General features: G+C 56.0%; 49 protein-coding genes. 19 read left to right on the top strand and 30 right to left on the bottom strand.

Translation table 11 applies throughout. The annotated features are described in order from the left end of the window. Nucleotides 1-166 precede the first annotated feature (166 nt). Genes HRQ60_RS19090 through HRQ60_RS23510 form a run of 3 tightly spaced genes read left to right on the top strand, consistent with a single transcriptional unit; the run spans nt 167 to nt 2,680 of the window. Nucleotides 167-427 carry a FeoA family protein gene (locus HRQ60_RS19090; protein ID WP_172198897.1) on the top strand — a complete coding sequence of 87 codons (261 nt, stop codon included), beginning with the start codon at nt 167-169 and terminating at the stop codon, nt 425-427. Continuing rightward, the gene (gene feoB, locus HRQ60_RS19085; RefSeq protein ID WP_172198894.1) at nt 424-2,436 is read left to right on the top strand and encodes a ferrous iron transport protein B; all 2,013 of its coding nucleotides are present in this window, start codon (nt 424-426) and stop codon (nt 2,434-2,436) included. The genes HRQ60_RS19090 and feoB overlap by 4 nt, the downstream gene beginning before the upstream one ends. Before the next feature lie 25 nt (nt 2,437-2,461). Continuing rightward, complete coding sequence (locus HRQ60_RS23510; protein ID WP_216671645.1) at nt 2,462-2,680, top strand: FeoB-associated Cys-rich membrane protein; 219 nt, start codon at nt 2,462-2,464, stop codon at nt 2,678-2,680. A 199-nt stretch (nt 2,681-2,879) separates the two neighbouring features. Here HRQ60_RS23510 and HRQ60_RS19075 read toward each other — a convergent pair whose 3' ends face one another. The 8 genes from HRQ60_RS19075 to leuB form a co-directional block, all read right to left on the bottom strand. After that, nucleotides 2,880-4,127, bottom strand: coding sequence for a hypothetical protein (locus HRQ60_RS19075; protein WP_172198891.1), 1,248 nt, complete (start codon nt 4,125-4,127; stop codon nt 2,880-2,882). Next, on the bottom strand, nt 4,124-5,266 hold the full coding sequence (locus HRQ60_RS19070) for a DUF58 domain-containing protein (protein WP_172198888.1): 1,143 nt from the start codon (nt 5,264-5,266) through the stop codon (nt 4,124-4,126). The genes HRQ60_RS19075 and HRQ60_RS19070 overlap by 4 nt, the downstream gene beginning before the upstream one ends. A gap of 128 nt (nt 5,267-5,394) precedes the next feature. Beyond that, nucleotides 5,395-6,681 carry a DUF4129 domain-containing protein gene (locus HRQ60_RS19065; RefSeq protein ID WP_172198885.1) on the bottom strand — a complete coding sequence of 429 codons (1,287 nt, stop codon included), beginning with the start codon at nt 6,679-6,681 and terminating at the stop codon, nt 5,395-5,397. Continuing rightward, on the bottom strand, nt 6,678-7,832 hold the full coding sequence (locus HRQ60_RS19060) for a DUF58 domain-containing protein (RefSeq protein ID WP_172198882.1): 1,155 nt from the start codon (nt 7,830-7,832) through the stop codon (nt 6,678-6,680). Before HRQ60_RS19060 ends, HRQ60_RS19065 begins: the two co-directional genes overlap by 4 nt. Then, nucleotides 7,833-8,807, bottom strand: a complete 975-nt coding sequence (locus tag HRQ60_RS19055; protein WP_425501715.1) for an AAA family ATPase — start codon at nt 8,805-8,807, stop codon at nt 7,833-7,835. 228 nt (nt 8,808-9,035) lie between these two features. Beyond that, nucleotides 9,036-9,455, bottom strand: coding sequence for a hypothetical protein (locus HRQ60_RS19050; RefSeq protein ID WP_172198877.1), 420 nt, complete (start codon nt 9,453-9,455; stop codon nt 9,036-9,038). 234 nt (nt 9,456-9,689) lie between these two features. Then, the gene (locus tag HRQ60_RS19045; protein WP_172198875.1) at nt 9,690-10,235 is read right to left on the bottom strand and encodes a peroxiredoxin; all 546 of its coding nucleotides are present in this window, start codon (nt 10,233-10,235) and stop codon (nt 9,690-9,692) included. Nucleotides 10,236-10,364: 129 nt separating this feature from the next. Continuing rightward, nucleotides 10,365-11,444 (bottom strand): 3-isopropylmalate dehydrogenase, encoded by a 1,080-nt coding sequence (gene leuB / locus HRQ60_RS19040; RefSeq protein ID WP_172198873.1) that lies wholly within the window; start codon nt 11,442-11,444, stop codon nt 10,365-10,367. A gap of 324 nt (nt 11,445-11,768) precedes the next feature. Here leuB and HRQ60_RS19035 point away from each other — a divergent pair, with 324 nt between their 5' ends. Next, on the top strand, nt 11,769-12,749 hold the full coding sequence (locus HRQ60_RS19035; protein WP_172198871.1) for an aldo/keto reductase: 981 nt from the start codon (nt 11,769-11,771) through the stop codon (nt 12,747-12,749). A gap of 202 nt (nt 12,750-12,951) precedes the next feature. On the opposite strand, the gene HRQ60_RS19030 is transcribed toward HRQ60_RS19035, so the two are convergent. From HRQ60_RS19030 to HRQ60_RS18975, 12 genes are all read right to left on the bottom strand, one after another. Continuing rightward, nucleotides 12,952-14,499, bottom strand: coding sequence for a 2-isopropylmalate synthase (locus HRQ60_RS19030; RefSeq protein WP_172198869.1), 1,548 nt, complete (start codon nt 14,497-14,499; stop codon nt 12,952-12,954). A 109-nt stretch (nt 14,500-14,608) separates the two neighbouring features. Further along, nucleotides 14,609-15,601 (bottom strand): ketol-acid reductoisomerase, encoded by a 993-nt coding sequence (ilvC, locus tag HRQ60_RS19025; protein ID WP_172198867.1) that lies wholly within the window; start codon nt 15,599-15,601, stop codon nt 14,609-14,611. A gap of 178 nt (nt 15,602-15,779) precedes the next feature. Next, the gene (ilvN, locus tag HRQ60_RS19020) at nt 15,780-16,277 is read right to left on the bottom strand and encodes an acetolactate synthase small subunit (protein ID WP_172198865.1); all 498 of its coding nucleotides are present in this window, start codon (nt 16,275-16,277) and stop codon (nt 15,780-15,782) included. Nucleotides 16,278-16,279: 2 nt separating this feature from the next. After that, nucleotides 16,280-18,040: a biosynthetic-type acetolactate synthase large subunit gene (ilvB, locus tag HRQ60_RS19015; protein ID WP_172198843.1), complete on the bottom strand. Its 1,761-nt coding sequence runs from the start codon at nt 18,038-18,040 to the stop codon at nt 16,280-16,282. A 743-nt stretch (nt 18,041-18,783) separates the two neighbouring features. After that, nucleotides 18,784-19,755 (bottom strand): ABC transporter permease, encoded by a 972-nt coding sequence (locus HRQ60_RS19010; protein WP_343044747.1) that lies wholly within the window; start codon nt 19,753-19,755, stop codon nt 18,784-18,786. A gap of 3 nt (nt 19,756-19,758) precedes the next feature. Next, the gene (locus HRQ60_RS19005; protein WP_172198837.1) at nt 19,759-20,835 is read right to left on the bottom strand and encodes an ABC transporter permease; all 1,077 of its coding nucleotides are present in this window, start codon (nt 20,833-20,835) and stop codon (nt 19,759-19,761) included. Continuing rightward, nucleotides 20,832-22,367: an ABC transporter ATP-binding protein gene (locus HRQ60_RS19000; protein WP_172198834.1), complete on the bottom strand. Its 1,536-nt coding sequence runs from the start codon at nt 22,365-22,367 to the stop codon at nt 20,832-20,834. The genes HRQ60_RS19005 and HRQ60_RS19000 overlap by 4 nt, the downstream gene beginning before the upstream one ends. A 134-nt stretch (nt 22,368-22,501) precedes the next feature. After that, on the bottom strand, nt 22,502-23,545 hold the full coding sequence (locus HRQ60_RS18995) for a BMP family lipoprotein (protein ID WP_172198832.1): 1,044 nt from the start codon (nt 23,543-23,545) through the stop codon (nt 22,502-22,504). Nucleotides 23,546-23,940: 395 nt separating this feature from the next. Continuing rightward, entirely contained in the window at nt 23,941-24,300 is a 360-nt protein-coding gene (gene rplT, locus HRQ60_RS18990; protein WP_172198831.1) for a 50S ribosomal protein L20, read from the bottom strand. Between the two features lie 33 nt (nt 24,301-24,333). Further along, the gene (gene rpmI / locus HRQ60_RS18985) at nt 24,334-24,534 is read right to left on the bottom strand and encodes a 50S ribosomal protein L35 (protein ID WP_172198830.1); all 201 of its coding nucleotides are present in this window, start codon (nt 24,532-24,534) and stop codon (nt 24,334-24,336) included. Nucleotides 24,535-24,546: 12 nt separating this feature from the next. Further along, the gene (infC, locus tag HRQ60_RS18980; RefSeq protein ID WP_172198829.1) at nt 24,547-25,044 is read right to left on the bottom strand and encodes a translation initiation factor IF-3; all 498 of its coding nucleotides are present in this window, start codon (nt 25,042-25,044) and stop codon (nt 24,547-24,549) included. Nucleotides 25,045-25,341: 297 nt separating this feature from the next. Beyond that, nucleotides 25,342-26,580: a glycosyltransferase family 2 protein gene (locus HRQ60_RS18975; protein ID WP_172198828.1), complete on the bottom strand. Its 1,239-nt coding sequence runs from the start codon at nt 26,578-26,580 to the stop codon at nt 25,342-25,344. A 546-nt stretch (nt 26,581-27,126) separates the two neighbouring features. Here HRQ60_RS18975 and HRQ60_RS18970 point away from each other — a divergent pair. After that, nucleotides 27,127-27,654: a phosphatase PAP2 family protein gene (locus tag HRQ60_RS18970; RefSeq protein WP_172198827.1), complete on the top strand. Its 528-nt coding sequence runs from the start codon at nt 27,127-27,129 to the stop codon at nt 27,652-27,654. A 116-nt stretch (nt 27,655-27,770) separates the two neighbouring features. Then, nucleotides 27,771-28,913 carry an MGDG synthase family glycosyltransferase gene (locus tag HRQ60_RS18965; protein WP_172198826.1) on the top strand — a complete coding sequence of 381 codons (1,143 nt, stop codon included), beginning with the start codon at nt 27,771-27,773 and terminating at the stop codon, nt 28,911-28,913. Nucleotides 28,914-29,092: 179 nt separating this feature from the next. On the opposite strand, the gene trmB is transcribed toward HRQ60_RS18965, so the two are convergent. Further along, on the bottom strand, nt 29,093-29,893 hold the full coding sequence (gene trmB / locus HRQ60_RS18960) for a tRNA (guanosine(46)-N7)-methyltransferase TrmB (RefSeq protein ID WP_172198825.1): 801 nt from the start codon (nt 29,891-29,893) through the stop codon (nt 29,093-29,095). 360 nt (nt 29,894-30,253) lie between these two features. Further along, nucleotides 30,254-30,439: a hypothetical protein gene (locus HRQ60_RS18955; protein ID WP_172198823.1), complete on the bottom strand. Its 186-nt coding sequence runs from the start codon at nt 30,437-30,439 to the stop codon at nt 30,254-30,256. Between the two features lie 265 nt (nt 30,440-30,704). Between HRQ60_RS18955 and mnmL the strand changes: the two genes are divergently transcribed. From mnmL to HRQ60_RS18940, 3 genes are all read left to right on the top strand, one after another. Beyond that, nucleotides 30,705-31,667 (top strand): tRNA modification radical SAM protein MnmL/YtqA, encoded by a 963-nt coding sequence (gene mnmL, locus HRQ60_RS18950; RefSeq protein WP_172198820.1) that lies wholly within the window; start codon nt 30,705-30,707, stop codon nt 31,665-31,667. 4 nt (nt 31,668-31,671) lie between these two features. After that, on the top strand, nt 31,672-32,283 hold the full coding sequence (gene mnmM, locus HRQ60_RS18945) for a tRNA 5-(aminomethyl)-2-thiouridylate-methyltransferase MnmM (protein WP_172198818.1): 612 nt from the start codon (nt 31,672-31,674) through the stop codon (nt 32,281-32,283). Nucleotides 32,284-32,519: 236 nt separating this feature from the next. Beyond that, nucleotides 32,520-33,590, top strand: a complete 1,071-nt coding sequence (locus HRQ60_RS18940) for an alpha/beta fold hydrolase (protein WP_172198816.1) — start codon at nt 32,520-32,522, stop codon at nt 33,588-33,590. Between the two features lie 160 nt (nt 33,591-33,750). On the opposite strand, the gene recQ is transcribed toward HRQ60_RS18940, so the two are convergent. Beyond that, on the bottom strand, nt 33,751-35,700 hold the full coding sequence (gene recQ, locus HRQ60_RS18935; protein WP_172198814.1) for a DNA helicase RecQ: 1,950 nt from the start codon (nt 35,698-35,700) through the stop codon (nt 33,751-33,753). Between the two features lie 628 nt (nt 35,701-36,328). On the opposite strand from recQ, the gene HRQ60_RS18930 reads away from it, so the two are divergent. Continuing rightward, the gene (locus HRQ60_RS18930; RefSeq protein ID WP_172198812.1) at nt 36,329-37,318 is read left to right on the top strand and encodes an RluA family pseudouridine synthase; all 990 of its coding nucleotides are present in this window, start codon (nt 36,329-36,331) and stop codon (nt 37,316-37,318) included. Between the two features lie 140 nt (nt 37,319-37,458). Here HRQ60_RS18930 and HRQ60_RS18925 read toward each other — a convergent pair whose 3' ends face one another. The 3 genes from HRQ60_RS18925 to HRQ60_RS18915 all read right to left on the bottom strand — a co-directional run bounded on the left by HRQ60_RS18925 (nt 37,459) and on the right by HRQ60_RS18915 (nt 40,405). Beyond that, nucleotides 37,459-39,102: a hypothetical protein gene (locus HRQ60_RS18925; RefSeq protein ID WP_172198810.1), complete on the bottom strand. Its 1,644-nt coding sequence runs from the start codon at nt 39,100-39,102 to the stop codon at nt 37,459-37,461. A gap of 6 nt (nt 39,103-39,108) precedes the next feature. Continuing rightward, on the bottom strand, nt 39,109-39,585 hold the full coding sequence (locus HRQ60_RS18920; RefSeq protein WP_172198808.1) for a hypothetical protein: 477 nt from the start codon (nt 39,583-39,585) through the stop codon (nt 39,109-39,111). A 175-nt stretch (nt 39,586-39,760) separates the two neighbouring features. After that, a complete protein-coding gene (locus tag HRQ60_RS18915; RefSeq protein ID WP_172198806.1) occupies nt 39,761-40,405 on the bottom strand; it encodes a cyclodeaminase/cyclohydrolase family protein in 645 nt (214 codons plus the stop codon). A gap of 244 nt (nt 40,406-40,649) precedes the next feature. Here HRQ60_RS18915 and HRQ60_RS18910 point away from each other — a divergent pair, with 244 nt between their 5' ends. From HRQ60_RS18910 to HRQ60_RS18900, 3 genes are all read left to right on the top strand, one after another. Continuing rightward, complete coding sequence (locus HRQ60_RS18910; protein ID WP_172198804.1) at nt 40,650-41,633, top strand: Gfo/Idh/MocA family protein; 984 nt, start codon at nt 40,650-40,652, stop codon at nt 41,631-41,633. Between the two features lie 103 nt (nt 41,634-41,736). Then, entirely contained in the window at nt 41,737-43,308 is a 1,572-nt protein-coding gene (locus HRQ60_RS18905) for a glycine betaine uptake BCCT transporter (protein ID WP_172198801.1), read from the top strand. A gap of 115 nt (nt 43,309-43,423) precedes the next feature. Then, entirely contained in the window at nt 43,424-44,506 is a 1,083-nt protein-coding gene (locus tag HRQ60_RS18900) for an FAD:protein FMN transferase (protein ID WP_172198798.1), read from the top strand. Nucleotides 44,507-44,656: 150 nt separating this feature from the next. Here the strand turns inward: HRQ60_RS18900 and HRQ60_RS18895 are convergent, their stop codons facing one another. Continuing rightward, nucleotides 44,657-46,567 (bottom strand): bifunctional 2',3'-cyclic-nucleotide 2'-phosphodiesterase/3'-nucleotidase, encoded by a 1,911-nt coding sequence (locus HRQ60_RS18895; RefSeq protein WP_172198795.1) that lies wholly within the window; start codon nt 46,565-46,567, stop codon nt 44,657-44,659. 394 nt (nt 46,568-46,961) lie between these two features. Between HRQ60_RS18895 and HRQ60_RS18890 the strand changes: the two genes are divergently transcribed. From HRQ60_RS18890 to phnE (HRQ60_RS18875), 4 genes are all read left to right on the top strand, one after another. Beyond that, nucleotides 46,962-47,918, top strand: coding sequence for a phosphate/phosphite/phosphonate ABC transporter substrate-binding protein (locus tag HRQ60_RS18890; protein ID WP_172198792.1), 957 nt, complete (start codon nt 46,962-46,964; stop codon nt 47,916-47,918). 201 nt (nt 47,919-48,119) lie between these two features. Further along, nucleotides 48,120-48,911 carry a phosphonate ABC transporter ATP-binding protein gene (phnC, locus tag HRQ60_RS18885; RefSeq protein WP_172198924.1) on the top strand — a complete coding sequence of 264 codons (792 nt, stop codon included), beginning with the start codon at nt 48,120-48,122 and terminating at the stop codon, nt 48,909-48,911. Then, nucleotides 48,908-49,762 (top strand): phosphonate ABC transporter, permease protein PhnE, encoded by an 855-nt coding sequence (gene phnE / locus HRQ60_RS18880; protein WP_246281403.1) that lies wholly within the window; start codon nt 48,908-48,910, stop codon nt 49,760-49,762. The genes phnC and phnE (HRQ60_RS18880) overlap by 4 nt, the downstream gene beginning before the upstream one ends. Continuing rightward, complete coding sequence (gene phnE, locus HRQ60_RS18875; protein ID WP_172198789.1) at nt 49,759-50,556, top strand: phosphonate ABC transporter, permease protein PhnE; 798 nt, start codon at nt 49,759-49,761, stop codon at nt 50,554-50,556. Before phnE (HRQ60_RS18880) ends, phnE (HRQ60_RS18875) begins: the two co-directional genes overlap by 4 nt. Nucleotides 50,557-50,643: 87 nt before the next feature. Here phnE (HRQ60_RS18875) and HRQ60_RS18870 read toward each other — a convergent pair whose 3' ends face one another. From HRQ60_RS18870 to HRQ60_RS18860, 3 genes are all read right to left on the bottom strand, one after another. Next, a complete protein-coding gene (locus HRQ60_RS18870; RefSeq protein ID WP_172198786.1) occupies nt 50,644-52,119 on the bottom strand; it encodes an alanine/glycine:cation symporter family protein in 1,476 nt (491 codons plus the stop codon). A gap of 192 nt (nt 52,120-52,311) precedes the next feature. After that, a complete protein-coding gene (locus tag HRQ60_RS18865) occupies nt 52,312-53,538 on the bottom strand; it encodes an ATP-binding protein (RefSeq protein ID WP_172198918.1) in 1,227 nt (408 codons plus the stop codon). A 112-nt stretch (nt 53,539-53,650) separates the two neighbouring features. Next, a complete protein-coding gene (locus HRQ60_RS18860; RefSeq protein ID WP_172198915.1) occupies nt 53,651-55,006 on the bottom strand; it encodes an RtcB family protein in 1,356 nt (451 codons plus the stop codon). 647 nt (nt 55,007-55,653) lie between these two features. Here HRQ60_RS18860 and HRQ60_RS18855 point away from each other — a divergent pair. Beyond that, on the top strand, nt 55,654-56,409 hold the full coding sequence (locus tag HRQ60_RS18855; RefSeq protein WP_172198783.1) for an MBL fold metallo-hydrolase: 756 nt from the start codon (nt 55,654-55,656) through the stop codon (nt 56,407-56,409). Next, nucleotides 56,406-57,500 (top strand): M24 family metallopeptidase, encoded by a 1,095-nt coding sequence (locus HRQ60_RS18850; protein ID WP_172198780.1) that lies wholly within the window; start codon nt 56,406-56,408, stop codon nt 57,498-57,500. Before HRQ60_RS18855 ends, HRQ60_RS18850 begins: the two co-directional genes overlap by 4 nt. Nucleotides 57,501-57,671 lie beyond the last annotated feature (171 nt).

Raw genomic sequence — 57,671 nt, 5'->3', positions numbered from 1 at the left:
TCTGTAAAGTAAAGCGGAATTTTGACGAAATGCGACAAAAATCACAGTCATTCCCCCTATATGATGGTACATTACAAAAAAAGCGAATGATATTCATTCTCATTTATGACAAGCAAATTGACTGTTTCGCGGTTTGGGTACGCGCACGGTCACGGGAGGGTTCCGAATGTACCAGAGAAAAATTTCGAACAGCCGGTGCTCCGCGCTGGTCCATATTAAACCGGGTGCCTTCGCCACGGTCCAAGCACTCGACGCAATCAGTCCCCTGCTGCGGAGGCGTCTGCGCGATCTCGGCGTGGCGGAAGGCAGCCGACTTAAAGTGCTTCGGCTCGGTCCTTTCGGCGGCCCGCTGACTTTTGAATGTGCCGGACAGCACATCGGTATTCGCCGGGAAGACGCGGGGCGTATGGAGGTCGCTCCCGCATGAATCAATTTGCCCTGTTTGGAAATCCGAACACCGGAAAAACCTCCCTTTTCAATATGCTCACCCGGTCCTACGAAACCGTCGGCAACTGGTCGGGGGTAACCGTGGAGAAACGGATCGGCACGCTGCGCGGACGCAGCGGACGAATCGTGGATCTGCCGGGATTGTATTCGCTCCTGCCTCTCACGGAAGACGAAGGCGTAGCGGCACGTTTTTTAATGGAAGAAACTCCTGCCTCCATTCTCAATATCGTCGATGCTTCCCAGCCGGAACGCAATCTCTATCTGACACTGCAGCTGCTGGAATCCGGCCGGCCCATGCTGATCGGACTCAACATGATCGACGTCGCCCGAAACCGCCATATTTCCGTCGATCCGCAAGTGCTGCAGCGGGAACTCGGCGTACCGGTGCTTCCGATCATCGCCCGCAAAGGAACGGGATGCACCGACGTCCTGCATGCCCTGGGCAGTCTGACCGCTCCGGGATCGGAAGGCTTTCGCCTCGACTACGGCCCGGCGGTGGAACAGGGGGTGTCGGACCTCTGCATACTGCTGCGGACTCTTCCCTCCTCTTCGGCTCCCCGCTGGACGGCGCTGCAACTGCTCGAAGGCAACGAGGCCGTTCGGACAGCCCTTGCCGGTCGGATCGACGGCGAAGCGCTGGATTCCATTCTCCAGCAGACCGGCCGGGAGCTGGAAGCGGCAGGGTTCGGCTGCGATGTGTCCGCTCACCTACGCCAAGTGCGCACGCAGCGGATTGCCCGGATATGCACCGCCGCCGTCCAGCGTTCCGATCAGGCCGTGCATACCGCCACCGAGCGCATTGATGCGATTCTGACCCACCGAATTCTCGGCATCCCCCTGTTTTTGGCCATGATGTTTCTCATCTTCAAGCTGACGTTCGACTGGGTAGGCAGCCTGCTGTCCGATGTGCTCGACGGATTCATCTCGGGTATGCTCAGCGGGTGGATTTCCGCCGCTCTGGGCGGTCTTGGCGCTTCTCCGTTCACCCATGCGCTTGTCGTCGACGGCATTGTGGGCGGAGTCGGCGGCGTACTCGTTTTTCTGCCGCAGATCTGCATCTTGTTCTTGTTGATCTCGTTTGTCGAAGACTCCGGTTATATGGCGCGGATCACCCTGCTGATGGACCGTACGATGGAAGCGGTCGGACTCAGCGGCAAAGCGTTTATCCCGTTCATTATCGGCTTTGGCTGCAACGTGCCCGCCATCATGGCGGCCCGGACGATGGAGCACCGCAAAGACCGGCTTCTGACCACGCTGCTTGTCCCGCTGATGTCCTGCTCCGCACGGCTTCCGGTTTACGCGCTGTTCGCCGGTGTCTTTTTCGCTTCAAATCAGGCTCTTGTGGTCATGGGACTGTACGTGCTCGGTATGGTACTCGCGCTTGCGCTGGCCAAGCTCTTCTCCCGAACGCTGCTGAGAAGCGAACCGTCGCTGTTTATCGTCGAACTTCCGCCGTACCGTATGCCGCAGCCGCTGTCGCTGCTGCGCATGACGTGGGAAAAAGTCAAAGGATTCCTGCGCAAAGCGGGAACGATTATTCTTGCCGGTTCCGTCGTCATCTGGTTCTTGTCCAATACCGGCAGCAGCGGCTTCGGCGTCGATATGAACGACAGCTTCCTCGCTTCGATCGGAGGCGCTCTCTCGGGTCTGCTTGCGCCGATCGGCTTCGGAACCTGGCAGGCGGGAGCGGCGCTGATTACCGGCTTCATGGCCAAAGAAGTCGTGGTCTCGACCATGAATATCATTTATCAGGTCCCGGACATGGCAGGCTTGGAACATCAGGTCGCCGCGGCTTTCACCCCGCTGCAGGCGTTCAGCTTCGTGACGTTTATTCTGCTGTATATTCCTTGTCTGGCAACCGTCGGCGTGATCCGCAAAGAAACGGCTTCCTGGCGTTGGACCTTTTTCTCGATGGGCTATTCGCTTGTACTCGCTTATGCGGTCGCACTTGTGATCTATCAGGGCGGCAAATGGATCGGCTTCGCCTGAATCCGCAGGGAAAGGAAGATGGCTTATGATAAACTGGATTATTATCGGACTGGCACTGATCTACTCGGGCTATGTGCTGGTCCGCTTCTGGAACAAAAGCAAAAAAGGAGCCTGTTCCGGCTGCACGATTCAATCGGATGGACGAACGCCGGCAGGCTGCCCCGGCTGCATCACGGGACTGCCGGATGAAGCCCTGGACGCCTTAAAAAAGAACAGTCAGCGGCGGCGCGCGGATCGGAACTGATTCCTATGCACCGGCAGAACGATGACAGTGGACGGATTCCATCCGGATCTGTCCGGTCTGCTTTGTCTGATCCGCTAGGCAGACACAAAAAAACCCCCGAACGTATTCGTTCGGGGGTTTGCAGGTTTTGCAGACGTGCCGCGTTTGCGGCAGCCGCCGATCCATCCGACGCTCTTTCGCAGCAAAAGAATACGTGGGCTTACCGTTGGCCGTCTTCCTTTTGCGTATATCGGGTCTGATTGTAGCGTTCCACCAGCTCTTCGATCTGCTCGGCTTCCTGTTCGCGATAAACCGAACTGCCGGCGATTTCTTTGCCCGTCTCGCTTGGAGTCAGCCAAGGGCGGAACCGGTATCCCCGGCTGATCGCGCCGCGAATCAACCGGGCATACTCGCGCCTCGCACCTTCCGGTGGTTCAGTGGACGTTTGCGGCGAACCTTTTTTCCTGGCGGGCGCTTTGGACTCCAACTTCTCGGTTGTATCGGCGTAAGCCGCTTCTTCTGAAGGATCCGAAGACTTCGCGGCAATCCGCAAATTCTGCAGCAGACGCTTCAGCCAGTCGGGCAGCCACTTGGACAAAATCTCGTAACCCAAACGAAGCAAGACAAAAGCAAAAGCTCCAACAGCCGCTACAATGATTCCGGCGACAGCGTAGATGATCCACCGGTCCAGCCCACCTTCTCCGTCGTCTTCCAGCTTTTCTTCGGGCACATAAGGCTCGGAAAAAGGAGCAGGTTCGGGAGGAGGGGGCGACGTCTCGGGAACATAATCGAGGTCGACACCTCCGTACAGCAGCGTCAGCCACAGACGATACAGCCATTCCAGCACAACGGACAGCTGGGTCGCCCCGCCGACCAACAGAATCGCCAGCAGCAGAACGGTCATAAATCCCCGATTGATTCGAAGCAGCCGTCCCGGCGGAATCTCCGCTTCTTGGGAAAGGCCCATGGCTTCGCGGACTCGCCCCGCATTCCAGCGAAGCAGTTGGGTCAGCAGCATCCCGGTGCAGGCCGCATAGACCGAGAACGCATACGGCTGCATCAGCTCCGTACGCAGAGCTGCCGCATAGACGGCAACCCCCGCAAGCAGGCCGCAGACGAAGATCAAGGTCTGACGGCGGCCGGCGGCGGCCCCGATCTCCCGGTATACGCCGCGTCCACCGGCTGCCCCCAGCAGGATCAGAAGCGGAACCGTGCGCAGGCCCAGTCCGGCGAAGACGGCGAACAGTACGGAAGCTGCAGCCGGAACGGCCATCGCCGCCAGATAAGCCGTCTGACGCGGCAGATGCCTGCCTGCAGCAGCACCGCACGCCAAACTGAGGAAACAGATCGCGGCCGCCGCATAAGGAGATAATTCGAATAGATACAGCGACAATAGAAGGATCCACGGATATAGGAACACGGTATCCCCTGAGGCGACAGCCAGCGCTTTTCCAATCGTTCTACTCATGCGCCTGCTCCCTCCTTGTCCAAGGATACTTCCCAAGACCGGCTTCCGGCCGTTTCGACGGAAAGGGCAGACCATTCGTTCCCGGGATCGATCAGGCTTACCTTGTGTCCCAATCTCTCCAGCCGTTTCGCCGCCTGCCGAACGGCAGGCTCCTTCGATGTGCTGATCACGAGATAATCGCAGGGAGCCCCCCGTTCTGCCACTTCCGCGTCCAGACATACGGCGAGCGGCCGACGGCGCTTCAGCCGGATCCCCGACATCGCTTCCATCAGCAGATGACGATGGAGTGAGCCCGCGCCCGAAGGAATACGCGCTGCGGAGACCGTGTGCGCATTATGCGTAAACCCGACCGAAACGCCGTCTGCAATCAGCCGAACGGCTATGGTCGCTGCCAGACTGATGGCCTGTTCGGCCTCCGCTTCTCCCCCGCCGTGTTGAAGCCCGAGAACGACATCGCCGATATCAAGGACCAGAATAACGTGCGGATCGGCGGTATGCCCTTGACGGTACACTTGAAGTCCTCCGGTTCGGGCACTCGCTTTCCAGTGGATCCGGTTCATCGGATCCCCCGGCGCATACTCCCTCGAACCTTCGATCATGAACGGATCTTCCAGAATCCATCTGCGCACCGCAAATTCGCCCTGCCAGCTGTGCCAATCGTACGGCAGATGCCGGTCGTCCAGCAGACGCGGATACACGATCAGGGAGTTGCTGATCTGCTCCGAACGCGAACGCAGGACGAAACCGAGCAGATCGCCCGACGTCATAAATACCGTCGACAGCCGAAAAATACCCCGGCCTTCGCATTTCACGAAATGCCTTCGCGTGACGCGCCTTCGGGGCATGAGCGTAAAGCCGCTCGTATGCGTCTGATAGACGCTGCCCATCTCCAGTTTCATCGAAGCCTTTCCCCGAAATCGAAAAGCGGCGGGGAATTCGGATTCCATGCGCAGCCAGGGAACCGGAAGCTTTTTATCGTTCTCGATCACCTCAACCAACTGAAGTTCGTCTCCCGCATGACAGCGATCTTTGTTAAAGCTGCGGGTGTAACGGATCCCGTGCAGGGCAGAGCGGCCGATCAGCCAGGCCTGCGCGGCAATCAGCAGCGTTCCTGTCAACATCATCCAGAATAAAGCCAATCCTTTCCCCTCTTTCGTCAAGACGGTCTTCCGCCGGAATTTCCTTATTCCTCCATTGTAACCGGAACGGACGAAAGCAGGCAAAGTCGATAAACGGCCGGAGCGCGGGCATGCCGCACTCCGGGATTTCAATCCCGGTCGTCTGCCGGGCCGTAACGCGCATCGTTATAGCGGTCGACCAGCTGCTCAAGCTCGGTGGAAGAAAGCTCGCTGTACGCAGGATTCGCAAGCTCCCGCCCATTCTCCGCCGGAGTCCGGCTTGGCCGAAGCGGGAAGCCTTTGCGGGCAGCCTGCAGCACTACGCTTCGATAACGCAGCCGCGGATCGTCGCCGGTATACCCGGCTTCTCGGCCGCTGCGGCGGAAGAAGCGTTTGAGCCCCCCCGTTTTCTCGGCGGAAAGCTTCTCGGCTTTGTCGGTGTAGGCCTTGTCGGACTGGGAAGCGCGGATGTCGCGCATCATGCCGAACTTGGCAGCCAGGTTCCGGATCAGGTTGCGGACTCCGTTCGGCAGCCAGCGTCCGAATAGACGATAGAGCAGCCAAAAGATTCCGAGGCCAACCCCTAACCAGAATAAAGCCAACAAAATATATCCGACAATCTTCAGCCATAAAGGAGTTTCCTTGGCGCCTCCCAACTCCTGCAGTTGGGAGTAATCGGCCCCGGGCATCTGCGGAGCGGTCTCCGGCTGCGAAGGACTGCCGGGAAGAGAACCTCCGAAAATCGACAACCACCATTCCCGAAGCGCATTCAAGGCTCCGGTCGGACCGCCGATCACGCCGGCCAGCACGATAACGGCCGCCACGATCCAGGTCAATCTCCGATTGGCGGTCAGTACCCCGGCAAGAGCCGATGTTTCTTGTTGGGCGGCATGTCGGACCCGATCTCCATTCAACAGCAGAAGCGTCAGCGCCAGAATCAGCGTGGAAACGCTGTACAGCAGAGGACGATAACCGGCCAGATCGGGTAGGCGCCCGGCTGCCACGTACAAGATCAGCAGCGCGGCAACCCCGGTCAGCGGAACCCGAAGCTGCATATTGTCCCAGAGTTGACGCCGGCCCGTGAGCAGTCCGCGCAGCGCCGCAAGAAGCAGGGCGGCGGCTCCGGCGGCTTTGGGCAGCCATCCTCCCGGCAGAAGGAGCGCGATCAGCAGGGCGGCTGCAAAAGGCAGCAGCGCCGGCCAGCGGGCCATGCGCCCTTCCGCTTGGCGCAGGCCGATCAGACTGGCGGATACATGCAGAGCGAATACAAGCAGAAGCAGCAGCAGATCGGACAGCTTCAATGCGTAGTGCGCCAACAGTACCACGACCGCGTAGGCCGACAGCGTTTCGAGCAGCGAATAAGCGGCCGGCCGGCCGAAGCCTTTTAACAGCGGCACAGATGCCGACCGGTTTGATGAACGTTCCGCCTTGGTCATAATACGGCCTCCTCTGCAGATGTCGGGCCGCGCCGCTGCGAGGAGCGGACACCGGACGAAACCAGGCCCGGCTCGTTTGCCGTGAACCCGGTAACCCCGACCCGGTGGCCCAAGCGTTCCAGCGAAGCGATCGCTTCTTCGACTTTCTCCGAGCGATGGGCCGTCACGACCAGATAATCGATCGGTTCCCTGAACTCGCGCTGCGCTTCAAGCTGAATCAGCTCGTGAAACGGCAGACGGGACTTCAGTTCGAATGCAGCCATCGTTTCCATGAGCCGATTCAAATGGACGGGACCGTAATCCGATTCCAGGCGGCAGCCGTCTTCCCCAAGCTGGGAACCGCCGTTGTGCGCAAATCCTGCGGCCATCCCCTGCCCGATCAGAGAAGCGGCACAGGTCGCCGCAAGCGACAGCTGCCGCTCGACCAACCCGGTCCGGGTTACAACGCTCCACATGGACTCCGAATCCTCGACGTTCAGCAGAATGATGACGCGGGGATCGGCGGAATAACCGCTTTTATGCACTTGAAGCTGCCCCGTACGCGCACTTGCTTTCCAATGGATCCGGTTCATCGCATCGCCCTGCGCATATTCCCGGACTCCCGTAATCAGAAACGGATCTTCGACGATCCAGCGGCGGACCGCAAGTTCTCCCTGCCACGTTTTCCAGGAGATCGGCAGTTCGCCGTCTCCCAACAGACGGGGATAAATCACCATACGCATATGCAGCTCGACCTTTTTTGAAGGCGTATACAACCCGAACAGATCTCCGCCCGTCATCGTTGCCGATTCGATCGGATAAATGCCCCGGCTCTGACAAACGATCCGGTGCGTACGCGTAATCTTGGTTCGGGGCGGCAGGGTGAACAAACTGGTATGGTTCTGATAAATGTTGCCTTCGCTGACATTCGTATCGTCGCTGCGCGCAAACAGCAGGGCCGAAGGCAGCATCGCTTCCAGCCTCAGCCACGGTACCGGCAGCGGCTTGCGGTTGGAGAGCGTCTCGACCATCTCGATCTTCTCTCCCGCCCGGCAGGCATATTTGCTGAAATCGCGCTTGTAATCGAGCCGGGCCAGCGCCGGCCTGCCAAGCAGCCAGCCCTGCACAATCACAATGAGTCCGACCAAGAGCAGCAGCCCAAACAGCGCCATTTATCTCACTTCGCTTTCGAGTCCCTTTTCGCTCGGAACAGGGATGCTGTCCGTCAGTTCGGCCAGTATGCGTTCGGCGGGATTGTCCTGCAGATCGTAGCGGTTGTTCAGCACCAGACGATGGGCGCAGACCGGTACGAGCAGCGTTTTGATATCGTCCGGCAGCACGTAATCGCGTCCTTTGAGCGCCGCATAGGCTTGGCAGGCGCGAAGAAGGGATTGCGTTCCCCGGGGACTGATCCCCAGCGCAAGCTCCGGATGGGTTCTCGACGCTTCGGCAAGAGCCACGATATAATCGAGCAGATCGTCAGCGATCGTGACGCGGCGGCAGGCCTGCTGGGCTTCCAGCACTTCTTCCGCCGTAGCCGTCAGCGCAGCCGAGTCCGCGGACAGTCCGCCGACCTGCACGGTACGGCGCAGAATTTCGCGGCCTTCCGGAGCCGACGGATAACCGAGCTTCATACGGATCATGAATCGGTCCATCTGGGCTTCCGGAAGCGGGAAAGTCCCCTGGTTGTCGACCGGGTTCTGCGTAGCCAAGACCATGAACGGCTGTTCCAGTTTCATGGTCTCTCCGTCTACGCTGATCTGCCGCTCCTCCATGCATTCGAGCAGACTCGACTGGGTACGCGGCGTCGCCCGGTTGATCTCGTCCGCCAATACAATGCGCGCAAACAGCGGTCCGGGGCGGAAATGAAACTCGCCGTCTTTCTGATTGTAGAAATGGATACCCGTCAGATCGGACGGCAGCAGGTCGGGCGTGAACTGAATCCGCTGAAAAGTCAGGCTGAGCGAAGAAGCGAGACTTTTGGCCAGCATCGTTTTGCCGGTTCCGGGTACATCTTCAAGCAGGACATGGCCCGAAGCGAGCAGAGCGGTCAGCAGCAGATCGACCTCCGCATCTTTCCCTACAATAACGGTTCCAATATTTTGTTTGAGTTTCGAAGCGAGTTCCTGTACGTTTGGCATAAACATTCCTCCGTCTTTTTGCGGCGGCTTCCGTACAAATCGAAATAACGCATTCCGGCTTATGTAACGAAGCTTTAGCTTATTGTTTTCCTGTTTCTTCCTCACTATTCATTTTAACAAAGACGATAGCGTGACGATAGCGTTTTCCAAATTTAGCAGCCGATGATAAAACAAAACCGGAAGGATCGGGTACGATCGCTTCCGGTTGTTGAATTTATTCGGGCAAAGACCTGCTCAGGCTTTTCCGTTGCTGTTCTGCTGAATCTTCTCCAGCTTCTGGCTCATCACCGCAAGGCGCCGCTTGAGCTCCAGCTGCCAGCGTTTGTCGCCCATCTGTTTCGCAACGGCGAGCAGATCCAGGGACAAATCGATCTGGTTGCGGACCGATTCCAGTTTGTCGTCGCTTTCGATACTGACGCAGTTGGCGAAAATCTCCGCATCGTCTTCCAGAATGTAATCCTGGAAATCGATTTCCGATTCGCCGTCGCCATGCGCATATTCGGCCAGTATTTCATATTCGTTCTCGACTTTGTAATGAACTTCCATCCGTTGGCACACTGGACAATACAGCAGAGGAACGTTGTGAACTTGCGTCCGGTAGTGGGTCAGCGTTCCCTTTGTTCCGATCATACTGGCTCCGCAGCAAAAACTCATGGCTGTTCACCCTTCCTATGTTGGCTTATACCTATGTTAACAATCAACCCATCGACGGAACTTTGAATAATGTTTAAATTTGAACTGTCATTTGTGACGGTTTCATGGCCTCATCTTAGCATGTAAATTTGTACGGTACCAGATAAAAAGATGCAAAAAAGTCTTCTTTCCGACCGAAGCCGGAAAGAAGACTTTGTTCATAACCGCAGCTCATCGACGGATCGATGCGCAGCCTTACCCTTGCAGGGTTTGGTCGCCCGGTTTCCAGTTCATCGGGCACAGACCGCCCGATTGCAGCGCTTGAAGCACGCGCAGCGTTTCTTCTACGCTGCGGCCCACGTCGTTATGGTTCACGACTTGGTACTTCAGTTCGCCTTCCGGATCGATAATGAACAGGCCGCGCAGAGCTACGCCTTCTTCTTCGATCAGGACGCCGTAGTCGCTAGCCACTTTTTTCGTGATATCCGAGGCGAGCGGGAAGTTGATTTTGCCGAGACCGCCGATTTCCGTTGGAGCCGCGATCCATGCTTTGTGGCTGTGTACGGAGTCGATGCTCACGCCAAGAACTTCGGTATCCAGCGTCTGGAAATCGCCGTAAGCGTCGCTCAGCGCCGTAATTTCGGTCGGGCACACGAATGTGAAGTCAAGCGGATAAAAGAAGAATACGAGCCATTTGCCGCGGTAATCTTCAAGAGATACTTTGCCGAAATCCTGTCCGTCTCCGGATACAGTTTCCATTGTAAAGGCCGGAGCCGGTTTGCCTACCAAACGTTCTGCCATTGTGTAAATCCTCCTTCAAAATGACACCCGGTGACGGATGTTTTCTGTATATTCTGAAACCATGACACTATGTTATCACCGGGATTTTTCGAAGTCAAGATTGTAACGCTTATTTATTTATAATAATTATCATTTGCGAATTGCATTGAGAATCAGCTCGCCCATCTGCGTCGTCGACAGCGCTTCAGCGCGGCCCGCAGCGATGTCGCTTGTGCGGTGTCCGGCGTCCAATACCTCGGCCACGGCCCGCTCGATCGCATCCGCCGCTTCGCCGTATCCGAACGTCAACCGCAGCATCAGAGCGGTCGACAGAATGGTGGCAATCGGATTCGCCAAGCCCTGCCCTGCGATATCCGGCGCGGAACCGTGCACGGGCTCGTACAAACCGTAGCTGCCTTCGCCCAGCGAAGCGGAGGCCAGCATGCCGATCGAACCGGTCAGCATCGCGGCTTCGTCGCTCAGGATATCTCCGAACATATTCTCCGTCACGATGACATCGAAACTCGACGGCCGGCGCAGCAGCTGCATGGCGCAGTTGTCGACCAGTACATGTTCCAGTTCCACTTCCGGATAATCCGCGGACACGCGAATGACCGTTTCCCGCCACAGACGCGACGTTTCGAGCACGTTGGCTTTATCGACCGAAGCGAGCTTTTTGCGTCGTTTCATGGCAATTTCGAATCCTTGACGGGCAATTCGTTCCACTTCCATCACGTTGTAGGCACAGGTATCGACCGCTTCTTCGCCGAACTCCGTTTCCCGCCGGAATTTCTCGCCGAAGTAGATGCCGCCGGTCAGCTCGCGCACAACCATCAGGTCGGTGCCTTCCAGCACTTCCGGTTTCAGCGTGGAAGCGTCTTTGAGACAGTCGAATACGACGGCCGGACGCAGATTCGAGAACAAACCGAGCTCTTTGCGAATACCGAGCAGTCCCGTTTCCGGACGCAGCTCTTTCGGGTTGTTATCCCATTTCGGACCGCCGACCGCACCCAGCAGCACGGCGTCCGCGCGTTTGCACACGTCGAGCGTTTCCTGCGGAAGCGGGGTACCTTTTTCGTCGATCGCAATGCCTCCGAACAGCGCGTGCTCCGTCTCGAACGTGTAACCGAATACCTCGCCGACTTTTTGCAGTACTTTTTCCGCTTCGGCTACCACTTCCGGTCCGATGCCGTCTCCCGCGATTACCGCGATCTTTTTCGTTTCAGCCATGTGTCGCACTCCCTCTTCTTGTCGAATTCCCGCCGGCGAAACGCTTACGCCTTCCGTCGCCGCTTCCGGGTCTGAACCTCTATTCCCAAACAGTAACATACTCCGTCAGAGATTGACCAAGATATAGAAACTATCACCTTGATAGGTTTTGCCTATAAAAGATTATCCGCTTGCAAAAAGGATGTTTGATCGAAAACGTTTTGCGCCGCTCTACGCTTACCTTAAGAAATTTGATTCTGATTCGGTGGATTGTTACAATAAATAGGGTAATAGGATCAGAAAGCTGTTTGGCCAAACCACTTATCGAGGAGCTGAGCGAACAACATGGAATACACGTATCTGGGAAAGTCGGGGCTTAAAGTCAGCCGAATTTGTCTGGGCACCATGAATTTCGGAGGGCAAACCGACGAAAAAGAATCGTTCCGCATCATGGACGCGGCGCTTGACGCCGGTGTCAATTTCTTCGATACTGCAAACGTTTACGGAGGCAAAGACAACGCCGGCCTGACGGAAGAGATTATCGGCCGCTGGTTCAAACAGGGCGGAGGCCGCCGGGAAAAAGTTGTCCTGGCGACCAAAGTCTACGGAGGCATGGGCGACGAAAACGACGGACCGAACGGAGATCGCGGCTTGTCCGCCTACAAGATCCGCCGGCATCTGGAAGGCTCGCTGAAGCGTCTGCAGACCGACCATGTCGAGCTGTACCAGATGCACCACGTCGACCGCAACGCTACCTGGGACGAGCTGTGGGGCGCATTTGAAGTGGCTGTCAACCAGGGCAAGATCGGATATGTCGGTTCCAGCAACTTTGCCGGTTGGGATATCGCCGTTGCACAGAAGGAAGCGGAGAAACGCGGCTTCCTCGGACTGATCTCCGAACAGCACAAATACAGCCTGCTGACCCGCGAACCGGAACTTGAAGTGCTGCCGGCTTCGCATGCACTCGGTCTCGGCGTGATTCCGTGGAGCCCGCTTGCCGGCGGGCTGCTCGGACGCAACGCGCTCAAGAAGATCGAAGGTTCCCGCAGCGGCGGCAACGCCGAGCTGGTGGACAAACACAAAGAACAGCTGGAGCAGTTCAAGACGCTCAGCGAAGAACTGGGCGAGCAGCAGGATACGGTTGCGCTGGCCTGGCTGCTGGCCAACCCGGCCGTGACCGCGCCGATTATCGGGCCGCGTACGATCGAGCAGTTCGAAGATGCTCTTCGTATCGTAGAGTTGAAGCTGGGCGAAGCCGAGCTGAAACGCCTGGACGAAATCTTCCCGGGCCCGGGCGGATCCGCTCCGAACGCCTACGCCTGGTAAGGCGCCGCAGGGCATAGCCCGAACAGCCGACCCGGAGTTCGCAGCAGGACGCCGGGCTTGCTGTAAGCACATAAAAACCAGAAGTACACAAAAAGGTCCCGTCAGTCCGAACTTCGGACTGCGGGACCTTTTTGCGTAGGTGCGGCTCCGGGAGATCGGTGCCGCGCCTTGTGCAGAAGCAGTGACTTCTTCGATGCCGGTTCTACCAGACTTTCTCGGCGCCTTTGCGTCCGCTTGGCAGACGACGGTTGGCTGCCAGACGGTTAAGCGCATCGACGTAAGCACGGGCGCTCGCTTCCAGCACATCCGTGCTGACACCGCGGCCGCGAACTTCGATCTCGCCCTGCCGCATGGTCACGTGCACTTCGCCGAGCGCATCCTTGCCAAGCGTAACCGCCTGAATGGAATAGTCGACCAGCGTGACTTCTTCGCCGACCGCTTGATCGATTGCATTGTAGATCGAATCCACCGTACCGTTGCCGCTCGCTTCGGCCGTACGGCTGCCTTCTTCTTCGACGGATACGGTAACGGTGGCTTTCGGGGCCGCTTCGGTTGCGAACGAGAAGCTCAGCGACTCCAGCGCGTATTTCTCCGGCGCATCCGGCAGACGCTCTTCGAGCAGCGCCAGCAGGTCGTCGTCGGTGATTTCCTTTTTCTTGTCCGCCAGATCTTTGAACTTGGCGAAAGCTTCGTTCAGCTGCGCTTCTTCCAGCGTATAGCCCAGTTCAAACAGCTGTTCCCGGAAAGCATGACGGCCGGAATGTTTGCCCAGGACCAGCTTGCTTTCTTTGAAGCCCACCGTTTCCGGCGACATAATCTCGTAAGTCGTTTTCTCTTTGAGCATGCCGTCCTGATGAATGCCCGATTCGTGCGCGAAGGCATTCGCTCCGACGATCGCTTTGTTGCCCGGTACATTCATGCCGGTCAGCTTGCTAACCAGACGGCTTGTCCGCGCGATTTCGCTCAGCACCAGACTGGTCTTGGCACCGAAGTAATCGCTGCGGGTCTCGAGAGCCATCGCGATTTCTTCGATTGCCGTATTGCCCGCACGCTCGCCGATTCCGTTGATCGTACCTTCGATCTGATCCGCTCCGTTCAAGATGGCGGCCAGTGTATTCGCTGTCGCCATACCGAGATCGTCGTGGCAGTGCGCGCTCAGCTGCACTTTTTCGATCCCCGGCACGGTTTCTTTGAGATGACGGAAAATCGCACCGTACTCGGCCGGATTCAAGTAGCCGACCGTATCCGGAATATTCACGACATAAGCGCCTTCTCGGATCGCCATGGCGACCATCTCGGCGCGGAAATCGGCTTCTGTCCGGCCTGCGTCTTCAAGCGAGAATTCGATTTTCGAAAAATATTTCTTCGCATACCGAATCGCGGACTGGGCCGCTTCCAGTACCTGATGCTTCTCCATCTTCAGCTTGTACTTCCGGTGGATCGGCGAAGTCGCCAGGAAGACATGCAGACAAGGATCGACCGCGCCTTTCAGTGCTTCTCTGACCGCATCGATATCGCCTTCCCGGGAACGCGACAATCCGACGACGCTGGCATTTTTGACAGCGCGGGCCACGGCGTTCACCGCGGCCAGATCGCCGGGCGATGCAGCCGGGAAACCGGCTTCCATTCGATCAACGCCCAGTTTCTCCAGTTGATGCGCGATTTCGACTTTCTCACGCGTATTCAAGTTGACGCCGGGCGATTGTTCGCCGTCACGCAGCGTCGTATCGAAGATATGAATTTTTCGCACGGATTGCGCCTCCTTTTTTTTGGATAAAGAATGGTAAGACGGAAAAGGGCTGCCCCGGTCACGTTTTTCACGCGGCCCGGGATAGCCCCGTTTCCTTATTGGCTGACTTTTACTTTTTGATCCAGTGCATCATGTCGCGCAGCTGTGCGCCTACGACTTCGAGCTGATGCTCGGACTCGTTGCGGCGGGTAGCCGTCAGGAACGCGCGTCCCGATTGGTTCTCCAGCATGAAGTCGCGTGCGAATTTACCTTGTTGGATATCCGTCAGCACTTCTTTCATTGCTTTCTTCGTATCTTCCGTTACGATCCGCGGGCCGGTTACGTAGTCGCCGTATTCCGCCGTGTTGCTGATCGAATCGCGCATCGTCGACAGACCGCCTTCGTACATCAGGTCGACGATCAGTTTCAGCTCGTGCAGACATTCGAAGTAAGCCATTTCCGGCGCATAGCCGGCTTCTGTCAGCGTTTCGAATCCGGCTTTGACCAGCGCGCTCACGCCGCCGCACAGTACGGCTTGTTCGCCGAACAGATCGGTTTCGGTTTCTTCGCGGAACGAAGTTTCGATAACGCCTGCACGTGTACAGCCGATGCCTTTGGCATAAGCCAGGCCGATATCTTTCGCTTTGCCCGTGGCATTCTGGTGAATCGCGATCAGGCCCGGTACACCGAAGCCTTCTTCATACGTTCTGCGAACCATGTGGCCCGGCGATTTCGGAGCGACCAGCAGGACGTCATTGCCTTCTTTGGCAACGATCTGACCGAAGTGAACGTTGAAGCCGTGCGCGAACAGCAGGGTCGCATCGGATTTGAGGTTCGGTTCGATTTCGCTTTTATACACGGAGGCTTGCGTTTCGTCCGGCATGAGGATCTGAACGATATCGGCGCGCTTGGTCGCTTCGGCAACCGAGAGGACTTCGAACCCGTCTTCTTTTGCTTTGTTTGCCGATTTGCCTTCGCGAAGACCGACAACGACCTGCAGACCGCTGTCGCGCAGGTTCTGCGCGTGCGCATGTCCCTGGCTTCCGTAGCCGATAATCGCGATCGTTTTGCCTTGAAGTACGTTCAGGTCCGCATCATTTTCGTAGTAAGTCGTAATTGCCATTCTTATTTCCTCCTTTGTGTATAAAGCCTCAACCCTGCCCAAACAAGCGGGTAGCTCAGCGGAACCGGCGCGCAGCCAAGCGTGTACCGTCCGGTTCCGTTCAGCTCCCCGCCCGTTAAGGCGAGTCGAGCCGACGTTCTTATGTGGTTTCTATCAAATGCCGATCAGGTGTTTACGTTCAGGCGTTGCCCCGGATCATCGCGGTAACCCCGGTTCGGGAAAGTTCCCGGATTCCGTAAGGAGACAGAAGTTCGATCATCGCATCGATTTTTTCCGTATCGCCGACAACCTGTACCATCAGACTATGCGTGCCGATATCCACGACTGCCGCCCGGAACGTTTCGACCAGGCCCATGATTTCCGGCCGTGTTCCCGGTTCCGATTTGACTTTGATCAGGGCAAGTTCCCGGCCAACCATCGGATTAGCGCTCAAATCGACGACTTTGATGACATCGATAATCTTGTACAGCTGCTTTTCGATCTGTTCGATCGTTTTGTCGTCTCCGGTGCTGACAATCACCATCCGGGAAAGTCCCGGTTCTTCCGATTGTCCTACGGTGATGCTCTCGATATTAAATCCCCGGCGGCCGAACAATCCGGATACCCGCTGCAGGACCCCCGGCTGATCGTTCACCGAGATCGCAATAGTATGTTTGGTCTGCGTCGTATTCGTCATGGTCACTCGTCCCCCATCAGCATTTGATCCAGCGTCTTGCCCTGCTGTACCATCGGATACACGTTCTCGCCCTTCTCGACCACGAAGTCGATTACGACCGGTCCCGGAGTATCCAGCGCTTCCTGCCACACGGCACGGGCTTCTTCTTTGGTGGTCGCCCGCAGGCCTTTGACCCCGTAGGCTTCCGCCAGCTTCACGAAGTCCGGGCTGCCGGAAAGGTCGATATGGCTGTACCGGTTGTCGTAGATCAGTTCCTGCCATTGGCGCACCATGCCCAGTACCTGATTGTTCAAAATAACGACTTTGACCGGGATATTGTTGATTGCGCAGATTGCCAGTTCCTGCGAACACATCTGCACGCCGCCGTCGCCGTTGATCGAGATGACCAGACGTTCCGGCTGAGCCATCTGTGCCCCGATCGCGGAAGGAAGACCGAAGCCCATCGTACCCAGGCCGCCGGAAGTGATCCACGAACGCGGTTTGTTGAATTTGTAATACTGGGCGGCCCACATTTGGTGCTGCCCGACATCGGTCGTCACGATCGCTTCGCCTTTGGTCGTCTCGTTCAGCAGCTCGACCACCCACTGCGGCTTCAGCCCGACTTCGTCTTCTTTATACTCGTCTTTATAACGGAACGGCTTCTCCGCTTTCCATTGTTGAAGCTGCGAGCGCCATTCGTCCGCCAATTCGGCGCGTTTTGCCGACTTGTTGAGCAGTTCAAGTACCGTTTTGACATCGCCTACGATCGGAATGTCCGTTTTGACGTTTTTGCCGATTTCGGCCGGGTCGATATCGATATGCGCAATCTTGGCTTTCGGCGCAAATCCGTTGAGTTTGCCGGTTACCCGGTCGTCGAACCGTGCCCCGATACTGATCAGCAGATCGGATTCCTGAATCGCCATGTTCGACGCGAAGGTTCCGTGCATCCCCGGCATACCGAGCCAGTGCTCGTTGCCGCTTGGGAAACCGCCCAGTCCGAGCAGGGTTGTCGTAATCGGGATACCCGTTTTTTCGACCAGTTCCAGAAGGGCTTCATGTCCGCCGGAGTAAACCACGCCGCCGCCGGCCAGAATCAAAGGACGTTCGGCCTGCGAGATCGCTTCGGCCAGACGTTCCACCTGCAGCTTGTTCGGCATCATCCGTGGATTGTATCCGCGCAGCGCTACCGGTTCCGTATGCGGCTGGAACAAAGTCATTGCGGCCGATACGTCTTTGGGAATATCGATCAAGACAGGACCTTTGCGGCCCGTATTTGCAATATGGAACGCTTCATGAATGATCCGCGGAAGCTCGTCGACGCTGCGAACGAGATAGCTGTGCTTGGTAATCGGCATCGTGATCCCCGTAATGTCGGCTTCCTGGAAAGCGTCGGTTCCGATCAAAGTGGAAGCGACGTTGCCGGTAATAACCACCAGAGGCGTCGAGTCCATATAGGCTGTCGCGATACCGGTAACCAGGTTGGTCGCTCCGGGTCCGGAAGTGGCAATACAGACGCCGACTTCTCCGGCTGCACGTGCATAACCGTCGGCCGCATGAATCGCTCCTTGTTCGTGGCGGGTCAGCAGATGATGGAAGTCTTTGAAGCCGTACATGGCGTCGTAAATATACAACACCGCTCCTCCGGGATATCCGAATACGCACTTTACACCTTCGAGGACCAGACTGCGAAGCAGGATATCCGAACCGGTCAAGACTTCCTGTTTATCCACCCATTTTTCTTTCAATTCTTCCGTCGATCTTGCTTCTGGCATTTGCGCGCTCATCGTTACTTCCTCCTCCCAAAGATCACATCAATCTTACATCGTCAGTTTGCAAAGGGCCGCCAAAACGGATTTTCCCGTTCTTCGTTGTGCGGATCCGCGTCAGGCAGTCGTTATAAAAACCAAAAAACCTTCCGCCCCGCAAAGCAGAAAATCTGCTTCGAGGGACGAAAGGTTATTATCCTCACGTGGTACCACCCAAATTTGCCGACACCTCTCGGTGCACAGCCTCAAGCGGGTCAGAAATCGAAACCTTCGATTCCAAACTCGCGGTCCATAACGCGAACCCCACGATTTTCCCTAATTGCCGAACGCCTCTTCTCCGCACAAAACGGATCGTTGTTCGCTGTTCAGGAAAATGGCTCCGAGGTGAGCTCGTATATAAGGGATTTTGGCGGTGGATTACAGCGTACTACTTCCCCGCTCTCTGGCAAAAGGGCCCTTAAAACTTCGTCCTCTTCATAGCCGATCAGTTATTCTCACTGCTTGTTGCTGAATGTTAGGGTTATTATATGACTTTAGTTTTAGCGAAGTCAACACCTATTTTCAATAAATCATAAAAAAGCGGCCTGAGCCATTCTTTCATCATAGAACGGTTGTCCGCCCAGGGAAGACAAAAAACCGCTCTCCCGCCGGGTAAACCCGGTAGAAAAGCGGTAGAATACTTTCTGAATCGGTAATTCCGTACAAGCACTTGTCGCCGTCCCAAGGACGCGCCAAGCCCCCAAGAAACTCCGCTTCGCCCGTTAACGCTTGCCGGGGTCGTAAGCTTCCCCCAGCGCTGCAGGAGCTCTCGATTTGCCGATCGCGACAACCAGTACAATAACGGTCAGCACGTAAGGCAGCATCAGGATGAAATCCTGCGGGATGCTGGCCGACCATTCGAACAGCTGCACATAGTTGCGGATCGCCTGCGAGAAGCCGAAGAACAGAGCCGCACCGAAAATGCCAAGCGGGTTCCATTTGCCGAAGATCATCGCGGCAATCGCGATAAAGCCTTGGCCGGAGATCGTCGTATGCGAGAACAATCCGGTTGTCGTCAGCGTGATGGTCGCTCCGCCGAGACCGGCAAGCGCTCCGCTGAGCATAACGCCGATGTAGCGCATCCGATTTACGTTGATGCCCATCGTATCCGCCGCGCTCGGGTGTTCCCCGACCGCGCGCAGCCGAAGGCCGAACTTGGTCTTATAAAGGACGTAATACGTGACGAATACCAGCAGAATCGCGATAAACGTCGTCGGATAGGAGTTCAGAACGCCCGCTCCGAAAATCGGTCCAATGACCGGAATCGCCGCAAAGTCCGGGAAGCTCAATTTCGCCAGACGATTCGCCAGCAGCGGAGTTTCGCCTGCGCCGTCAAACAGAAGCTTAACCAGGTACAAGGTAATCCCCGTCGCCAGGAAGTTGATGACGACACCGCTGATCGTCTGATCTGCTTTGAACGTAATGGTCGCAACGGCATGGATCAAGGACCCCAATACGCCCACAACGACTGCTGTCAGCAGGCCTACCCAGGGAGCGGACGCGCCCATTCCGGCTTCTTCCGCATAATGCGTTCCTACTGCGGCAGCGAAAGCGCCGAATACCATCAGACCTTCGATACCGATATTGACGATACCCGAACGCTCCGAGAACAGGCCGCCGAGTGCGGCAAAGATCAGGGCGGTCGAGAAGACGAGCGTCGTATTGATCAGGTTGCCGAATGTAAGAAGATCGATCATTTACAACACCTTCTCTTTCTTACGCTTGTAAACGGGCTTGAGGATAAAGCGCACGATCCCCTGGGCCGCGATGAAGAATATGATCGAACCGATCACGATCTGGATGATTTCCGGCGGAACGTCCGCATCGAAGCTCATCCCCGCGGAACCGTAGGTCAGCGTGCCGAACAATCCCGCACCGGCCAATACGCCGAACGGATGATTCATCCCAAGCAGGGCAACCGCGATTCCGTTAAACCCGTAACCCGGCGAAGAAGCGTACACGCTCTGGTAATGGAACACGCCCAGCGTTTCGAATGCGCCCGCAAGACCGGCGAACACGCCGCTGATAAACATCGCTTTGACGATGTTTTTGTTGACGTTGATCCCTGCGTAACGTGCGGCTTCCGGATTGCTGCCGACCGCCCGCAGCTCGAATCCCTGCTTCGTTTTCCAGAGGAAGTAATAGAAGAAGGTCGAAGCGACAAAGGCGAGCAGAATTCCCCAGTGGACACGGGCGTTGCCCATCATTTCCGACAGCCAGCCGATCGAAATCCAGGCCGAAGACTGGATTTCGACCGAACGCTGGTTGCCCGGCATCAGCAGGAACGTACGAACGATATAGTTGCACAGGAACAGTGCCGTCCAGTTCAGCATGATGGTCGTAATCACTTCGTTGACACCGCGTTTGGCTTTGATGTAACCGGCAAGAGCCGCCCACAAACCGCCGAACAATGCCCCTACGATAATCGCCAGCGGCGCATGAATCAGTGCCGGCAGACCGGTAATTTTGATCCCGATCAGCGAAGCGCCGGTCATGCCCATCAGCACCTGGCCTTCCGCACCGATATTGAACATGCCCGCCCGGAAAGCGAAAGCGACCGCAAGGCCGGTCAGAACGAGCGGCGTCATCTCGCGCAGCGCTTCGCCGAACCCGTAGGTATCTCCGAATACGCGGTTGAGCAGGGCCATATAGGCCGTGATCGGATTATAGCCGCCGATCATCATGACGACGGCGCCGAGCAGCAGGCCCATCACGATGGCCGCCAGCGAGACGATAAACGAATCGCTCGCAAACCATTTCAGAAATTTATTCATTTTGCGGATCCTCCCTGCCGGCTGCCCGCCATCATCAGGCCCAGCTCCTGGTCATTCGTTTCTTCCGGACGCACTTCGCCGATGACCTTGCCTTCGTACACGACGATAATCCGGTCCGAGACATTCAGGATTTCGTCCAGCTCGAACGAAACAAGCAGAACCGCTTTCCCTTGATCGCGCTGCTGGATCAACTGCGACTGTACAAATTCGATCGCGCCGACATCCAGTCCGCGGGTAGGCTGAGCCGCAATCAGGAAGTCCGGATTTTTATTGATTTCGCGTGCGATAATCGCTTTCTGCTGATTGCCGCCCGACAATGAACGTGCTTTGGTCTGGATACTTGGCGTACGCACGTCGAAGTTCTCGACCAAACGTTTGGCCAGATCGTTGATTGCACGGAAATTCAGGAAACCGCGTTTGGTATAGGGCTCTTTGTAGTAGCTCTCAAGAACCATATTCTCGCTGACGGTAAAGTCCAGGACCAAGCCGTGTTTGTGCCGGTCTTCCGGAATGTGGCCGACGCCCGCTTCGGAAATATGCCGGGGAGTACGGCTGCCGATTTCTTTTCCGTTCAGCTTGATCGAACCGCTGTCAATTTTGCGAAGGCCCGACAAAGCTTCGATAATTTGGGTCTGCCCGTTGCCGTCAACGCCTGCAATGCCGACAATCTCGCCATGGCGGACATCAAACGTCATGCCGTCGAGCAGCGCGATGCCTTCTTTGTTTTTGATCCGAACGTCGTTGACTTCGATCGCCACGCTGCCCGGCTCGGCCGGTTTTTTGTCCACTTTGAACGAAACGTTGCGGCCGACCATTTTCTCCGCCAGTTCAAAAGGACTGGTTTCGCTCGTTTTGACCGATCCCACCACTTTGCCGCGGCGAATAATCGTTACCGTATCGGATACGGACATGATTTCTTTGAGTTTATGGGTAATCAGAATGATCGATTTACCTTCGGCGACAAGCCGCTTCATAATCTCGATCAGCTCCGATATTTCCTGCGGAGTCAATACGGCGGTCGGTTCGTCGAAGATCAGAATATTGGCACCGCGATAAAGCGTCTTGAGAATCTCGACGCGCTGCTGCATCCCAACGGAAATATCTTCGATCTTGGCGTTCGGATCGACACGGAACCCGTACTGGTCGGACAGCTGTCTGACTTTCTCCGAGGCTGTTTTGTAATCGATCTGAATACCGCCTTTGGACGGCTCCATGCCCAAAATGATATTTTCGGTCACGGTAAAAGGCTGAACCAGCTTGAAATGCTGATGCACCATCCCGATTCCGAGCTCAATCGCTTTGTTTGGACTGTCGATCGCGACCTGTTCTCCATTGATTTCGATATGTCCTTCATCAGGTTGGTACAACCCGAACAGGATATTCATCAGCGTCGATTTGCCGGCGCCGTTCTCGCCGAGCAGGGCATGAATTTCGCCCTTCTGCAGCTGGATGCTGATCGAATCGTTGGCGACGATTCCGGGAAAACGCTTTGTAATTTGCTTTAACTCGACTACGGGAGCTGCAGCAGCCATGGAATCACCCTTCGTATTTCGTAGTGGTGCGCTGACAGGCAGCGCGGGAGTTCTGCAATTTTAACCCTAAACGTAACGACAAGGCCGGGTTCAAGGAACCGGCCTTGTCACAAGTATTATATCGTGCGTAGCGATTATTCTACAGTAGGAACCTTAACTTCGCCGCTCACGATTTTTTCTTTGTACGATTGAACTTCGTCCAGAACTTCCTGGGGAACGTTCTTGCTCGATGTGTCGGCAATGCCTACGCCATCATCCTTAAGACCCAGAGTGGTGATTGTGCCGCCTTTGAATGTTCCGTCGATCACCTGTTGGGAAACGGTCTTCATGGCTACGTCAACGCGCTTGATCATGGAAGTCAGAGTGATGTCGTCGCCGAATTCCAGCGATTGGTCTTTGTCTACGCCGATTACCCATACTTCTTGACCTTGGGCTTTGCGGTCTTTGGCTTCGTTGAATACGCCTGTACCCGTGCCGCCTGCAGCTTGGAACACAATGTCCGCGCCGTCGTTGTACAGGGTTGCAGCAGCCGATTTACCTTCATCCGGTTTGTCGAATCCGCTTGCGTATACGGAAGTGAATTTGGCTTTTGGATTAACGGCTTCGATCCCGGCTTTGAAGCCGATTTCGAACTTCTTGATTGTTGGGGAATCCATACCGCCAACGAAACCGATTTGGTTGGTTTTTGTCATCTTGCCGGCTACTACGCCGACCAGGAACGCGCCTTCATTCTCGGAGAAGAGAACGGATTCTACGTTCGGTGCGTCAACAGCAGCATCGATGATTGCGAAATTGGCATCCGGGTTTTGAGCTGCGATATCTTTCAATGCGCTTTCGAGTGCGAACCCGATTCCCCAAGTCAGGTTGAACCCGCCTTTGACGAATTGGTTGAGGTTAGGCTGGTAGTCCGCTTCGCTTTTACTTTGCAGGTACTCGACTTTGATTCCTTGTTCTTTTTCAAGCGCTTGGAGAGCTTCCCACGACGTTTGGTTGAACGACTTGTCGTTTACGCCACCTGTATCGGTAACCATACCGATCTTGATGTCGCTGCCCGTCTTGCCGCCTTCGCCTTCACTGCCGGTCGAAGTGGTGCCGCCGCTTTTATTGTTGCCGCATGCGGCCAGAACGAGCGAGAAGGCCAACAGCATGAAAAGCGAGAATTTTACAGCTTTTTTCATTTTGGATAGTTCCCCCTTAGAATCTTTGCCTGCATAAGGCGAGCGCCGGTTGTATAAACGGTCTGGACTGAACCGTAAGCGTCTCTCTCAACAGGATGCTTTCGCTTTACAGATTATACATTCAGTCCGCCACAAAATCTACTATTAAAAATTGAATTCCAACACAAAATTCGTTTTTTTTGAACTGCAATCGCTTACGACCGGGATAGTTCACACCTGTTGCGACTTAATAACGAACAATCCCTTTGATCGTTTAAGGAAACATCGTTAAAACGCTTTAAAGTGCTAAATAATATGAAAAGAGATTTTATCTTCTTTCATCATTTTCAGAACATACAAAAGGCCCTTCACCGCGAAATTCGCATTTCGGGTAAAGAGCCTCGTTTACGCTTGATTTAAGCGTTGACTTTTTCTTTTGCTGCGGATGCCAGCGTGTTGAACGCCGTCAGATCATTTACAGCCAGATCAGCCAGCATTTTACGGTTTACGTCGATACCGGCCAGTTTCAGGCCGTGCATCATTTTGCTGTACGAAAGACCGTTTTGGCGTGCTGCCGCGTTGATACGCACGATCCACAGTTTGCGGAAGTTGCGTTTCGTCTGACGACGATCGCGGTAAGCGTAGATCAACGATTTGTTGACCTGTTCTTTTGCCGTTTTAAAAATGCGGTGTTTGGAACCGAAATAACCTTTTGCCAATTTCAATACTTTTTTATGACGACGACGTGTTACAAATCCGCCCTTCACTCTTGCCATATCTAAAGACCTCCCAGTCGGTTATGTTGAAAACTATTTCAGTTGCTTGAGTCCTTGTGCCAGACGCTTAACGTCGCCCGAAGCCATCAGATGATCGGCTTTCAGGTTGCGCTTTGCACGTTTGGATTTGTGCGAGAGCAGGTGGTTTTTGTGCGAGCTGTAACGGGTAACTTTACCGGTACCGGTAATTTTGAAACGGCCTTTCAAACTGCTGTGTGTTTTCATTTTAGGCATTGTACTTTCCCCCTATTGGTTTTTCGGACCCAAAATCATAATCATGCTGCGGCCTTCAAGCTTCGGCTGACGCTCGACGACGGACAATTCCGCCACTTCGTTCCGAACGCGCTCGAGCACTCTTTGGCCGAGCGATGCGTGCGTGATCTCGCGGCCGCGGAAACGCACGGAGCATTTCACTTTGTCGCCGGCTTCGAGGAACTTCACCACGTTGCGGAATTTCGTCTGATAATCGTTTTCTTCGATGTTCGCGCTGAAGCGAACTTCTTTGAGTTCGACGATCTTCTGATTTTTGCGGGCTTCCTTGTCTTTCTTTTGCTGCTCATAACGGAACTTGCCGTAATCCATAATCCGGCAAACCGGCGGTTTCGCTTGTGGCGCCATGTTCACCAAATCCAAATTCAGGTCTGCTGCCATCTGAAGCGCTTCACGAATCGGCTTAATTCCGATTTGCTCGCCTTCCGCGCCTACCAGGCGTACTTCGCGCGCCCGGATTTCCTCATTGATCATATGGTCCTTACTAATAACCGTCCACCTCCGAATCGAGTTTGTTGCAGGGGCTTATTTGCCCATAATAAAAGGGATACGGACAAACTGTCCGCATCCCGGTGATCTTCAATCTTCATGAGGAAAAACTCTTCATAAACGATCGGATCGGGAACCAGCCGACAATGCCGGGTAGGTGAGAAGCGGAGCTTCTGCTTTTGAATCCTAATGGTTAAACAACACTTTGACTACTATACCGGAAAGTCGCATTCTTGTAAAGACCTTTTTCGAAAATTGTTTGTGCGGCTTTCCGGTTTCTTTTTAGCTTTGTTCGCTTTGCATTTCGTCCAGTCTAACGACCCGGGTATGCTTGGTGTGGCTCCACTGCTTGTTGTTCTGCGTGAAGAACGCATAGAACGTGATCGGGAACCACGACAGCAGGTAGATCGGGAAAAGCAGCATATACACATACACTTTCCACGATTTGACCTTTTCCAGAATCATGGCGACGAAGAATACAGCGACCTGGGCCACAATGGCTCCGGCAGCTACCCACAGCGGCATGTACGTATACATGGTCACCAGATGCGGGCCGTCAAACAATACGATGTCGCCGTACAGCACGACGGTCAGCATCAGCGTCAGCAGCACGCTGTACACGTTGACCGCGTACAGCGCCATGTCGAACTTCACCAGGCTGCGATCGCGGATACTTTTCCATAGAAGCGGGAAGAAGTATTTGCGCGCTACCGTGAAGTGTCCCTGCATCCAGCGCAGACGCTGAACGGAGGAAGCTTTGAACGTCAGCGGCTTCTCGTCGTAAATTTTCGCGTGATAGTTGAACTTCGGATATACGCCGCGCGCGACGCACCGCATGGTGAACTCCAAGTCCTCGACCAGGCTCGTTGCGCCCCAGCCCATTTCCTTGAGCAGCTTGTTGTCGAAACACATGCCCGTGCCCCCGAGGAAGTTGGCCATGTTCAGGTTATGGCGCGACAGCTGCCACAACCGGTTGATGTACCAATACGAAATCCCGTAAGCGGCCGTGATCCACGAATCGTTCGGGTTCTTCGTATCGATGTAACCCTGGATGACTTGGGCTCCCCGGCAAAGATCGTCGTTCATGCCGATCAGGAAGTCCGTGTGGGCCAGGTTGTCCGCGTCCAGCATCACGATGCCGTCATATTCGCGGTCGAGCTTCCAGAGCTCTCCCAGCATCCACTCGATGGCGTATCCTTTGCCCCGGAGGTTAGGATTCGTACGTACGCAGGCATTCCAGCCGTGTTCGCGCACGATCTCCGCCGTTTTGTCCGTACAGTTATCGCAAATGACGAATACGTCGTACAATTCCTTCGGATACTTGAGACGTTTCAAGTTTTCCATGAGCGCCCCGATGACCTGCTCCTCGTTGTGGGCGGCCACCAGAATGGCGAACGACTTTTGCGGTTCAAACGGTTCCTGCTTTTTCTTTTTGTACAATCCGAACAGTGCGAAACCAAACTGATACACTCCGATTATGGCCAGCAGCACCTGGAGCGTCATGAATATTCCTTGCAGCATGATTGGTTGAACCCCCTTTTTGTTACCCCTATGTTCACAGAAAGATTCTTTTTTTGTGTTTTCTGTGCCTTGTGTTCCGCAGCGACCTTGCATGACCCTGTTTTGTTTGTAGACGGTTAGAAATCGTTCTTTTCGATTCTGGCGATTTTGCGGACATTTGTCAAAAGCGTGAATTCGTGATGCGGGGCAAAAAAAGAAGCCCTTGCCTTCAAATTCGCCGCAGCACCCTGCCGTTTCGCTTCCGCAGCGCCATTTCGTACGGATATCGCCGGCTTTCGAGCTTTCGGCCCTGAAAAAGCTTGGACTCTCGGGATTCGCCCACCTCCCGTTCTTCCCATCTTTAATAATAAACGTGAAAGGATGATAAAAGTTGGGCAAATTCGGTTAATTTTTTTTAACCCTATTATAATTCCCTTGAATCATTGTATAATTCGGGGTTGATAGAGTCAAAACTGCCACCCGCTATGGAAACCGTCGTTTCGCAGCAAAAAAAGATAGCCCCGTCGCCTTCTCCAATCGCTCGGGCTCTTTCTCCGGAGGTATCTTATGCGTAGCCTGCTGATTAAGCTGAGCCAACTGGACCAGCGCCTTTTCAAATGGGTCAATGGACGTCTGCACCACCGCGTCTTGAGTATCCTGCTTTATTACCTGACGCATTTGGGCGGCGCCACCTTCACGATCACGGCGACCGTCCTCGCCTCCTGGCTCGCTCCAGCTCCATGGAACTCGGCGGCTCTGCATTCGCTTGTGGCGCTTGCCGTCAGCCATGTGCCGGTCGCGATCGTCAAAAAGCTGTACCCGCGCGTGCGGCCCCATCTTGCGCTGCCGGAAACGAACACGTTCCGTAATCCGCTTGTGGACCATTCGTTCCCTTCCGGACACACGACGGCCATCTTCTCGGTCACGGTCCCGATCATGATCCTGATTCCCTGGACAACGGCCATTCTGCTTCCGATCGCGTTAATTGTAGGAACCTCCCGCATGTACCTCGGTCTGCACTATCCGTCCGACGTGCTGGCAGGGGGAGTGATCGGCTCTCTGACCGCTTGGCTTACGGTTGCATTATGGCCTTAAAGCGGCTATCGTAGGAAGGGTAGCCGCCTGCAAAAACAGGCAAATCGAAAAATGGGCCCGTCTTTCCGCGTCACGGACGACGGCAGCGGGCCTTTGCGAAAAAGGTGACGAAAAACGTGTCCAAATACAGAGTGCTGATTCTGTCGGAAGGTTTCGGCACCGGGCATACGCGGGCCGCCTACGCCCTGTCCGGCAGCCTTCGCAAGCTTTCTCCCGACGTTCAGGCGCGGGTGCTGGAACTGGGGAGCTTTCTGAACCCCAAAGTCGCGCCGCTGTTCATCAACGCCTATAAGAAAACGGTGGTTACCCAACCCCGGTTCGTGAGCATGATGTACAAACAGCAGTACAAGAAATCGCTGAACCGTCTGACCACGCTTGCTCTGCACCGGCTTTTCTACGCGCACGCGCGCGAAGTCGTCGAGCAGCTCAAGCCGGATCTCGTTGTCTGCACGCATCCGATTCCGAGCGCGGTCATCTCCCGGCTCAAACGATTGGGCCTGCGAGTTCCGCTCTGCACGGTCATTACCGATTACGACGCGCACGGAACCTGGATCAGTTCGGGCGTGGACCACTACCTGGTTTCCACGCAGGAAGTCAAAACCAAGGTTCTGCAGCGCGGCGTCTCGCCGCTGCGGATCGACGTGACCGGTATTCCCGTTCATCCGAGCTTCTGGGAACATCCTGTCAAAGCGGGCATTCTGCAGGACATGGGACTCAAGGATATGCCTACGGTGCTCGTCATGAGCGGCGGCTGGGGATTGATGAACGGAGACGTACTCAATCCTTATCTAACCCGGTGGCGCCAGAATATCCAGCTGGTCTTCTGCGTCGGCAGCAACGAAAAAGCGATGCGGAAGCTGAAAAAAGATCCCCGTTTCCAGCATGAGAATGTCCACGTGATCGGCTATACCAAAGAGATCGACAAACTGATGGAAGCTTCCGACCTGCTTATTACGAAGCCGGGCGGCATGACCTGCACCGAAGGACTGGCCAAAGCCATTCCGATGCTGTTCCACAATCCGCTTCCCGGTCAGGAAGAAGAAAACTGCGAATACTTCACCAGCAAAGGTTGGGGAGAACGGTTGTCTTCGCTTGAGGTGGTCGGCAAATGGATGTCGCGCCTCACGGACGAACATGAATATGCGGAGCTTGCGAGGCGCCGCGCGGAAAGCCGTCTGAACATCGAGAAGCTGCGGCCGATGCAGAGCGCCAAGCGCATTATCGAAATATTGGAAACCACGAATAAGGTGTCTCTCTGAGCGATTCAGGGAAGGCGCCTTTTCTTTTTGGGGATAGGGGAAAAAGCAGAAGAAAAAAGGGCAGGTCGTTCGGGAGTGACACTTCCCGTGAACGGCCTGCCCTTGGTTGTAAAAACATGCTTCAAGTTCGTTTTTTAGCTTCAAGCTCGAAGGCAAGTTTTTAAGACTGCACCAAAAGATCAGGCTTCGCTTCCGGACTTCTCGTCTTCGGAAGCTTGCGCCTGCTCCTCGGCTTCTTCGGCGGCGAGGGCCGCTCTCTCGTCGGGCGAGATGCGGTAAGGCTCCATACGGATCTCGTCGTAGCGTTCGAGCGCACGCTCGCCGATCACGACTTCGCAGCGATGGATATTCATGCCTTTGCCCATGAATTTATGTTCGTATTCCGTCATGACGTGTTCTTCGTTGATACCGTCGCGGTGCAGGTTCAAGCTGATATTGGTCATCTGCAGTCCCGAGTCCGCAAACGAATTCAGCGAGAATTCGAACAGCGTCTCCGAATCCGTCTTGAAATGGATCTGTCCGTCCGTGTTCAGCACGCGCTTGTACATCTCCAGGAAACGGGGATGCGTCAGGCGGCGGCGGGCATGTTTCTTTTTCGGCCAGGGATCGCTGAAATTCAAATAAATGCGTTCCAGTTCGCCCGGCGCAAAAATATCTTCGAGCTTCTCGACGTTGGCGCGCGCGAGCATCAGGCTCGGCGGCGTCTCGTGGCCGAGTTCCGCCCAGGCCGCTCTCGCTTTCTCGCTTGCCCGGCGAACCAGCTCGTCGTACATGTCGATACCGATAAAGTTCGCTTCGGGATTGCGCACGCTTGTGCCGCTGATAAAGCGCCCTTTGCCCATGCCAAGTTCCACATAAATCGGATGGTCGTTGCCGAACAGCTCGGCCCAACGTCCCTTATACTGTTCCGGTTCGAGAACAACCAATTCCGGTTGTGCCTCCAGGTTTTCCCGGATTCCTTTTCTTCCGCGTAAACGCATGTCATTCCTCCGCTATAAAAATCTCGGCTCGGCGGCTGCAAACCCGATCCTCGGCTGCCGGCGCCATGTTCTGCCGACGATTCCGATCGTCTTTGTCGCCCGCCTCCCGCTTCGTTCGAATCGATGTCCGCTTCCGGGCCAGCCTCCGCCTTATTGTGCCCAAGTTCCCGCGAAAAGTAAAGATCAAAAACGGACGATGAACCCCGCCAACGCCTTTCCGCGCGAAAAAGAAGCCCTTCCTCGAGGAAGGGCTTCCTAATGCGGCTTCCGGCGAACAAAACGTTTGCCGAAACCGCTCATCTATGCCGGGACAGATAATCCGGTTAACCGAAAGGGCACGTATTCGAACCCCAGTCTCGTTTATTCCGCGCGATCCTCGGCAATATCGAATGCCTTTTCAAAAGCACTGCGAATTTTCTTGCGGGCATCCACTTCAATCTTATGTCCGTTGTGGAAACGTACGCCGGTCAGCGCCAACGCTTCTTCGCGGGTCAGTTCAACCGATACTTTCTCGTCCGCATGATTCGCTGCAAATTGAGTTGTCATCGTCAATCACCTCTTCATTTCTATAAAATAATCGGCTTGTGCCGGGCTTTATTGATAGCGTTACCATTGTTGATGCGACGCTGTTTAACCCGTCTTCCGATCTCGGGATAAATATAACACATCCATGTAATATATATCAAGCGCAAAATTTATTTTTTTAACTTTTATTTTTCGGTTCAAAACGGTGTTCACCGAATTGATGTTTTTTCTTCCTGCCGATTTTGCTAGAATTAAAGATTGACTGATACCGAAAGGAGTTCGACCCATGTCTTCCCTTATCCCGACGATCGAACCGGCAGCGCCGCTGCTCTGGAGCGACAAGCGATTCCATACCTGGAATACCGAAATGCACGACCAATTTGGAGACAAAGTATTCAAGGTCATGCTCGATGCCGGATTTTCCTGCCCCAACCGTGACGGCTCGATCGCCAAAGGCGGGTGCACCTTCTGCAGCGCACGCGGATCGGGCGATTTCGCCGGCAGCCGCCGCGACGATCTCGTTACCCAGTTCAACAATATCCGCGACCGCCAGCACCTGAAATGGCCGAGCGCCAAATATATCGGGTATTTCCAGGCCTATACGAATACGTATGCGCCGGTTGAGACGCTGCGCGAATATTATGAAGAAATCCTCAAGCAGCCGGGCGTTGTCGGGCTTGCTATCGCTACTCGGCCGGACTGCCTGCCCGACGAAGTCATCGATTATCTGGCCGAATTGAACGAACGAACTTATCTGTGGGTCGAAATGGGCCTGCAAACGATCCACGAATCGACTTCCGTGCTCATCAACCGGGCGCACGATACGGCCTGCTACGAAGAAGCGGTTGCCAAGCTGCGCGCACGGGGAATCCGCGTTTGCGCGCATATCATTTACGGTCTTCCGCAGGAAACGCACGAAATGATGCTGGATACCGGACGTGCCGTCGCCCATATGGGCGTTCAGGGCATCAAGATCCATCTGCTGCATCTCATGCGCAAAACGCCGATGGTCAAGCAGTACGAAGCCGGACTGCTCCGTTTGCTGGAGCGGGACGAATATATCGGCCTGATCGCCGATACGCTGGAGATGCTTCCTCCGGAAATGATCGTACACCGCCTGACGGGCGATGCGCCTCGGGATCTGCTTGTCGGTCCCATGTGGAGCCTGAAGAAATGGGAAGTGCTGAACGGGATCGATGACGAGCTGAAACGTCGCGGTACCTGGCAGGGCAAGCACTGGAAAGGTTGATCGTATGGGATTCGTATCGGTGCTTAACTTCGCCCAGCAGCTGATTCAAAAAAGGCTGCAGCCCGGCGAGATCGCTGTCGACGCTACCGTGGGTACGGGTGCGGACACGCTGTTTCTGGCCCGGCTTGCCGGAGCCCGGGGGCGCGTCTACGGATTCGATATCCAGCAGAGCGCGCTGGATCGGGCGCGGGCGCGTCTGGAGCAGGAAGCGCAGGGAAGCGGTCCGGGCCGTCGCCCTGCAGCAGGCGGCAGGATCGCTTATGCCGAGCTGCTGCTGCGCAGCCACGCGGAAATGGCCCAGGCGCTGCCGGCCGAATCCCATGGCAGGGTCGGCGCGGTCATGTTCAATCTCGGCTATCTGCCGGGAGCCGAAGATCTCAGCGTCATGACGACGCCGGCATCGACGCTGCCCGCTCTGGAAGCGGCGCTGTCGCTGCTGCGTCCCAAAGGCATTCTGACCGCGGTGCTGTATCCGGGGCATGACGGAGGCGGCGCCGAAGCGCAGGCAGTCGAAGCCTGGGCCGGCGGCCTGCCGGTTTCCGCGGCGCGGGTGATTGTCTACCGGCAGCCGCAGCGGCCGGAAGCCCCTTATCTGATCGCGGTCGAGAAGATTTAGCCGGTCTGCCGCGAAGAACCCGTAGCTGACAGCGTGCAAACGACTTATAAAATCTAACGAATAAGCAGATCCAGCCGAAAATCCGGAGCGCCGCTCCTATAGGATTTTCGGCTTTTCTTTGCGTATATCGGCCTATTCGCAATCGGATCCCTTCAAAAACGGGTATACATCAGCATGAAGACATCTTCGGCCAAGCCGGAAAAGCAGATATCCAGACATCCGGGAGGGATCACACCATGCGCAGCCAACGAAGCGGCGATTCGGCGCGATTCGCGCTCAAGCCGAAATTCCCCAAAGCGAGAAAGACCAGAACGCCGGGCCGAATCGGTACGGATAACCAGCAGTCCCTGCCCAGACAGGCAGACCATCCGGGCAGCTCGTTCATGCTCGAAGGCGCCGACGAAGTCTCGGTCTTCGTCAGCGCCTGGCCCGTGGAACAGCCGCGTGCGGTCGTGCAGATTTCGCACGGCATGGGCGAGAACGGCGGCCGCTACGCCGCGCTCGCCGCGGCCCTGAACGCGGCGGGCTATGCCGTGTACGCCGGCGACCATCGCGGCCACGGCCGTACGGTCGGCGATACGCCGGCCGGACCGCTGCGCCAGGGCTACGCAGGGCCCGATGCGCTCAACGGTATGGGCCGCGACCTGGTCAAGGTCGCGGCGGAGATTCGCCGGCGCCACCCGGGGGCGCCGGTCGTTCTGCTGGGCCACAGCATGGGCTCGTTTCTCGCCCGGAAGCTGATGGCCGACCGTCCGGCGGAATACGCCGGCTTTATCCTGACGGGAATCGGCGGCGAACGCGCGGCGCTGCCGCTGAAGCTCGGCGGCGCGCTGGCCGCCGCCGAAGCGCGGCTGCTCTCGCCCGCGTTCGCTTCGCTTGCGTTGAACGCGCTTGTCTTCGGCCCGTTCGGCCGCGGCTTCAAGCCTCGCCGCACCCGCTTCGACTGGCTGTCGCGGGACGAGGAAGCCGTCGATCAATTTGCGCGCCATTACGGGCAGACGCTGTTCAGCTGCGGATTCTACCGCGACTTCTTCCAGCTGCTGCTGGAACTGCAGCAGCCGGAATCTATCCGGCGAATCGACCCGGAAGCCCCCGTGCTGCTCTGCTGCGGCGAGCTTGATCCCGTAGGCGGCGCGGAAGCGCTGGAAAGCTTGAAGAACGCTTACGAGCAGCGCGGACTCGCGGATCTGGACTGCCGGCTGTACCGCGAAGCCCGGCATGAGCTCGTATTCGAGACCAACCGCGACGAAGTGATCGCGGATTGGATCGTCTGGCTGGACGGCCATTTCCCGGCAGCGGAGAAATAAATCAGAACGCAGGAAGCGTCTTCTTCTGCGCCTTTCCACGACAAAAAAGCTTCCCGCAGTATGCGGGAAGCTTTTTTTTATCAACCGAAATGCCTGGGCGGCTTCTTTGCAGCTCCGGGCCTGTCTTCGCTCCCGGTCAGCTTCTTCCTTCGGCCGGCTCTCAGGAATCGTGATCCTCGTAATAGGCGAACAGACTGGAGTCGTCTTCCGGCGGAGCTTCCATATCGTAATAGCCTCCGTCGTCGACATCCGAACTTCCGCCGCCGGCATCGCTTTCCCGGTTTTGGAAAAACTCCAGGAAAGGACGGCCGTATTTGCGGTATTTCACTTCGCCCACGCCTTTGATCCGCAGCATCTCGAATTCCGTTCTCGGCTTATGGATACTCATCTCGCTCAGCGTCGCATCGTTGAAGATGATATAGGACGGCACATGTTCTTTCTCCGCCAGCTCGCGCCGGATCAGGCGCAGCTGCTCGAAGATGGTGATCTCCACCGCAGACAGCTTGGCGTCCGCGCGCGGACGGCTGCTCCGCGAACCGGAAGCCGCCGCGAACGACGCTTTGCGGGCTTCGCGCTGGAACACCTGACGGCCGCCTTTGAGCACTTCCGTGGCCAGCGGACGCAGCTTGACGACGGGATACTGCCCTTCGGTCAGCTCCAGATACCCTTCCGAAGCCAGGACATTGATCATGTCGACGATTTCTTTTTCCGTTTTGCCGTTCATCATGCCGTACGTCGATAGCTGGTCGAACTTGTACTGCAGCACCTTTTTGTTGCGCGAGCCTTTGAGTACGCCCGCCACCATCGAAGCGCCGAAACGCTCTCTCATCCGGTAGATGCAGGAGAAGATCTTCTGGGCCTCCACCGTAATATCGATAATTTCGCGGTCGTCGCGGCACGAACTGCAGGTTCCGCACGGTTCATCCGCGTGTTCTTCGCCAAAATAATCCAGCTGGGAGCTGCGCAGGCATCGGGTCGTATAACAGTAGTCAACCATCTGCTGCAGCTTGCGGTATTCGTTGTGACGCCGTTCTTCTTCCTGTCCGTTCTGCTCGATCAGGAATTTCTGGACGACGATATCCTGCGCGCTGAAGAGCAAAATACATTCGCTCGGCTCGCCGTCGCGTCCCGCACGTCCCGCTTCCTGGACATAGGCTTCCATATTTTTGGGCATATTATAGTGGATGACGTAGCGGACGTTGGATTTGTCGATCCCCATCCCGAACGCATTGGTCGCCACCATCACACGCACATCGTCGTACAGAAAAGCTTCCTGCGCGCTTTCGCGCTCCACGTCGCTCATGCCCGCGTGGTAGCGCCCCGCGGACAAGCCCTGCATCGACAGCTTAGAATACAGCTCATCCACTTCTTTGCGCGTTGCGGCATAGACGATCCCCGCTTCGCTTGCATGCGTTTTGGCATAGTCGAAAATATAGTCTTTCTTGCTCTCGCCCCGCAGCACGGAAAACGCCAGATTGTCGCGCCCGAGTCCGGTAACGAACGTATTGGCTCCCTGCAGCTCCAGCAGCCGGACGATATCGTCCATGACCTGCGGCGTTGCCGTCGCGGTAAAAGCGGCCACGGTCGGACGGTGCGGCAGCGAATCGACGAACGGCGCGACGGCCAGGTAACTCGTCCGGAAGTCGTGTCCCCACTGCGAGACGCAGTGCGCTTCGTCGACGGCTACGCAGTCGATGCGCAGGTTGGACATTTCTTCGCGGAACCAGTCCAGCTCAAGACGCTCCGGCGCCACATACAGCAGCTTCAGCTCGCCGCGCTGCGCCGCACGGATCCGGTCGTTCACTTCGCGTCCGCTGAGCGTACTGTTGATATAGGCCGCCGCGATTCCGTTGGTAACAAGCGCGTCCACCTGGTCTTTCATAAGCGAGATCAGCGGCGAGACGACCAGCGTCAGGCCTTCCATCATCAGCGCGGGAATCTGGTAGCAGATCGATTTACCGCCGCCGGTCGGCATAATGCCCAGCGTATCGCTGCGCGTCAGCAGACTTTCGACGATCTTTTTCTGACCTTCGCGAAAATCGGGATAGCCGTAATACTTCTGCAGCAGCTCTCCGGCCTGCTCCATCAGCTTCGTTTCTTCGATAGCCATTATGCAAAACTCCTTAAAGGGAATGCCTCGGTCGGCATTCCCGTATATTCACTCTTCTTCGGCACCCGGCAGGAAGTCCGTTATCGCGGCATGTATCGATGCAGCCCCGCTTCCCGCCTAAGGCGTTCTCCGGGACTGCGCATTTTCGGTATGCCGCTGTTCGTTCGGAAGCTTCGGCAAGGACGCGGGATCGGCCGAACCGTTCTCCGCCGCGTCATCGATGCGTTCTTTCTATATTTTACCGGGCATCCCCCGATCGGGCAACCGCCGTACGCGAACAAATATTCTTTTTTTCAAAATCCGTCACGTTCGCTTGGACTGTCTTGATGCACACGGGCGCGCCCGACGGGACCTAGGAAAAGAGCATCCTTCGGTTCGGAAAAAATGGCATGGCCGCACTCATCATGGCTCTGGTCGCGATCACGAGCATCAGCCGGGTCACGATCGCCACCCGGCTGATGCCGGTCTGACGGCAGACACGCAGCCCGATCCCGTTATCCCTGGCCTTTTGACGGCGGCTCTGGTATAGTGAATTCGGCGATTCCCGGTCCGGACGGCTTATTTTCCGGCTCTCCGAACGGCCGTTTGCGCCCTACGATCCTTTTTCCAGAATGGAGCTTATCCGATCATGGCTTATACGAATAAACGACCAGGCGGCAAGAAACGCCCTCCCGGTGTCCAAAAAGATAATTCCTTCGCGGTTCGCGAAGAAGCGCGCCGTCAAAAAGCCGAAGCGCAGTCCCGCAGCTTTACGGTCTCGCAGCCGGCCGAACTTCTGGCTTTTCTGCTCGAGCATCTGAAAGGCATGGGCCGCAACTCCGTCAAGTCGGTGCTGGCACACGGACAGGTCCGGGTCGACGGCACCGTCGTCACCTTGTACGATCATCCGCTGCAGCCCGGCCAGACCGTGGTCATCGGCAAAGAGCGCGCCAAACCGAAAGTCAAACTGAGCGGCCTGCGCATCCTGCATGAAGACGAAGACGTCATCGTGATCCGCAAAGAAGCCGGTCTGCTGTCCATGTCTTCTTCGCGCGAAGAAGACAATACCGTGTACCGCCAGCTGATGGGCCATATTCGCCAAAGCGACCAGCAGGGCCGATTGTTCGCGCTGCAGCTGCTCGAAAAAGACGCTTCCGGTGTGATGCTGCTGGCAAGAAACACAGCCGCCAAGGAAGCTCTGATGGAACAATGGGATGCAGGAACGATCAAACAGGCCTATACGGTACTTGTCGAAGGCAAGGTAAGAGCGGAGTCCGATACCGTCACTTCCTGGCTGCGCGAGACCAAAACGCTCAAGATGTACGCCAGCCGTACCGAAGGCGACGGTCTGCGTGCCGTGCTGCATTACAAACGCCTTCGGGCCAACGGCCAGGCGTCGCTGCTCGAAGTCACGACCGAGACCCACCGCAAGAACCAGATCCGGGCCCAGTTCGAGGACATCGGACATCCGATCGTCGGCGATAAGAAATACGGTTCGGCGCTGCGTATTCTGGGCCGTCTCGGCCTGCATGTGCACAAACTGAGTTTCGTCCACCCGACCACCGGCCGAACCTCCACTTTCGAAACGGAAGTACCTAAATCTTTCCTCTCGCCTTTTAACGAAAGCGAACCGGTTTAACAACAATATCGGCGAAGCAGCAGATCCCGAAGCGGTAATCCATTCGGAACTCCCGCGCTGTGCACAGCCCAAACAGTCACGTTCCTCCAAGGAACGTGACTGTTTGTCATACCCGGACATGCGGCGGATCCTGCGGGAGCTTAGACCGCGTAGTCCGAAAATCCCGTTTCTTCGCCGTTGATCGATGCCTGTGCTTCGCCGCCTGCTCCAAGCGCAAGCGCAAGCCGCCGACTGTGCAGACTGCGATAGCTGACAGTTCGGCCGTCTTCACCGAACACAGGCGCTCGGCCGCGCATCAATTCGGCGAACCCTTCCAGGTCTTCGACATCGAGACTTTCCGCTTCCTCGACACTTGCCGCTTCGATCACGACGGCACCGCAAGGTCCTGTACTGCGCACCAGTATCCGGTCGCCGCTCTCTTCCGATTCGAAACCGTGCCGCAAATAAACGGCCAGATAAGCACCTCCGGCCTGCACGAAGACGGACCGCTCTTCACGGATCCATTCGCCTTTGGGCAGGACGCCGACCAGGGTCGGGTCTTCGTGATCGGGCACCGGATACAAGGCCATAACGACGCCTCGATCCGGCAGAATATGTTCAAACCGGCTGGCGTGCCGCAGATCATCGGCCGAACCCCCGGAAGCCGGATGCAAAAAGTACGCCTGGTTCACGACGCTGCCCAGTTCGTAAGACAGCGGCAGCGTCACATCCCAGCGATGCTGCTCGTTATCGAACTCTTCCGAGCGTTCCCACATCCCGCCGACCGCGTAGCTGTCGGTCAGGTACGTATAACTGTGCAGCTCGCGGGCGGAACCGTCCGCCTGCGGCTTGAGAATCTTCTTCTTGACTTCGACCGGGACGAGACGGTCCATTGCCGCGATTCTTGCATCCTCGGGCGCTTCATAGAACAGGAATCCCGCGTATTCCGCCCGCACCAGCTGCGGCGGCAGCCGGAAATCGCCATACTGCAAATAATCGAAGACGACATTCCCGTCTTTGGGCGTATCCGAATCCAGCTGCCGGGCATGCGGCCCGGCCCAGGCTCCGCCGATATAATGCAGCGAGCGCTCGCGCCACAGATAGTCCAGTATCCGGTTCAGATCGTCCGTAATCTCCGCGTCGTCCAGCAGCAGACGGGCGCAGGTGAAGGCCTGGACCCAATGCCAGAACCACGGCTGGGAACCGTATTCGTGCATGCCGCGTTCGTTCAACCGCGCAAGCAGATTCTTGAGCGAGCGCCGTCCGTCTTCCAGCAGAGACTTGTCCGCATAATGCGTGCCGAACAGCAGCTTGGCCGCCGTATACTTGGCTTCGTGATGTCCGTATTCGCGCAGCGGTCGATCGTAGAACCGACTGTCGTAGACGGCTTTCAGCGCCGCTTCGAACCGTTCCAGCAGTCCGGGCGTCAGCGAATCGCCGCACCGCTCGACAAAATACAGCATCAGGCTGCCCATTAGTTCGACCGGCAGCGGGTTCGGTTCGGCGGTCTGCGGGTCGTCGCCCAGATGCAGCGGCCAATGGCCGTAGGTTCTGCTGTCTGCATCGCGATCCTGCAGATCGAGCACAAGCCCCAATACGTCTTCCGCCGTGGCTTTGGCTTGTTCCCGGTCGAACCGGACCCGAATTTCCGGATCTTCTGCGGCGGCGTACAGATACGAAGCGTAATAGAAATTATTCCGTATATCGTCATGGAACCACAGACCGCTCGGCAGGCGTTCACGGCCTGCCGCCTGGGCGGCCATTTTCCCGACAACCTGCCGGCTTCTTTTTTCCAGACTCAGCATGATGGATCAGTTCCCTCCTTTTCGATAGGCGCCGCGGGCATATTCCCGGGCACAGTTCTCCAGCAGCAGACAAAATGAACGGTTCTGCCCCAGCATGAACGAAGACAAGTCGTAGCGGCGGCGAGAAGACTCATAGGAGACGAGCAGACGCCGCCCCATCCGAACTGCCGCATAATCGACAAACGCCTGCGCCGCCCGGCTCTCCACCAGCGTAACGTACGCATACAGCGAATGTTCTTCGGGTTCGTCCAGCGGACTGACACCGGCGCAGGAAAATTCCGTTTGTACGCCGGACTCATTCAACAGCCGAAGCGCCTCCAGCAGTTCGGTATCCACTTCGACGCCATTCAGCTCAGACAGCCGCTTGGGAGCCCGGCGAATCTTCTCGCGACCCGCCCAGCGCTCCAGTTCCATCCTTCGCCGCTTCCATTGTTCGGGAGTATGTTCTCCGCTTATGATTTCATCCGGCAGACCGCCGTGCATAGATTCATCTCCCTGTTCGTTATCCTTGTATCGGTCGGCCTCCTAAGTGAATCTTCATTCAAAAGGCATCCGTCCGCAAATCAAAGACCGGCCGCCTCCTGTAAGCGAGGGTTCCGGTCCTGTTTCTCCATTATGCCATTCCTCGGGTTCCGGCGCTATCCGCCTTCGATTTCGGTCAACTGCCGCCCCGGCTCTCTTCCGCGCTTCGTTCGATCGCGCGCGTGACTTCGTTCAGTCCCCATTCCTTGAGCTTCTGGGCTTCCAACAGCAGCACGTCGGCTTCGTCTCCGTAAGCTTCGCGCGTGCGGGAATCCCGGCAGGCGGGCAGATTGATCTTGACCGTCAAATAGGCCGACCGCGCTGCCGCTTCAAACATGACGAGTCCGATTCCGAGATCGGACAGCACATGCGAACGGGTTGCATCCGCAATGCCGCGTGCGCCGCGAAGTCCCCGAACGCAGACTTTCATCAAATCCAGCGGCACTTGAATCGTGCGCTCGACTGCGGCGGCAACGGCTTCGTCCTCTTCGTCCCCCTCTTCGCTTGCTTCCAAATAAGCGGAGAAACTGCGCATATCTTCGTTCATCAACCGTTCGCATTCGGCCGCGATTCCCTGCATTTCCTGTTCGGCCTCGTTCATTCCGGCCTGCTGCTCCGGTGTACGCCCGCGGTGCGACAGACTTGCCGCCATCGAAGTCATCGCCGATCCGAGCGCCGCCGCCAGGGCGGAGGTACTTCCTCCGCCCGGTGTCGCTTTGGAACTTCCGGCACCGGCTACAAACTCGCGAATCGTTCGATCCCAAGGGGATTGTTCAGGCATGGTTTCCAGCTCCTTTCCGGCTTGCGGAAACGCAGAAGCGTTTCCTTATTCTTGGACCTATTACCCGAGCCGCCGCCGGCCAAGCGCCGGATCGTCGAAATTCCGGGAACTTTTTCATTTTTTTGTCCATGCGCTCCGCCAGAAGCGAAATCAAAAAAAGTTGAAGCGAACCGGGCGGTCCATGTTATGATAAACGGGAATGTTAACGGTATCTTCAATACATGAGCTGGGAGTGGATTACTTCATGATTCGATTCGGGATGATCGGCACGAATTTTATTACGGAACGCTTTATCGACGCGGCGCAGCAGGCGGATGGGCTTGCACTGGCCGCGGTCTACTCGCGGACCGAAGGACGCGCGCGGGAATTCGCGGACCGTTACGGGATCAGAGCTACGTTTACGGACCTGGATGAAATGGCCGTTTCCGACCGGATCGACGCCGTCTATATCGCGAGCCCCAACTCTCTGCATGCGGAGCAGGCCATCTTGTTTCTCAAGAACGGCAAGCATGTCCTGTGCGAGAAACCGATGGCTTCCAACAGCCGCGAAGTCCGCGAGATGTTCGCGGCCGCCGAAGAAGGCGGTGCCGTGCTGATGGAAGCAGTCAAGACGACGCTGCTTCCTTCCTTTGCCCTGCTGCGGGAGAATCTGCACAAGATCGGGCCGATCCGGCGTTATTTCGCCAACTACGGCCAGTATTCTTCCCGCTACGACGCCTACAAGGAAGGCATGGTGCTCAATGCGTTCCGACCGGAGTTCTCCAACGGAGCGCTGATGGATCTGGGCCTGTACTGTATCTATCCGATGGTGCTGCTGTTCGGCCGGCCGCAGGAAGTCAAAGCAAATGCCTATATGCTGGAATCCGGGGTAGACGGCGAAGGCAGCCTCCTGGCCCGCTATGCGGATATGGATGCGGTCGTGATGTTCTCCAAAATCACCGATTCGCTCGTACCCTCGGAGATTCAAGGAGAACTCGGCAGCATTCTGATCGACAAGATCAGTGAGCCGGGCAGCGTGCAGATCCGCTACCGCGACGGCAGTATCGAAGATATCAGCGAGCCGGCCGGCAAGCCGGTCATGAGTTACGAAATCCAGGAATTCGTCGACGTGATTCGCTCGGGCGCTTCCGAATCCTCCGTCAATTCGCGTGACTGTTCGCTCGCCGCTGCCGAAGTCATGGAAGAAGCCCGCCGACAGTTCGGACTTGTCTACGCCGCCGATCTCTGATCGGCTTTTTTTTCGTTTGTCTCCTTGCTGGGTAAATCACTGTCAGCAGGCCTGCTCGGTCGATGCTCGATTGGGAATACATACTCGGGAAGGGGTTGAATTTATGGTTTTCGCCGTCGCTTTGGCGATTATTCTTGCTTTTGTCTTATGGGGCGCTCTGTTTCCCGATCAGTTGGGAAGCTCTGCGCAGATGGCTTTGGATTTTTCCACGGAAAAATTCGGCTGGTTTTATCTGCTTTCCGCTTTCGGGTTTTTGATTTTTGCCCTCTATCTGGCGTTCAGCCGTTTTGGCCGCATCAAGTTGGGCAAAGACGAAGATGAGCCCGAATACTCGACAACCTCTTGGTTTGCCATGCTGTTTAGCGCAGGCATGGGGATCGGTTTGGTGTTCTGGGGGGTTGCCGAGCCGGTGTCCCATTATATCGACCCGCCGGAAGATACGGAGCCCGGTACCGCGCAGGCGGCACGAATCGCGATGCGTTATTCCTTTTTCCATTGGGGACTGCATCCGTGGGCGATCTACTCGGTCATCTCTCTCGCACTCGCTTACTTCCAGTTTAGAAAAGGCTACAAAGGACTAATCAGTTCCACATTCGTTCCTCTGCTCGGCGACCGGGTCAATGGGCCGATCGGCAAGACCATCGATGTGCTCGCCGTCATCGCAACCGCTTTTGGCGTGGCGACGTCGCTCGGCTTGGGCACGCTGCAGATCGCAGGAGGAATCCAGCAAATATTCGGTTATGCCAGCACTACCGTCGTTCAGGTGCTTATTATCGCGGTTGTGACCGTATTGTACCTGATCTCTTCGACGACCGGACTGGACAAAGGCATACGCATTTTGAGCAATGTGAACCTGATTGTCGCTGTCGTTCTCATGCTGTTCGTTTTGTTCGTTGGCCCTACCGCTTTCATTTTCGATACTTTCACCGTTACACTTGGAGGCTACGTACAAAATCTGATCCAGATGAGCCTGCGTATGACGCCGTTCTCCGACAGCACCTGGGTCGCGGCTTGGACACTGTTTTACTGGGCCTGGTGGATTTCCTGGGCACCGTTTGTCGGTACCTTTATCGCCCGTGTATCTCGGGGACGCACGATTCGCCAGTTCGTTCTGGGGGTTCTGCTCGTTCCCAGCCTGTTCGGCTGTTTCTGGTTCGCCGTATTCGGCGGTTCGGGCATTTACTCCGAGCGCTTCCAAAACAGCGGCCTTGCCGAAGCGGTTAAGGAAGACGTTACTTCCGCGCTGTTCCTGATGCTGCAAAACCTTCCTCTGGGATCTATTGCCGCTGTAATCGCGCTGCTGTTAATCGCCATGTTCTTTATTACTTCGGCGGATTCCGCTACGTTTGTACTGGGTATGCTGTCTTCCAACGGCAACCTCAACCCTTCTTCAAAAATCAAGATTACCTGGGGCCTCGTGCAATCGTCGATCGCAGTCGTCCTGCTGATCAGCGGCGGCTTGACTGCCCTGCAGACCGCTTCCATTGTGGTTGCCCTGCCTTTCGCCATTATTATGATCGGCATGTGCGTCTCGCTCCACAAAGCGCTGTCCGAAGAAGACCGGGAAATCAAAAAACGCGAGAAGCGCATGATCGCCGATTACAAAGCCATGCTGGATGCCGCAGCCGCAGGGGAAAAAGAACTTTCCATCAAAAATAATCAAAAATTTGACTAATTTCCGTTCTCTTTTGGATCGCTGCCTGGAGTATGATGAATGTGAGGCGTTTCACAAACCTTTGTCGAAAAGACAGAAGGGTGAAAGCCCATTCTGACAGGACGGTGACTTGAAGATGCGAAAATCTACGGGAAAAATGATAAAAATGGCGGCTGCCGCTGTGCTTCTCACTACGGCATTAAGCGGGTGCGGCCAAGAGCCGGCCAAGACGGCCCAAGCGGCGCAAACCGAACAGGCTCAACCTTTGTCGGCGACTTTTTACGTATACGATACGGTAGCGACGATCAAAATCTACGACGAAAAAGCGACCGAACAGCATATAGACGAAATTCGCGACCTGCTCGGCAGAATCGATCTGGAGCTCAGCCGGACGAACGAAAAAAGCGATCTGTACAAAGTGAACGCCGAAGCCGGAAAATCAGCGGTCAAGGTCTCCCAGGGAACTTATGATGTTGTCAAAATGGCTCTAGCCTATGCGAAAGATACCGGTGGACTGATCGATCCGTCGATCGGTCCGCTGATCAATCTGTGGGATATCGGTCACGAAGGCGCCCAGGTTCCTGCCAAGACCGATCTGGGCAAAGCGCGCAGCCTGACGGACTACCGCAGCGTAACGCTCGATGAAGCCAACCGCACGATCAAACTTGAAAAAAAGGGCATGGTCCTCGACCTGGGTTCGATCGGCAAAGGGTATGCGGCCGACCAGGTGTCCGCTTATCTGCATGACCACCAGCTGGACAGCGCATTGATCAACCTCGGCGGCAGCAGCATCATAGCCGTCGGCGGCAAACCGGGCGGCGCGGATTGGAATGTCGGTCTGCAGGACCCGGACAAGAATCGGGGCAGCCAGCTCGGCACGATCCAGATCAATGACGAGACCATCGATTCGTCGGGCGTGTATGAACGCTTCTTTATCCAAGACGGGGTGCGCTATCACCATATTCTGGATCCGCGTACCGGTTATCCGACCCAGAACGGCCTGAAAAGTATCACGATTGTCAGCGACAAAGCGACGGATGCCGATGCCCTGTCCACCGCCGCTTTTGTGATGGGACTCGAAGACGGGATGGCCTATATCGAGCAGCAGCCCGGTGTGGAAGCCTTTTTCATTATGGACGATAACCAAATCCATGCGACCAGCGGACTCAAAGAACGCATCAAGCTCAGTTCCGCCATTTACCGGATGGCGGACGAGTAAACGCTTTTCTCGTCCGGCTGCGAATTCTCTGTTCCATTCACAGGCATACGCCGTTCCTGTCCAGCCCAAAAAAAGAGCCCGTTTCGCGATTTTGCGAAACGGGCTCTTTTTCAGTTGTCGGGCGATCTATGGAATCGGGAGGGGCGTAGGTTATCTCCCGCCCAGGGCGGACACTTCGACGTCAAAGCGGGCGAAGCCCCCGTCCGCCATACCGGCGAAAACAATCCCCGAAGGCAGTCCGTTTGCGCGTGCGTCCGGCGACGAAAGCAGCTGGACTTTCAATCCGGCCGGCACGCCGGTCAGCTTCCAATTGTGATCCGCCGTCGGCGCCAGAGAAGCGGAGCTGCGGATATAATCGGTCAGAATCTGCCGATTCTCGTCCGGCGAAGCGAGGATGATCCGCTGTCCGTCGGGATTGGCGACCGGCGTGGAGAATGCCCGATAGTTATTGGTCGCAATCACGAAGCGTTCATCCGCTCCCACAAGACGTCCTTCGAAGCGAAGATCGCCGATCCGCGAAGCTTCCGCGTGCAGCAGCTCGCAGGAAGCCGAGTACTTGGCCGGCTGCGAGATATCGATCGTATACGAAACCCCGTCGATAATATCGAAGTTGAACGACGGGAAATCCGGATCGATCAGACTCTGACCGTCCCCGCCCTGCGGATCGATCCGAAGAAACAGACCCGCGGCCCATTCCAGCCATTCCCTGATCTCCGCTCCGGTCAGCAGCAGGGCGCACAGGGTATTGGGATAGTTGTAGAGATCGGCGATATGCTTGACTGCAAGCGGCCCCGCCGGAATATTCGTATAATACGCCGGACCGTAGCGTCCTCCCGTCTTGAACGGCGCGCCGGCCGCCAGCACCGGAAGTCCTTCATACGGCGTACCCCGCATTTCTTGCTGCAAATACCAGCGCTGCGCGTCGTTGACGATCTGCACCGAAGCGCTGTCCGAGACCAGCGCGAAGAAACTGTCGATCGGCTCCGTCGACTCGCCGACGGCGGTGCGGATATAGGACAGCGTGCCCGCATGCGCTTCGCTCAGCGAATCCGCCACCTGTTCGTCTGTCCGCACCCGTGCCGCCGCTGCGGTCGCATCGTAGACCGGACGCGCTTCGGCGCGGCCCTTGGTCACGTTCCAGCTGCCGCCGGTCCATTCCAGTTCCAGATCAACGACGCCGAGATGGTCGCCCGCATACCCCGCTTCGACCGCCGGAATCCCGTTGATCGTGCCCTGAACCGGATCGACCCCTTCTTTGCCCGCAAAAGCCGGTCCCGGAAAAACTTTGTGCGCATGCCCGAACAAAATAACGTCGATGTCCGGAACCCGGCTCAGATGAAGCACCGCATTTTCCGTCATCGGCGCTTCTTCCACTTCTTCATAACCGCAGTGGGCGAGCAGGATCACCAGATCCGCTCCTTGCGCTTTGAGCTTCGGTACGAACGTTTTGGCCGATTCCACCATATCTTTCGCTTTCAGACGGCCTTCCAGATTGGCTTTGTCCCAGTTCATGATCTGCGGAGTCACAAGGCCGATCACTCCGATCTTGATCGGATGAACGCCGCCCTGCTCGTCTTCGATGGTGCGTTCGAGCAGCAGATACGGCGGCAGATAATGCGGACTATTCACTCCTTCTTCCCCGTCCAGATACAAGTTGGCGTTCGTATAGGGAAAAGCCGAACCTTTCAGTGCCTGCCCCAGATACTCCAGCCCGTAATTGAATTCGTGGTTGCCGAGCGTCGCCGCATCGTAGCCGAGACTATTCATCGCTTCGTACACCGGATGGATCCGCCCGGTCCGGTCCAGAATGCCGCCGGACGCCACATAATCCCCCATGGGATTGCCCTGCAGCAGATCGCCGTTATCGAACAGCAGCACGTTTCTGCACTCCGCTCTCGCCTGGCGAATCAGGGCTGCCGTCTGCGCGAATCCGTAGTCCAGCACGGGACGATCTCCGTAATAATCATAATTCATCATATGAACATGCAGGTCCGTCGTTTCAAGCACTCTGAGGCTCGCTTTAATACTCAGTTTACTCTCCTCCAGTATGTAAGATTTCATTCCACGGTTTTTCGTTTGGATATTTTTTGAAATTTTTACCGTGACTTTTTCAGATAAAACCCGTGCAATTTTCGTTTTTTGTGATATTATCTTTGGTGAAGCTTTATTTACCGGTGGTAGTTAAAGAAAAAGCAAAACATTAACTAACATTGGATGCTTGATCGTTCGCTTATTTGAGCTGTCAGACAAAGCGTTTCCCATTTTCCCGGCTTGAATAGGATGACACTTCGGCGTGTTTTTCGCAAGGGACGGCTTTCGGTTTTACATGGTTTTAACAAAAATCGCGTTCCAACTTTACTCATCCCGAGGAAAATGCTGGTACACTTCTGTTTGTCGGCTTCGAGCCGCGAGCATGCAACACACATAACCAACCAAACCTGAGGGGGAAAAGATTTTGTTCAAAAAAGTACTTACGATCTGCATGTCTGTAGCAATTACGGCGAGCCTGGCAGCATGCGGAAGCAGCAATAACGCTTCGGGCGGCACATCCACCGACGAAGGCAAGACGGCAGAAGGCTACGCGCCAAAAGAACTCACCGTACAATTCGTTCCTTCGCAAAACGCGGAGACGCTGGAAGCCAAAGCAAAACCGCTTGAAAAACTGCTCGGCGACAAATTGGGCATTCCCGTAAAAGTCAGCGTCTCTCCCAACTATAATACGATCATCGAAGCCATGTCCGCGAAACAAGTCGATGTAGGCTTCCTGCCTCCAAACGCTTACGTACTGGCTCACGATGTAAGAAAATCGGCCGACCTGCTGCTGCAAGCCCAACGTTACGGCGTTGAAGAAGCAACCGGCGCACCAACCGAAGAGAAAGTCGACTTCTATAAGTCCCTGATCCTCGTGAAAAAAGATTCCGGAATCAAAACGCTGGAAGATCTGAAAGGCAAGAAAATGGGCTGGCAGGATGTAACGTCTTCCGCCGGTTACGTATTCCCTGCAGCAGCCATGATCAAAGAAGGTCTTGATCCGGGCAAAGACGTCGAAGGCGTAACGCTCAAAGGTCACGACCAAGCGGTACTGGCTCTGCTGAACGGACAAGTTGACGCGGTTGCCGTCTTCCAGGATGCCCGCAACACAGTCAAAGGCGACGTGCCGGACGTATTCGACAAAACGGAAATCCTGTTCTCGACCGACCCGATTCCGAACGATACCGTCAGCGTACGCAGCGACATGACGGACGAATGGAAAACGAAAATCTCCGACGCCTTCATCGCACTGGGTGAAGATCCGGAAGGTCAAAAAATCATCAACGACGTGTACACACACGTAGGTTACGTAAAAGGCGACGACGCCAACTTCAAGATTGTTCGCGAATCCGCAGAAGCCGTCGGCCAAAAGATCGAATAGGTTTAAGTCTTCACCGCTTCATCGGCACTATGGTATACTTTCGGTAAAATCGATTTGAACGCGTTCATCCGGGTTCTCCATGCAGCGCCGCTTGCGGTTTTCACAGCCGCAAGCGGCGCTGTGCGGCGTTTGGAGCACGCGTAAATTCAACCGGTTCGCTTCTGCGGGTCAGAAGATCGAAATCGGAGAAAGCGGGCAATGATGATTGAATTCAAAAATGTAGTCAAGCAGTATCCCAACGGCACGATCGGCCTCAACAATATTAACCTGAAGATCAACGAGGGCGAATTTGTCGTGATCGTCGGTCTGTCGGGTGCCGGCAAATCGACGCTGCTGCGTTCGATCAACCGTCTGCACGATATCAGTTCCGGCGAGATTACGATCGACGGCAAGTCGGTAACCCGGGCGGGCGGCAAGCAGCTGCGCCGGATCCGCCGTGATATCGGCATGATCTTCCAGAGCTTCAACCTGGTCAAGCGCGCAACCGTTCTGCGGAACGTGCTGTCGGGCCGCGTCGGCTATCACTCCACGTTCAGCACCATGTTCGGCTACTTCCCAAAAGAAGACACCGAGATTGCACTGGACGCGCTCAGCCGCGTCAATATTCGCGAGAAAGCGTATATCCGCGCCGATCAGCTCTCCGGCGGCCAGCAGCAGCGCGTCTCGATCGCCCGCGCTCTGGCGCAGAAACCCAAAGTCATTCTGGCCGACGAACCGGTCGCGTCGCTGGATCCGCTGACGACCCGCCAAGTCATGGACGATCTGCAGCGGATCAACCGCGAACTGAAGATCACCACGATCGTCAACCTGCACTTTATCGATCTGGCACGTGAATATGCAACCCGCATCATCGGTCTGCGTGCCGGCGAAGTCGTATTCGACGGTCCCGTCTCCGAAGCGACCGATGCCAAGTTTGCCGAGATTTACGGCCGTCCGATCCATGAAGACGAGCTGCTGGCGGCCGAGGCTGCAAAAGGAGGCGTGACCGTATGACGCCTGCTCCTACGCCGGAATCGGCGGAAGTGGGCGCACCGCCTCCTCCGCCTTCCAAAAAACCGGCGCCGACTCTGGACTCGAAAGGCCCTCAGCGCTACAAGGCGCTTCTTACCTGGCTGCTGTTCCTTATCGTACTGATCGCCTGTTTCTATCAGGTCGATGCGAATTTCTTTGATTTGTTCAGCGCCAACGCGCGAGACAACGTAAACCGGATTCTGGGCGAAATGGTCCGACCGGATTGGAGCTATGCCGAAGATATCTGGGAACCGATGATCGAAACGGTACAAATCGCGATTGCGGCGACCGTGATCGGATCGATCCTGGCCGTTCCGGTCGCCCTGCTGGCCGCAACCAATGTCATTCCGAAAAAAATCGTCAGCATTCCGGTGCGCATGGTGTTGAACCTGGTTCGGACCATTCCCGATCTGCTGTTCGCTGCGATCTTCGTTGCCGTATTCGGCATCGGCGCATTCGCCGGTATGCTCGCACTCGTTTTCTTCTCGTTTGGCCTTGTAGCCAAATTGACGTACGAAGCGATCGAAGCGATCGATCCGGGTCCGCTTGAAGCGATGACTTCCGTAGGCGCCAACAAAATTCAACTGATCGTATTCGGCGTAATTCCGCAGGCGCTGCCTTACTTCTTCTCGTATGTGCTGTACGCGTTCGAAGTCAATGTACGGGCGGCTGCCGTACTCGGCTTCGTCGGCGCCGGTGGTATCGGTCTGCATCTGGATCAGCAGCTGAACTCGCTGCGTTATGACCGCGCATCGATCATTATTCTTCTTACGCTTGTAATCGTCCTCTTGATCGATTACGCCAGTACTTACCTACGGAGGAAATTGCTATGAATCAGACCGTTCCTTCCAAATCGCGCAGTCCGATCATCCGCAACTGGCTGGTCGGGGTCGCTCTGATCCTCCTGTTCATCTGGTCGCTATCGGGACTCAAATTCGAAGGCATCCAGGAATACGGCGTTCAGGTCATGGCTTCGATCTGGGAAGGCTTCACCCATCCCGATTGGGACTATGTCTACCTGCCGGAAGGCGAAGATCTGCTGCGAGGCCTGCTGGAGACTTTGACCATCTCTATTCTGGGCACGTTTATCTCGGCCTTCCTCTGTATTCCGTTCGCCTTCTGGGCATCGGCCAACATGAGCCGTCTGAAAGTCATCTCCGGCAGCGGCAAGTTCGTGCTGACGGTTATCCGGGTCTTCCCGGAAATCATCATGGCGATCCTGTTTATCGTCGCGGTCGGTCCCGGCGCATTTGCCGGCGTACTGGCGCTTGGCGTCCACTCGATCGGCATGCTTGCGAAGCTGTATTCCGAGACGATCGAAGCGGTCGACGACGGCCCGCGCGAAGCGCTGCAGGCCTGCGGCGCAAGCAAGCTGCAGGTACTGCGCTTCGCCGTTCTGCCGCAGGTCATTCCGCAGTTCATCTCGTACGCCCTGTACCGCTTCGAGATCAATATCCGCTCCGCGACCGTTCTGGGTCTCGTCGGCGCGGGCGGGATCGGAACTCCGCTGCTCTTCGCGCTTCAGACCCGCAACTGGAGCCGTGTCGGCGTGATCCTGCTCGGCATCGTCGTCCTGGTCATCCTGATCGATCTGATCTCCGGCTGGCTCCGCCGCCGCATTATCTAATCCGCTAAGCGGTTGACCGATTGGTATGCTCAACACAAAGCCCCTTCTTCGCCAACAGCGAAGAAGGGGCTTTTTACGCTTACTCTTTTACTTTTGCATATCCGGTTGACCTGCTGTCGAACTAGGCTGGACCGGATTGATCTCATGCCAAATCTCCGCATTGCGTATCCCGAGCGCTTCCGGATCGAAGACCGGATCCAATCCTTCTTTCTTCTGACGCTCATAGTCTTTGAGTACTTTGAGCGCAGGCTTGGCCAGCAGCAGAATCGCAATCACATTCAACCAGACCATCAAGCCGAGGCCGATATCTCCCAGCGTCCATGCCAGCGCCGCCGTTTTGACCGCTCCGTAATAAGTCGCGCCCAGCAGAACAACTTTCAGCACCATACCGGGCCAAAACAGCTTTTTGCCTCTGAACAGATAGGCCAGGTTGGTCTCCGCAATATAGTAATACGCCATGATCGTCGTAAAAGCGAAGAAGAACAAAGCGATCGCGACGAATCCTGCACCGAGTCCCGGAATCACTGATTCGATCGCCGCCTGCGTATAACCGGCTCCTTCTTCGACGCCCGGCAGGAATTCGACGATAAATCCTCCGTTTCCGTCCGCGACATTATACATGCCGGTGAACAAGATCATGAACGCAGTTGCCGAACAGACCAGCAGCGTGTCGATATATACGGAAAAAGCTTGCACCAATCCTTGTTTGGCCGGATGGGAAACTTCAGCGGCTGCAGCCGCGTGAGGCCCGGTTCCTTGTCCCGCTTCATTGGAGTAGATCCCCCGTTTGACTCCCCACGCAATCGCAGAACCGATCAAACCGCCAAAAGCAGCATCGGAAGCAAAAGCACTGCGGAAAATCAGACCAAACACATCGGGGATTTTATCGAAGTTCATGACGATGATGACAGCCGCCATCAGCATGTAGGCGATCGCCATAAACGGCACCACGATTTCCGCTACTTTCGCAATACTGCGAACGCCTCCGAATATAATAACCGCAAGCAGTACGACCACTACGATTCCCGTTACCCAAGTCGGAATTCCGAACGCGTTATTCATACCCACGGCGATCGAATTGGATTGGACGCCCGGCATCAGCAGGCTCATCGCCAGAAGCGCCGCAAGAGCGAAGATCAGCGCAAACCATTTCCAGCCGATCCCTTTTTCTATGTAATACGCAGGTCCGCCCCGGTACAGTCCGTCCTGTTTTACTTTGTATACCTGGCCGAGCGCCGATTCCACATAAGCGGTTGCCGCTCCGATAAAGGCGATTGCCCACATCCAGAACACCGCCCCCGGTCCGCCCAACCCGATTGCCGTTCCGACGCCCGCAATATTCCCTGTTCCGACACGGCCCGACAGTGCGATACTCAAAGCCTGAAACGAAGACACTCCCGCAGCCGAACTTTTGCCATGAAACATCAATCGGATCATTTCTCCAAAATGCCGTACCTGCATAAAACGAGTCAGAATCGAAAACAACAAACCTACTGCCAGACACGTATAAATGACCGGCGTACTCCAGAGCACTGCTGACAACCCGTTAAAAAACTGTTCCATAGAATGCCTCCACTCTCTCTTTTTCTGCTTGCTGCCCAGCCTTTACGACGCATTATAGGCAAGAAAAAAAAGAATGACAATACATATGGGAGCTATATTTTCATAAGAAGATATGATTTTCGCAAAAAAACACTCACTAAAACAAAATTAGTGAGTGTTTTTCATGTTTTCACGGGTGTATGACAGGTTAGATTACAATTGGAAGCCGATTCCGCCGTTTTGGCCGTCCATCCAGCTTCCTTTTTTCTCTTTGCTCAGTTCTCCGTTCATCGACCGAACGATCGCGGCCATGTCCGCCGATCCCCGTTCGTTCCAATCCAGAGCAGCCGATACATACAGCTCGCCCAGCTGTGCCATACTGAATCCCTGGGTCAGCGATACGGCACGGTCCATTTCTTCCTTCGAGACGAACTCCAGCAGCCCGCGGCGTTCCAGGAACACGCGGCGCAGTTCCGCGTCCGGCAGCTTGATTTCATACGAACGGTCGAAACGCCCCGCCCGGTTCATCAGGCCAGGATCGATCTTGTCCGGATAGTTGGTCGTGCCGATCAGGAAGATGCCTTCTTTTGACGTTGCGCCGTCCAGCGTATTCAGGAAGAACGAGCGTACGCCCTGCGGCATGGAGTCGATATCTTCGATCACCAGAACCATCGGCGCAAGCCGGGCAGCCGTCTCGAACACTTCGTGTACGGATACACTCGACGTATATTCCGTGATCTGCCAATAAGCGGCCGGGCCCTGCACGCTGCCGGCAATCGATTTGACCAGCGTCGTCTTGCCGTTGCCGGGACGGCCGTACAGCAGAATCCCCCGTTTGAACGGCAGATTGTGCTTGCGGTAGAAGCTCCGGTCCGAGGCGAAGAACTGATCGAGCGACCGGTAAATTTCTTTTTTGAGCGGCTCGGGCAGGATAACGTCGTCCCGCGATACCGCACGGGTGATCGGCTCGCTTTCCCGCTGCATGCCGTTATTCGTATCGGTAAAGACCGTAATGCGGTCTTTGTCTCGATTGCGCTGACGGCTGCGTACCCCGCTGAGGAAAGAGCTGATGGCTTCGTCGCCCGTCGCAAATACAAAATCTTCGCTGTAAATGCCGTGCTGACGGAACATCGGGATACGCGCCAGCGCTACGCCCTGATCGGGATACACGAATACATTGTTGCGGATAGCCGGATGAATCGTGTACTCCGGCGTGCTGCTGTCTTCGTCGTAAGCGAATGTCCGCCCTTCGATACCTTCGTAGATCCGGCCGGCACACTCCACTTCGGGAGCGCCCTTTTTGACATCTTCTTCAAGCAGCTCCCAATAATCGTGGTTGCCGTCGTCGCTTGCGTACAGCGTGTACGTCAAGCCGTATCGTTCCTCGAGCATACTTTCGATCCCGCGGGTCACACGGGCGTAAGATTCATATTCGGCCATATTTGGATTGCCCGGTTCGTAAGCGACAATCACGCGTTCTTGAGCGGCAGGGATCACCTGCCCTCCGCTCGGCAGATCCTGATTTGACCGTACTTTGACTTTGTGTTCCATATTAAACTTTTGCTCCTTTCACTGCCGCAAGCGGTCTGCATTTGGCGACGACGGAAGCGAGTCCCGCTCCCGTAACGCTGCCGACAATCCGATCGACGTCTTTGTAAGCCTGCGGAGATTCATCCAGAATCACGCCCAGCGAGTTATGATTGACGATCACTTCTTCTTCGGTTCCGACTTTCAGAGCGGCTTCGAATTCATCCACGGTCACCGACTTTTTGGTTGCGGTACGCGAACGGATTCGTCCGGCACCGTGACAGATCGAATGATAATTATCCATCCCGCCGGGCAGGCCGGCCATGATGTAGGAAGCCGTTCCCATTGAGCCGGGAATAAGCGCCGGATGGCCGGTATCCCGGTAAATGGCGGGATTATCCGGATGGCCGGGCGGCAGCGCCCGCGTCGCTCCTTTTCGATGGACGAAATAGTCGCGTTCGCCGTGCCGTTCTTCCCAAGCGTAATTGTGCATCAAGTCGTACAGGATATTCATTTCGAACTTGGAACCGAATACGTCGAGGAACGCTTCGCGGATCGCATACGCGATCAGGTGGCGGTTGACTACCGCGACGTTGAGCGCCGAAGCCATCATGTCCGTATAGCGGCGTCCTTCCGGGGAATCCAGCGGCGCGAAGACCAGTCTCGGATCATCTGTCCCCAGACCAAGCCGCGTCATGGCGCGTGCCGCCATCGAAGTGTAGTGCTGGCTGACCATCGCTCCCCAGGCGCGCGAGCCCGAGTGGATCATGACCACAACCTGGCCGTCGCGCAGCCCCCATTGTTCGGCGATCGCACGGTTTTCTTCCGCGATCTCGATATATTGAATTTCCGCAAAATGATTGCCGCCGCCAAGCGTTCCCAGCTGGCGCAGTCCTTTGACCCAGTAGTTGTCCGACACCGCGTTCAACTCTTCCGGATCAAAAGCAAATCGAGCATGCTCCACATGGGTCAGCGAAGGCGAACGTTTGGCGGACACGCTTTCCGGCAAATATTTGCTGGGCAGTCCTTTGAGTCCTTTTTGCACGATATGGTCCATCCGCAGATCGGAGAACGCGCCGCGCTTGTGCGCTTCCATCGGCAGATATTTTTCAATCCGGTTGACGAGCTTGCGGCGCAGCCGAAGATCCTGAATATCGCTGCGGTGCAGATTGGTCAGATGGACTCTCATCCCGCAGCCGATATCGCTGCCGACGATCGACGGAGAGACCATTCCGCCTTCTTGGTCCCAGACCGCCGTTGTGCCGATACACGTTCCGACGCCTACATGAACATCCGGCGTATAGCCCATATAACGGATACCGGGAATCTGCAGGTTGCGCCCGGCCATCTCGAAAATCCGGGGATCGAGTCCCGCGTACATCTCTTCATCCGCGTATACATGCACGCTGCCGCTGGGCAGCCGTACTTCACGGTAATAAGTTTCGGCTTCCGCCGGAGTCTTCAGCAGGTGTTGATTTATAGGGTTTAAAATAAAAATCCATTCCTTTCTATTTGGACAAATCGGGAGGTATACAGGTAAAAAAGCATAACAAAAAGCCGCGAACTCTCGTCCGCGGCTATGCCGGTCGGGCCTGAACGATTGACGGGAATTCCCGGCTGCCGCGCCCCTCCGTCAATCGAAATTGACCGGAAAACATCAGCAGACCGCGAAGCCGCGACCCGTTATCCTGTTCAGGTAAACCCTGCACAGAAAAGAATCGGCGGCACCGAAATAGTCAGACCAAACCGCACCCGTCGAGGACAGGCAGAACGAAAGAATGTTGTTCGATTGTCAAATGAGCTTTCAAACGGTTAACGACGATCATTGCTGCCATCCTCCTTTGCCAAATAGTAAACTTATCATAGCTTGTCTTTATGAAAAATGTCAACCCTGATACTGGAAGCACGCTGTATTTTTGGCTCCTCTTCGCTTCATGGTCTATAATAAAAAGCGTAAACTCCGTACGAACAGGTGCGGCGCGATAACCGAAATTCAGAGGAGGTGCGGCCGGTCATCCGGCGATACTCATGAAAATTACAGCGGGAATAACAGATCTGGCATTGACGCTGGACGGAGGAACGGCAAATAGGTTCCATGCGGCCCTGCTTGCCGACGAAGACGGGTTGACGCTGGTCGATACGGGACTGCCGGGCATGTTCGGACAGTTGGAACAGCATATTCGCCAAGCCGGCCTGGAACCCGAATCGATCAAACGCCTCATATTGACCCATCAGGATGCCGATCATATCGGCACGCTGCCCGAACTGCTGCAGCGGCTGCCGCACGTCGAAGTATGGGCGCACGGGGACGAACGTCCGTATCTCGAAGGCGAGAAGCCGCTGATCAAAATGCAGCCGGGGCACCTTGAGAACATACCGCCGGAGCGGCGCGAGCCGATCCGGAACATGCTGGATGTCCTCGTTCCGGGCCGCGTGACAAGAGTGTTGGAACATGGAGAACAGCTTCCGCTGCAGGGCGGGCTTCGGGTGCTGCATACGCCCGGACATACGCCGGGGCATACGCCGGGGCATATCTCCCTCTACGTCCCGCACGACAAACTGCTGATCGCGGGCGATGCGCTGCGGATCGCAGACGGCGAACTGGCACTGTCGGAACTGCGTTTTACGCTGGACATGGACCAGGCCGCCGCTTCGCTGAATCAACTGTTGGAACTCGATATCGAGCGGGTGCTGTGCTATCACGGCGGACTGTTCGAAGGCGATGTACACGGCAGTTTGCAAAAAATCATAAAAAGATCATTTACGGGAGTGGATAAAGAATGAACGATCACCGCTGGACACAGCTTAGAACCCATATGGAGCAGCAGTCGCTTGAAGGCGTACTGATTACCGATCCGAAACACGTCGGCTACCTGACCGGATTTTTCTCCGATCCGCACGAGCGGTTTCTCGGACTTGCGGTTCCCAAGCACGATGAACCGTTCCTGGTCGTGCCGGCACTGGATCTGGAAGCGGCCAAAGCCCAATCTTCCGTTGCGCTGATTCGTACCCACAGCGATACCGATGATGCGTACGCTCTGCTGCAGGGCTGGATCGGCGGTATTTCGGGTGCGTTCGGCATCGAAAAAGATCATCTGTCGGTCGCCCGGTTCGAACGTCTGAACGCGGCGCTTCAAGCTTCGAACTACGCCGATGTGGGCGGTGTACTGAGCGCGCTGCGCGCCGCCAAAACGCCGGAAGAAATCGAAAAGCTGCGCCGGGCGGTCCATTTGATCGAAGCGGTGCTGACCGAAGGAATCAAGCATGTGCGCGTGGGCGTCACCGAAATCGAGATCGTGGCCGAACTGGAATATCAAATGAAGAAACTCGGCGCCCAGGGCCCTTCGTTCGATACGATGGTGCTTACCGGCGACAAAACGGCGCTGCCGCACGGCAATCCGGGTCAACGCAAAATCGCGGCCGGCGATATGCTTATGTTCGATATGGGCGTCTATCTGGACGGCTATGCGTCGGATATTACCCGCACCTTCGCCGTAGCCGAACGTCCGAGCGACGAGTCGGTCCGCATCTACGAAACGGTGCTTGCCGCCAACCTGGCCGCGATCGCGCACACCCGTCCGGGCGTCACGCTCGCTTCGGTGGATGCGGCCGCGCGCGAAGTCATCGCCGAAGCCGGATACGGGCCGTATTTTATGCATCGCCTGGGGCACGGATTAGGCATGGATGTGCATGAATATCCGTCCGTGCACGGGGCCAACGAAGAACTCGTGACGGAAGGTCTGTGCTTTACGGTCGAGCCGGGTATTTACGTGGCAGGCGAATGCGGCGTCCGAATCGAAGACGATGTCATCGTAACCGCGGACGGCGTGGACGTATTGACGACTTTCCCCAAAGAATTGACCGTAATAGGCTGACGTTGCGTTAAGCCAGGCCCGGATCTTAAAGCGGCAAAGCAAAGAGGCCTCCCGATAAACCGGGAGGCCTTAACGTGTCGAGAAAGGTCTGCTTCCAAGTGAAGCGAGGAGGCGGAGGGAGAAATTCAGTGTAGGAACGATAGTGTTCGCCTTTGTGGTGCAAGTTCATCC

The organism is Saccharibacillus qingshengii (assembly GCF_013185195.1).
In the GTDB taxonomy this organism is placed as follows: domain Bacteria; phylum Bacillota; class Bacilli; order Paenibacillales; family Paenibacillaceae; genus Saccharibacillus; species Saccharibacillus qingshengii.
The sequence above is the reverse complement of the archived record's forward strand: the minus strand, read 5'-3'. Positions and strand labels throughout refer to the sequence as shown.

Excerpts from the sequence above, each read along its gene's own strand:
- HRQ60_RS18915 (WP_172198806.1), bottom strand. The coding sequence starts at position 40,405 with ATGCCTGAACAATCCCCTTGGGATCGAACGATTCGCGAGTTTGTAGCC.
- phnE (WP_172198789.1), top strand. The coding sequence starts at position 49,759 with ATGAATCAGACCGTTCCTTCCAAATCGCGCAGTCCGATCATCCGCAAC.
- HRQ60_RS19060 (WP_172198882.1), bottom strand. The coding sequence starts at position 7,832 with ATGGCGCTGTTTGGGCTGCTGCTCTTGGTCGGACTCATTGTGATTGTG.
- HRQ60_RS19090 (WP_172198897.1), top strand. The coding sequence starts at position 167 with ATGTACCAGAGAAAAATTTCGAACAGCCGGTGCTCCGCGCTGGTCCAT.
- HRQ60_RS18900 (WP_172198798.1), top strand. The coding sequence starts at position 43,424 with ATGCGAAAATCTACGGGAAAAATGATAAAAATGGCGGCTGCCGCTGTG.
- HRQ60_RS18955 (WP_172198823.1), bottom strand. The coding sequence starts at position 30,439 with ATGACAACTCAATTTGCAGCGAATCATGCGGACGAGAAAGTATCGGTT.
- leuB (WP_172198873.1), bottom strand. The coding sequence starts at position 11,444 with ATGGCTGAAACGAAAAAGATCGCGGTAATCGCGGGAGACGGCATCGGA.
- HRQ60_RS18930 (WP_172198812.1), top strand. The coding sequence starts at position 36,329 with ATGGCTTATACGAATAAACGACCAGGCGGCAAGAAACGCCCTCCCGGT.
- HRQ60_RS19005 (WP_172198837.1), bottom strand. The coding sequence starts at position 20,835 with ATGAATAAATTTCTGAAATGGTTTGCGAGCGATTCGTTTATCGTCTCG.
- mnmL (WP_172198820.1), top strand. The coding sequence starts at position 30,705 with ATGTCTTCCCTTATCCCGACGATCGAACCGGCAGCGCCGCTGCTCTGG.
- HRQ60_RS18920 (WP_172198808.1), bottom strand. The coding sequence starts at position 39,585 with ATGCACGGCGGTCTGCCGGATGAAATCATAAGCGGAGAACATACTCCC.
- HRQ60_RS19045 (WP_172198875.1), bottom strand. The coding sequence starts at position 10,235 with ATGGCAGAACGTTTGGTAGGCAAACCGGCTCCGGCCTTTACAATGGAA.
- HRQ60_RS18995 (WP_172198832.1), bottom strand. The coding sequence starts at position 23,545 with ATGAAAAAAGCTGTAAAATTCTCGCTTTTCATGCTGTTGGCCTTCTCG.
- infC (WP_172198829.1), bottom strand. The coding sequence starts at position 25,044 with ATGATCAATGAGGAAATCCGGGCGCGCGAAGTACGCCTGGTAGGCGCG.
- HRQ60_RS19000 (WP_172198834.1), bottom strand. The coding sequence starts at position 22,367 with ATGGCTGCTGCAGCTCCCGTAGTCGAGTTAAAGCAAATTACAAAGCGT.
- trmB (WP_172198825.1), bottom strand. The coding sequence starts at position 29,893 with ATGCGTTTACGCGGAAGAAAAGGAATCCGGGAAAACCTGGAGGCACAA.
- phnC (WP_172198924.1), top strand. The coding sequence starts at position 48,120 with ATGATTGAATTCAAAAATGTAGTCAAGCAGTATCCCAACGGCACGATC.
- HRQ60_RS19075 (WP_172198891.1), bottom strand. The coding sequence starts at position 4,127 with ATGAGTAGAACGATTGGAAAAGCGCTGGCTGTCGCCTCAGGGGATACC.
- HRQ60_RS18865 (WP_172198918.1), bottom strand. The coding sequence starts at position 53,538 with ATGGCCGAATATGAATCTTACGCCCGTGTGACCCGCGGGATCGAAAGT.
- ilvC (WP_172198867.1), bottom strand. The coding sequence starts at position 15,601 with ATGGCAATTACGACTTACTACGAAAATGATGCGGACCTGAACGTACTT.
- HRQ60_RS18940 (WP_172198816.1), top strand. The coding sequence starts at position 32,520 with ATGCGCAGCCAACGAAGCGGCGATTCGGCGCGATTCGCGCTCAAGCCG.
- mnmM (WP_172198818.1), top strand. The coding sequence starts at position 31,672 with ATGGGATTCGTATCGGTGCTTAACTTCGCCCAGCAGCTGATTCAAAAA.
- HRQ60_RS18860 (WP_172198915.1), bottom strand. The coding sequence starts at position 55,006 with ATGTACGCGGGACTCGATCCCCGGATTTTCGAGATGGCCGGGCGCAAC.
- feoB (WP_172198894.1), top strand. The coding sequence starts at position 424 with ATGAATCAATTTGCCCTGTTTGGAAATCCGAACACCGGAAAAACCTCC.
- phnE (WP_246281403.1), top strand. The coding sequence starts at position 48,908 with ATGACGCCTGCTCCTACGCCGGAATCGGCGGAAGTGGGCGCACCGCCT.
- ilvB (WP_172198843.1), bottom strand. The coding sequence starts at position 18,040 with ATGAGCGCGCAAATGCCAGAAGCAAGATCGACGGAAGAATTGAAAGAA.
- recQ (WP_172198814.1), bottom strand. The coding sequence starts at position 35,700 with ATGGCTATCGAAGAAACGAAGCTGATGGAGCAGGCCGGAGAGCTGCTG.
- HRQ60_RS18895 (WP_172198795.1), bottom strand. The coding sequence starts at position 46,567 with ATGAAATCTTACATACTGGAGGAGAGTAAACTGAGTATTAAAGCGAGC.
- rplT (WP_172198831.1), bottom strand. The coding sequence starts at position 24,300 with ATGGCAAGAGTGAAGGGCGGATTTGTAACACGTCGTCGTCATAAAAAA.
- HRQ60_RS19055 (WP_425501715.1), bottom strand. The coding sequence starts at position 8,807 with ATGTTTATGCCAAACGTACAGGAACTCGCTTCGAAACTCAAACAAAAT.
- rpmI (WP_172198830.1), bottom strand. The coding sequence starts at position 24,534 with ATGCCTAAAATGAAAACACACAGCAGTTTGAAAGGCCGTTTCAAAATT.
- HRQ60_RS18910 (WP_172198804.1), top strand. The coding sequence starts at position 40,650 with ATGATTCGATTCGGGATGATCGGCACGAATTTTATTACGGAACGCTTT.
- HRQ60_RS18975 (WP_172198828.1), bottom strand. The coding sequence starts at position 26,580 with ATGCTGCAAGGAATATTCATGACGCTCCAGGTGCTGCTGGCCATAATC.
- HRQ60_RS18970 (WP_172198827.1), top strand. The coding sequence starts at position 27,127 with ATGCGTAGCCTGCTGATTAAGCTGAGCCAACTGGACCAGCGCCTTTTC.
- HRQ60_RS23510 (WP_216671645.1), top strand. The coding sequence starts at position 2,462 with ATGATAAACTGGATTATTATCGGACTGGCACTGATCTACTCGGGCTAT.
- HRQ60_RS19050 (WP_172198877.1), bottom strand. The coding sequence starts at position 9,455 with ATGAGTTTTTGCTGCGGAGCCAGTATGATCGGAACAAAGGGAACGCTG.
- HRQ60_RS18905 (WP_172198801.1), top strand. The coding sequence starts at position 41,737 with ATGGTTTTCGCCGTCGCTTTGGCGATTATTCTTGCTTTTGTCTTATGG.
- HRQ60_RS19035 (WP_172198871.1), top strand. The coding sequence starts at position 11,769 with ATGGAATACACGTATCTGGGAAAGTCGGGGCTTAAAGTCAGCCGAATT.
- HRQ60_RS18925 (WP_172198810.1), bottom strand. The coding sequence starts at position 39,102 with ATGCTGAGTCTGGAAAAAAGAAGCCGGCAGGTTGTCGGGAAAATGGCC.
- HRQ60_RS18870 (WP_172198786.1), bottom strand. The coding sequence starts at position 52,119 with ATGGAACAGTTTTTTAACGGGTTGTCAGCAGTGCTCTGGAGTACGCCG.
- ilvN (WP_172198865.1), bottom strand. The coding sequence starts at position 16,277 with ATGACGAATACGACGCAGACCAAACATACTATTGCGATCTCGGTGAAC.
- HRQ60_RS18855 (WP_172198783.1), top strand. The coding sequence starts at position 55,654 with ATGAAAATTACAGCGGGAATAACAGATCTGGCATTGACGCTGGACGGA.
- HRQ60_RS18850 (WP_172198780.1), top strand. The coding sequence starts at position 56,406 with ATGAACGATCACCGCTGGACACAGCTTAGAACCCATATGGAGCAGCAG.
- HRQ60_RS19065 (WP_172198885.1), bottom strand. The coding sequence starts at position 6,681 with ATGACCAAGGCGGAACGTTCATCAAACCGGTCGGCATCTGTGCCGCTG.